This is a genomic window from Janthinobacterium sp. BJB304 (genome assembly GCF_002735765.1).
In the GTDB taxonomy this organism is placed as follows: Bacteria; Pseudomonadota; Gammaproteobacteria; order Burkholderiales; family Burkholderiaceae_D; genus Janthinobacterium.
Genome location: NZ_PDZN01000013.1, coordinates 1 through 57671 on the forward strand (window position 1 = coordinate 1; position 57671 = coordinate 57671).

Annotated in this window: 43 protein-coding genes and 2 tRNA genes (1 of these 45 running past the window's edge); 13 read left to right on the top strand and 32 right to left on the bottom strand. The window is 58.8% G+C overall.

Annotation, left to right across the window (positions count from 1 at the left end):
* Positions 1-583 precede the first annotated feature (583 nt).
* Together CSQ95_RS16220 and CSQ95_RS29175 are read right to left on the bottom strand one after the other, a co-directional pair.
* Positions 584-1531 (bottom strand): retron St85 family RNA-directed DNA polymerase, encoded by a 948-nt coding sequence (locus tag CSQ95_RS16220; RefSeq protein ID WP_099410252.1) that lies wholly within the window; start codon positions 1529-1531, stop codon positions 584-586.
* Positions 1528-2490 carry a retron St85 family effector protein gene (locus CSQ95_RS29175; RefSeq protein ID WP_143449988.1) on the bottom strand — a complete coding sequence of 321 codons (963 nt, stop codon included), beginning with the start codon at positions 2488-2490 and terminating at the stop codon, positions 1528-1530. The genes CSQ95_RS16220 and CSQ95_RS29175 overlap by 4 nt, the downstream gene beginning before the upstream one ends.
* A gap of 923 nt (positions 2491-3413) precedes the next feature.
* Here CSQ95_RS29175 and CSQ95_RS16225 point away from each other — a divergent pair.
* Positions 3414-3575, top strand: a complete 162-nt coding sequence (locus tag CSQ95_RS16225) for an AlpA family transcriptional regulator (RefSeq protein WP_099410253.1) — start codon at positions 3414-3416, stop codon at positions 3573-3575.
* A 252-nt stretch (positions 3576-3827) separates the two neighbouring features.
* Here CSQ95_RS16225 and CSQ95_RS16230 read toward each other — a convergent pair whose 3' ends face one another.
* The 9 genes from CSQ95_RS16230 to acs form a co-directional block, all read right to left on the bottom strand.
* Positions 3828-4343: a DUF4411 family protein gene (locus CSQ95_RS16230; protein WP_099410254.1), complete on the bottom strand. Its 516-nt coding sequence runs from the start codon at positions 4341-4343 to the stop codon at positions 3828-3830.
* 14 nt (positions 4344-4357) lie between these two features.
* Positions 4358-5485 (bottom strand): ImmA/IrrE family metallo-endopeptidase, encoded by a 1128-nt coding sequence (locus tag CSQ95_RS16235; RefSeq protein WP_257218075.1) that lies wholly within the window; start codon positions 5483-5485, stop codon positions 4358-4360.
* Positions 5486-5937: 452 nt separating this feature from the next.
* Complete coding sequence (locus CSQ95_RS16240) at positions 5938-6279, bottom strand: hypothetical protein (protein ID WP_143449989.1); 342 nt, start codon at positions 6277-6279, stop codon at positions 5938-5940.
* A gap of 271 nt (positions 6280-6550) precedes the next feature.
* The gene (locus tag CSQ95_RS16245; RefSeq protein WP_034760447.1) at positions 6551-6751 is read right to left on the bottom strand and encodes an AlpA family transcriptional regulator; all 201 of its coding nucleotides are present in this window, start codon (positions 6749-6751) and stop codon (positions 6551-6553) included.
* A gap of 129 nt (positions 6752-6880) precedes the next feature.
* Positions 6881-7747 carry a phage integrase N-terminal domain-containing protein gene (locus CSQ95_RS16250; RefSeq protein ID WP_099410257.1) on the bottom strand — a complete coding sequence of 289 codons (867 nt, stop codon included), beginning with the start codon at positions 7745-7747 and terminating at the stop codon, positions 6881-6883.
* A 999-nt stretch (positions 7748-8746) separates the two neighbouring features.
* On the bottom strand, positions 8747-9385 hold the full coding sequence (locus CSQ95_RS16255; RefSeq protein ID WP_160309316.1) for a DUF4102 domain-containing protein: 639 nt from the start codon (positions 9383-9385) through the stop codon (positions 8747-8749).
* Positions 9378-10688, bottom strand: a complete 1311-nt coding sequence (locus CSQ95_RS16260) for an integrase arm-type DNA-binding domain-containing protein (protein WP_099410258.1) — start codon at positions 10686-10688, stop codon at positions 9378-9380. Before CSQ95_RS16260 ends, CSQ95_RS16255 begins: the two co-directional genes overlap by 8 nt.
* Positions 10689-10919: 231 nt before the next feature.
* A tRNA-Ser gene (locus tag CSQ95_RS16265) sits at positions 10920-11010 on the bottom strand.
* 184 nt (positions 11011-11194) lie between these two features.
* Complete coding sequence (gene acs, locus CSQ95_RS16270; protein WP_099410259.1) at positions 11195-13201, bottom strand: acetate--CoA ligase; 2007 nt, start codon at positions 13199-13201, stop codon at positions 11195-11197.
* A gap of 294 nt (positions 13202-13495) precedes the next feature.
* Between acs and CSQ95_RS16275 the strand changes: the two genes are divergently transcribed.
* The 6 genes from CSQ95_RS16275 to CSQ95_RS16300 all read left to right on the top strand — a co-directional run bounded on the left by CSQ95_RS16275 (position 13496) and on the right by CSQ95_RS16300 (position 17643).
* Positions 13496-14110, top strand: a complete 615-nt coding sequence (locus tag CSQ95_RS16275) for a YqhA family protein (RefSeq protein WP_070218187.1) — start codon at positions 13496-13498, stop codon at positions 14108-14110.
* 71 nt (positions 14111-14181) lie between these two features.
* Positions 14182-15723: a fumarate hydratase gene (locus tag CSQ95_RS16280; RefSeq protein WP_070218188.1), complete on the top strand. Its 1542-nt coding sequence runs from the start codon at positions 14182-14184 to the stop codon at positions 15721-15723.
* Between the two features lie 66 nt (positions 15724-15789).
* On the top strand, positions 15790-16635 hold the full coding sequence (murI, locus tag CSQ95_RS16285; protein WP_099410260.1) for a glutamate racemase: 846 nt from the start codon (positions 15790-15792) through the stop codon (positions 16633-16635).
* Between the two features lie 133 nt (positions 16636-16768).
* Positions 16769-16844: transfer RNA gene (locus CSQ95_RS16290), tRNA-His, on the top strand.
* A gap of 203 nt (positions 16845-17047) precedes the next feature.
* Complete coding sequence (locus tag CSQ95_RS16295; protein ID WP_099410349.1) at positions 17048-17347, top strand: type II toxin-antitoxin system RelE/ParE family toxin; 300 nt, start codon at positions 17048-17050, stop codon at positions 17345-17347.
* Positions 17347-17643: an addiction module antidote protein gene (locus tag CSQ95_RS16300; RefSeq protein WP_099410261.1), complete on the top strand. Its 297-nt coding sequence runs from the start codon at positions 17347-17349 to the stop codon at positions 17641-17643. Before CSQ95_RS16295 ends, CSQ95_RS16300 begins: the two co-directional genes overlap by 1 nt.
* Before the next feature lie 28 nt (positions 17644-17671).
* On the opposite strand, the gene CSQ95_RS16305 is transcribed toward CSQ95_RS16300, so the two are convergent.
* Complete coding sequence (locus CSQ95_RS16305; protein WP_180279075.1) at positions 17672-18118, bottom strand: response regulator; 447 nt, start codon at positions 18116-18118, stop codon at positions 17672-17674.
* Between the two features lie 282 nt (positions 18119-18400).
* Between CSQ95_RS16305 and CSQ95_RS16310 the strand changes: the two genes are divergently transcribed.
* The 3 genes from CSQ95_RS16310 (at position 18401) to CSQ95_RS16320 (ending at position 22207) form a co-directional block, all read left to right on the top strand.
* Positions 18401-20509 (top strand): TonB-dependent siderophore receptor, encoded by a 2109-nt coding sequence (locus CSQ95_RS16310; protein WP_099410263.1) that lies wholly within the window; start codon positions 18401-18403, stop codon positions 20507-20509.
* A gap of 329 nt (positions 20510-20838) precedes the next feature.
* Positions 20839-21498, top strand: a complete 660-nt coding sequence (locus CSQ95_RS16315; protein WP_070218193.1) for an FxDxF family PEP-CTERM protein — start codon at positions 20839-20841, stop codon at positions 21496-21498.
* Between the two features lie 259 nt (positions 21499-21757).
* A complete protein-coding gene (locus CSQ95_RS16320; protein WP_070218194.1) occupies positions 21758-22207 on the top strand; it encodes a hypothetical protein in 450 nt (149 codons plus the stop codon).
* Between the two features lie 516 nt (positions 22208-22723).
* Here the strand turns inward: CSQ95_RS16320 and CSQ95_RS16325 are convergent.
* The 20 genes from CSQ95_RS16325 to CSQ95_RS16420 form a co-directional block, all read right to left on the bottom strand.
* The gene (locus CSQ95_RS16325) at positions 22724-23107 is read right to left on the bottom strand and encodes a hypothetical protein (protein ID WP_099410264.1); all 384 of its coding nucleotides are present in this window, start codon (positions 23105-23107) and stop codon (positions 22724-22726) included.
* Between the two features lie 150 nt (positions 23108-23257).
* Positions 23258-23830: a hypothetical protein gene (locus CSQ95_RS16330; protein WP_070291161.1), complete on the bottom strand. Its 573-nt coding sequence runs from the start codon at positions 23828-23830 to the stop codon at positions 23258-23260.
* A 168-nt stretch (positions 23831-23998) separates the two neighbouring features.
* Positions 23999-24346 (bottom strand): energy transducer TonB, encoded by a 348-nt coding sequence (locus tag CSQ95_RS16335; protein WP_070218202.1) that lies wholly within the window; start codon positions 24344-24346, stop codon positions 23999-24001.
* 60 nt (positions 24347-24406) lie between these two features.
* Complete coding sequence (locus CSQ95_RS16340; protein WP_099410265.1) at positions 24407-26161, bottom strand: methyl-accepting chemotaxis protein; 1755 nt, start codon at positions 26159-26161, stop codon at positions 24407-24409.
* Between the two features lie 536 nt (positions 26162-26697).
* Positions 26698-27162: a hypothetical protein gene (locus CSQ95_RS16345; protein ID WP_099410266.1), complete on the bottom strand. Its 465-nt coding sequence runs from the start codon at positions 27160-27162 to the stop codon at positions 26698-26700.
* Positions 27162-28157, bottom strand: coding sequence for a tRNA dihydrouridine(20/20a) synthase DusA (dusA, locus tag CSQ95_RS16350; RefSeq protein WP_099410267.1), 996 nt, complete (start codon positions 28155-28157; stop codon positions 27162-27164). The genes CSQ95_RS16345 and dusA overlap by 1 nt, the downstream gene beginning before the upstream one ends.
* A gap of 132 nt (positions 28158-28289) precedes the next feature.
* Positions 28290-30122: a translational GTPase TypA gene (typA, locus tag CSQ95_RS16355; protein ID WP_070223676.1), complete on the bottom strand. Its 1833-nt coding sequence runs from the start codon at positions 30120-30122 to the stop codon at positions 28290-28292.
* 342 nt (positions 30123-30464) lie between these two features.
* The gene (gene truB / locus CSQ95_RS16360; RefSeq protein ID WP_099410268.1) at positions 30465-31400 is read right to left on the bottom strand and encodes a tRNA pseudouridine(55) synthase TruB; all 936 of its coding nucleotides are present in this window, start codon (positions 31398-31400) and stop codon (positions 30465-30467) included.
* Positions 31401-31402: 2 nt separating this feature from the next.
* Positions 31403-31819, bottom strand: a complete 417-nt coding sequence (gene rbfA / locus CSQ95_RS16365; protein ID WP_035825200.1) for a 30S ribosome-binding factor RbfA — start codon at positions 31817-31819, stop codon at positions 31403-31405.
* 120 nt (positions 31820-31939) lie between these two features.
* A complete protein-coding gene (gene infB / locus CSQ95_RS16370; RefSeq protein ID WP_070291157.1) occupies positions 31940-34798 on the bottom strand; it encodes a translation initiation factor IF-2 in 2859 nt (952 codons plus the stop codon).
* A gap of 46 nt (positions 34799-34844) precedes the next feature.
* Positions 34845-36410, bottom strand: coding sequence for a transcription termination factor NusA (nusA, locus tag CSQ95_RS16375; protein ID WP_070222358.1), 1566 nt, complete (start codon positions 36408-36410; stop codon positions 34845-34847).
* The gene (rimP, locus tag CSQ95_RS16380) at positions 36407-36895 is read right to left on the bottom strand and encodes a ribosome maturation factor RimP (protein WP_035828693.1); all 489 of its coding nucleotides are present in this window, start codon (positions 36893-36895) and stop codon (positions 36407-36409) included. Before rimP ends, nusA begins: the two co-directional genes overlap by 4 nt.
* A gap of 345 nt (positions 36896-37240) precedes the next feature.
* Positions 37241-39313 (bottom strand): 23S rRNA pseudouridine(2605) synthase RluB, encoded by a 2073-nt coding sequence (gene rluB / locus CSQ95_RS16385; RefSeq protein ID WP_099410269.1) that lies wholly within the window; start codon positions 39311-39313, stop codon positions 37241-37243.
* On the bottom strand, positions 39306-40100 hold the full coding sequence (scpB, locus tag CSQ95_RS16390; protein WP_070219235.1) for an SMC-Scp complex subunit ScpB: 795 nt from the start codon (positions 40098-40100) through the stop codon (positions 39306-39308). The genes rluB and scpB overlap by 8 nt, the downstream gene beginning before the upstream one ends.
* 400 nt (positions 40101-40500) lie before the next feature.
* Positions 40501-41520 (bottom strand): glucokinase, encoded by a 1020-nt coding sequence (locus tag CSQ95_RS16395; RefSeq protein WP_070219236.1) that lies wholly within the window; start codon positions 41518-41520, stop codon positions 40501-40503.
* A 349-nt stretch (positions 41521-41869) separates the two neighbouring features.
* On the bottom strand, positions 41870-42832 hold the full coding sequence (locus CSQ95_RS16400) for a VTT domain-containing protein (RefSeq protein ID WP_099410270.1): 963 nt from the start codon (positions 42830-42832) through the stop codon (positions 41870-41872).
* 27 nt (positions 42833-42859) lie between these two features.
* Complete coding sequence (locus tag CSQ95_RS16405; RefSeq protein WP_070291154.1) at positions 42860-44551, bottom strand: ABC transporter ATP-binding protein; 1692 nt, start codon at positions 44549-44551, stop codon at positions 42860-42862.
* A gap of 9 nt (positions 44552-44560) precedes the next feature.
* Entirely contained in the window at positions 44561-45676 is a 1116-nt protein-coding gene (locus CSQ95_RS16410; protein ID WP_099410271.1) for an ABC transporter permease, read from the bottom strand.
* Between the two features lie 9 nt (positions 45677-45685).
* Positions 45686-46624, bottom strand: a complete 939-nt coding sequence (locus CSQ95_RS16415; protein WP_070219240.1) for an ABC transporter permease — start codon at positions 46622-46624, stop codon at positions 45686-45688.
* A 40-nt stretch (positions 46625-46664) separates the two neighbouring features.
* Positions 46665-48500 (bottom strand): ABC transporter substrate-binding protein, encoded by a 1836-nt coding sequence (locus tag CSQ95_RS16420; RefSeq protein WP_257218077.1) that lies wholly within the window; start codon positions 48498-48500, stop codon positions 46665-46667.
* Positions 48501-49124: 624 nt separating this feature from the next.
* Here CSQ95_RS16420 and CSQ95_RS16425 point away from each other — a divergent pair.
* The 3 genes from CSQ95_RS16425 to CSQ95_RS16435 all read left to right on the top strand — a co-directional run.
* Positions 49125-51905, top strand: a complete 2781-nt coding sequence (locus tag CSQ95_RS16425) for a TonB-dependent receptor (RefSeq protein WP_099410273.1) — start codon at positions 49125-49127, stop codon at positions 51903-51905.
* Positions 51906-52084: 179 nt separating this feature from the next.
* Positions 52085-54763, top strand: a complete 2679-nt coding sequence (locus CSQ95_RS16430; protein WP_099410274.1) for a TonB-dependent receptor — start codon at positions 52085-52087, stop codon at positions 54761-54763.
* 461 nt (positions 54764-55224) lie between these two features.
* Positions 55225-57671, top strand: partial view of a TonB-dependent receptor gene (locus tag CSQ95_RS16435; protein WP_180279076.1) — the 5' portion only. The gene runs 292 nt beyond the window's last position; 2447 of the gene's 2739 nt are visible here — the first part of the coding sequence; the start codon lies at positions 55225-55227; its stop codon lies beyond the right edge, outside the window.

The following is a 57671-nucleotide window of genomic DNA, read 5'->3' on the forward strand; positions in this document are numbered from 1 at the left end:
GTGCATCCTCACTCGTCGTTGAATTTGAAATCACCTCGCATGTACAGGAGGGAGCTGGCGCGCCGGGCTCAGGAAAGCGGCGCTAACTAAACGATTGGCTGTGTCTGGTTATACGGGGGCAAGATCACATTCTTGATAGCTGGCATCGTCAGCGTTGTCTCGGCAGTTGCGTCGCTCATGCTGCGAAGGACGCAGGGTCAGGTCTGCCATTTGGACACGAACTGATACGCTAGGCGCCGTAAAAGCATGCTCATTCACAAAATTGATTAGAACCACTAATGCGCTGGGCTTCAGCGCAGCGACAGCAGTTGGTCGATTCGAAGCGCACTGCCCTGCGCCTGAGGAACGAAGTGCTTCTCTCCGCGTATAGACGAAAAAAGAAAAAGCTACCCAAAGGTAGCTTTTTCTTTGAGAGGGGGATTCAAATCATGGCTGGCATCCAGCATGAATGGCTAATTTCGACGAATGGTAGATTGAAGAATATCCCGAACCATTCCCTTGCGAAGAATAACTTGCCAAAAATTTAATTTCATTCCTATAGGAATTTCTTGCATCCCAAGAAATTTCATTAATTAAAAATACTTTATGACTCCTTTGGCTTCCTCAAAGAATAAATAGAAGACAAAATTTCATTGCCATATTTTTTATTCATGCTTTCTACAAAAGAAGGTTCAGCATCACGAGCAAAACCAAGAAGCCCCTGCAAACGATAAGATTCACTCTCAGCCAAATCTTTACATCGAAACTTATGTATCATTGCTGAAATTTCTCTTTTTCGCCCTCGCCCCAAAGAAACCATTCCATCATTGTTTATAATTAATCCAGTCACTCGCCTCTGGAATCGCTTTGACGAATGAATAGTTTTCTTATCATTCAATCGAAGCACTGGACAATCAAAATCAATTAAAGAATCGACTAGAAATTTATGGATTTCAGAACAAGCCCCTTTTTCATTTGTCGAAAAAGTTAAATCATCAGCATATCGAGTATATGTAATAGAGCGTTCTTGACACCAATATTCTATGCGAGAATCAAATTCATACAAAATAGCATTCGATAACAAGGGCGAACTTGGCGCTCCAACACTCAGGCATAGACCAAAATCTGGCTCACGAACACAAGATACTCTCGCCATATTATCAATATCATCAGGGGAAAAACTATCCCCCAATAACAAACTCAAAAAATCATTCACATTATGATATTTTATTGAGTTGAAAAAATTACTAAAGTCAAATTTAGCCAGATATGAATTTTTCGAATGTGCTGCGGCGTTAATAGCTATACTTGTTCCAGCCTTATACGCCATTGCACAGCGATGAACAGGGAATTTCAAAAAAATATTATCTATTAGCCAATGTTGAATATATTTCGTTTCTTTTGCAGGCTGAGCGATCCAACGATCTCCTCCTGTGCGCTTTTTTATTGTGTAATGTTTATAGGTATCTGGAGCACGTCTAATTAGACGTTCAAACTGCGAAGGATGAAGTCCTATATTTTCTTGAAGCAACTGAGGTAATGAATACTTCATCGTTGTACTCCCTTGGATGCTTGGGAGATAGCGCGCTGACGATTTCTCTGTTTAGAATCAGTTTTATAGAATTGTAAGCACTCCATATTCACACGTGTGGAATCAATTCGAATAGCTGCATCTTTTGAAGCCAGCCTAAGTCTATGAAATTTGCTTCTACCTACCATGAAAAACGTAGAATCGCTATACACTTCTTTTTTCAATAGACCAAATCTTTCCAAAAGAAATAATTTACGACGCAAATCATCACGTGAAATTTTTATATCAAAAAAATCTAAATAGGCCGAAAATTCACTTTCTCGCACCGCCGCAAAAATTGTCGTTAACTCGCACAATAAAGCAGCAACATGAGTTGTAAGATTTGGATTGAAAATTGATGTTTTTGGGATTTCCGACAATATTTCAGAAATATCAAATAACACATCTTTTACTACTTCATCTTCTATAGCATGGGGAGCAGAAATGTTCCATGGGTAATTTCTAACAGATGAATTTTTATTTTCTCTTAAAAAGCGTAATATTCCTAAGTTTATAAAAGAAGCTAAATTAGCATCAGTCTCAAAATCTCGCGATTTAATTGCGACAATTTTTTCACTTAAGTCAGGAAGTTGTGAGAACGCACCTAGTTCGGCAATAGAACCAGCACTCTCAAGTGCAATAACAACCAAAGAGCAAATTCCAGCGAGCTCTTGCTCAAAGTTCATTAGATTTTTGAATAAACCATCCACGTGCCAGTCGGTTATATCTTCTGGGCGAAAAGTTTCAAATTCTGGGGGAGCATGGGTTATTGCGTGCCTTAAAGAAGATCGGATAGGTTCATCATCATCAGGGCGCTCTTTAAATCGAACCTTCCCTCCACAAAGTAAAACAATGTGGGATTCAGAAAACTCTACTCGTGCTTTCTCGAGATTTATTTTTTCTAACAAATTCTGTCGAGGATCTTCAATAATTTCTTGCATTTATGGGTTCTACACCTAGAAAAGCCGCAGCGGCATTTTGCGGATCGGAGTCGAGCGTGAGCGAGCGTAGGGCCGTAAAATGCCGCTGCGGCTCATGTCGCCACAATCATATAGAGTCTGGCTAACCGCCCGACTAAGTTACGGATACTTTCGTAACCACATTCGCGTGAAGAACAATTAATTATCAATGTTGTTACACTTGCTGTCAAGGAAAGGTTTGCAGTTTCTTTAATTTGACTTTCATACAGTAAAGTCTTATCCCTCTTCGTAAAAAACGCAGGGATCGGGGTCTAAGCTGAAACTGCTCCCTCGGTGACCAGCAAAAGCACGGTCGTGCATAACCACACACATGGGACACCATACCTAGCGTCACAAGCCAGGGGACCACTGAGCATCGCAGGTGCGAATAAGCAGGTGCGAAGTTAGCCAACCGAAGGTTAGCTAACTTCGCCTATCCTGCCCCGCTCTGTGCAGCGACTGAATCCTTAAATCGTCGGGTAACACTTCGAGCAAACCATTTTTATGCAGCTACGAGAGCAGATTTAGCAGGAATTTAGTAGGAATGTAGGTCGAAACTAGCACGGGAGATCAACGGTAATAGACAGCGTCAAAATGGGAACATTTGACATGCGTATGTACCGATCTTGGTCAATGTCAACAACAAATTTTCATAGTCTGCTGTACGAGTAATACACCGCAATAACGCGCTTCTTTTCAAATGGCTTCGCATTTCCAAGTGGCATGGCAGGCCGATTCTTGTTGCACCAATGATTCAAGCATTCGATACTGGATACGTGTTTTCGGAATAATGATTGCGAGAGCGTTTCCACGACGGGCGAATCGGAAGCAGAGCAAGGCCTGCGGCATATGCCATTCGCCTCGGTGTTGCCGCTGGCATTTTTTGGTTCACAAAAGGGGACGCCATGAAACCAGCGACAGACGAATACCTGAAAGAGCGCCGCGTTGAACCTCGCATGGGCGAAGTACTGGCAACATGCGGCAAGTCGCGCAGCAGCGTTTATGCGAAGATAAAGGAAGGCACCTTCCCTGCCCCTATCAAGTTGCAGGGACGTTCTTCTGCCTGACTCAGAAGCGAGGTGCTACGTTGGATGCAAGCGTGTATCGAGACCAGCAGACCTGTGGCCACTCCATCCTCAACAACCGACAATCCGACAAACATTAATCGCGCCAGCAAACAATGGACCTGAACAGCACGAAACTGAAAATATCCCTTATGTCACACCAAATGATCTGCAATTTCCCCGGAAACGGATATTGGTGATGATCCCAGCCTTTGCTGCAGCGGAGCGGCATTAATGCAATGATTCGAAAGAAACCTACGCTGCTTTGCGCCAGCCAGTTGTGAACCCAAGCCTGCGGAGCATGCTGAAAGTGTCACAACACTGTACTCCTACGTCATCGCAAGCGTTAGGTACCTTGCGGTTCGCGCGAGTTGACTTTGGTTTAGCTGTTTCATTTGACACAACGCATCTTCGGGGTCTGTCAGTGTAGGCGTAAGCGATTAGAAAGGGATCTTGGCCGATTTGCTCAACTTCGGTATCGTTGAGGTCTGGAGCATAGGCCTTAGCGAGAACAGACTGCACAATTGACGGGTCAGCCTCCTCATCTAATACAAGAGCGTTCTCTACATGTGCTTGGCTGATCCAAGCACTTAGAGCGTCTTTACGCCCTTTAGCTCCTTCAGCAACCTCATCAAATGTCTCTAAAGGCATTTTGACAGCACCCTTCATACTCATATGTATAAGCCAGTCCCAATATTCCGGCACCATGTCCGCAGCGTAATATTGATTCTGTGCGGTGATCAAAACGTTAGCATCTAGCAGATAGAGCATCGACTACCTCAAGATCAAGCATTAGCGAGCAAAGGCTCGACATTTATTGGTTTAACACCTAAAACTTTGCCGGCCTTCGTTGGCGTAAGCGTTCCTTCAGCAAGTGTTCGACGCACCATATCAACCAAGGCACCTCCTACACGATGGCGTTTTACGACGTAGTAGGACGGACCACTTTCTGACGCGCGAGCTTTGTCTTTCTGGATGGACTTTTCTTTTAGCCACATATCTTGGAACGTCTTACTGAGTAGCTGCCAAGTCGCTTCATCTATGCTGCCAGAAAGGTACATACGATAAGCAACTAAGCTACGGCTAATTTTTCTACTAGACGCAAAATTATTGATCTCCGCCACCAAGCTATTAGGTTCTCCGTAGACAGGACGCCAAGCATTTAACTCATCTCCAGGTAGTAGAACTTGGCTCGCAACGTCGTTACAAAATCGTTCAACCTTTTGCTCATATCCGCCTCCACTAATGCCAGTGAGCCCCAACAAAACATGGGCGAATTCGTGCAATAACGTGAAAGCCCATGCCGATGGGGCATCTTGGTCGTTGATAATTATGAACGGCGCGATCTCGTCGGAAAGTGCAAACCCCCGAAACACTTGAGCACTAAGATTGGAATGATGACTTCCAAGGTTACCGATCAACATTACGAAAATTCCTGTCTGTTCAACAAGGGCTCTCGCATAGTTAAAGGCTTCACTCACCGACCGTCTTTTTCGGAACTGTTGAAGATTAAATCCGGTAAGATCCCGCATGCGTTGCGCAACCGCGGGGACACCTTGCTCCATTCGAAGCGATCCTACGAACGGAAGCAGCTGGGCCTCCTCAGAGTCATCAAGCGCAGCGCGTACCAGTCTTTGACGTACATGCACATCGCGAATTAATGCATCGACTGAGGCGGCATCTTCAAGGCGGCGATCATCTGGCAGAGTTCTGAAGTCTTCACCACGCTCTGCCTTAACCGGCGGCTTCGGTAGATAGAATGTCAACAAAGGACGTTTGTAGGCCCTTGACATCTTTAATAGAACAGCACGGGTTGGCTCAATGCTGCCGTCCTCGTAGGAGGATAAGACTTCCACCCCACTCTTGCGCTTACCTCCAAGGTGTAGTGCGACCGCAGCCTTGTCTAGACTCATGCCCGCTGTCTCTCTGGCCCATCGCATAATTTCAGGGTTAAGCTGTAGCATGGGAAGTTGGTTGTGTCATTAGAGAGTAGCACCAGTATACACTGAACATTGACAAACTGAGACGACGGGAAAGCATGCAGTGTCTTCAATCAAGCCTTGAATTCTTCTTACTAACGGTCCAACTACGGCCCGTGCAGCTGTAATGTGTAGCGCCGAAATAATGTCCGTCAACAATAGCAAATTTCTCATCAAAAAAACTCACTAATTATCACGACCTGACACCCCTCGGATCCAGCCCCATTGCCGACTGCAGTTCAATCGTCGTAAGACACTGTCAATGTCAACGTTTCCCCTAACACAATATATCAAAAGGAATTTCAGCTAGAAGATAATCTACCAGCGAGGCAGATTACGGCAAAAAGCACTGGCATTTTTTAAGAAATATCACGGCAACGGCCCACTCATCTCCGTCGCTGCGCCACCCTGGCATCCCTCATGGCCTCGATCAAATCATCTTCATCCATACCCAACTCAAGGCAGGCGAAGATGATATCGGCGCAGTAGTCATACAGCACGTCAATCACCTCGGCGGCGCGCTCTTTCTGGACTTTCTCCAACATGGCCAGCATGTCGATTCGCACTCTTTCATCGGTGGGAACGCGGCTCAGCGCTGGGAAGGCCAGCGCCTGCATGCCGACATGGCTTGCGCAACGCTCCACTTTTCTAACATTCACGACTGGAGGGAGCGGGCGGCTTCGTCGAAGCGGCTTTGGCGGGCGCATGTGAGCTACATTGAATTCCATGCGCGGGTCCTGGCCCTCATCTAGCATCTTACGAGCAACTGAGCGGCGGCTCCGAAATCACCAGAACCGCCAGGGTCAGGTCTGCCATTTGGACACAGACTGATGCACTGGCCGCCGTAAAAGCATGCTCAGTCAATACCTAACTAGAACCACGGACGCGCGCAGCAGGCGCGCGGGGCTGCCGCGCAGCGGCAGCAGTTGGACAATTTGGAGAGGGCCGGTAGGCCCACCCCGTGACGCCTTACAGGGTGGGGCCACTATTAACTCCCACTCAAGCGACTCCACGCCTGGCGTCAATACAGCGCTGCTGCCATTGAGCGATCTCTTCCGCGTCCCACGCGATAGACTTGGGTCCGATAGGAATAGGCGCTGGCAACACACCTGCCTTCACCTTGCGCCAGATTGTGGCGCGGGACCAGCCGGTGGCCTCGATTACCGCAGGCAAGCGGAGGAATTTTTTAGTCGTGGTCATAAGATTCTCCTTCGATTGATGAACAGCAAACAATGGAGAGTCATGCCGACTCTCCGCGATAGTTCCGGCAGCACCAGGGCTGCCCCTTCTGCATCTCTTCTATTCCATGCGCCTGAGACAAGTGGCCACTCATCTACCCAGATAGATGGAAGTGACCTGTTCACGCCCATGCCCCATCTCCGTCGAAATCTTCAGCCGCGCAGCGTTATCCACCAATTTTTGCGACGCATCCAGCTGTCTGGACGTCGCACCGCCACAAGCTGGACAAGGTCGGCCAGTCAACTCGGCATAGCGCCGCTGCGCGTACTCATGGCGCAGCCCATGCACGCCATGGAGGCCCGCCTTGTCGCACTGCGCCCGAAAGCGGTTCAACTGGTCCCGATACCGCAACTGCGCCGGAATCAAGCTGCCTTTTCCCGCCAACGCCTTCGCCGCTTCCAGCACGGCGCGCTGCTGCATGGTGGCAATCGGCACCTCCCGGTATTTGCCGCCCTTGGTCCAGCTATCCTGCAGCCGCAGAATATTCCCGCCATCGGCCCATCCCGGCTTGATCTTGATGCTTTCCTCGCGCCGCAAACCAAACGCCGCCTGCAGCTGCAAGGACATGCGCGAATACGGGTCGCTCACGCGGGCAAGCGTATCGGCGTCCAGCACCTTCGCCTTCGAGACGTTGGTGACAAACACCCGCTCCGCGATGCCGTATTCGCCGTTGGTGCGCGCAATGATGTTTTCCTTGCCGATCTTCTCGGCCCACCAGCGCAGGGCGCTCATGCGATTCTTGATCGTTCCGGTACTGACGCCATCCTGCTTCCACTTGTCGAGCAGCGCCGCCACATGCTTTGGTTTCAGACTGTCCACGCTCATATGCTGGAAGCCCCGCTCCGCCAGGTCGTTGGCACACAGGTTTAATAAGCGCTCGCGGTCGGCCTGCGTCGCAAAACTGCCATCCCGGTTGCGGTGACACAGTTGCTTGAGCTGGTAGTTCAAGTCGCGCATGGCAAAGTCATCCCTTCGATCTTGGGTTTCTACATCGATGTTGCGTGGTGTAATCCTGCCTGGTAAGTGTTTCTGGCCACCTTCACTGCCTCAGCAGAAAAGGTTGAATCAAGGGCCTCGGGACACCACTCCCGTGTATGCGGTTGCTGTTACTGCCTGCCCGCGCCGCATGCGCGTGTGGCACCGCTGCGCGCTCCCGGAGGAAGCCGCCGCAGCGGGGACCAATCACCCAGGGTCCATGGAGTGCACATCGTGCACGGATCAACTTCAACTAATCAGCCCGTAGCGGGCGAAGGAAATCGCAAGGCTAGCCTGCGATAGAGAGGCATCTGGCCTCGTCACTGAGCACCGTCACGCGGACGCTCTGTACTGGCCGCCTGGGCCTATGCCGTCGGCGGCACGTCGTCACTGGCAGCACCCCGCCAGTAACGACGCGCGCACGCAGCCATGGCATGTGACGGCATATAAGCCAGCATTGCACTCGCGGTGACGATACTGGCGACTCTGAAGCACATGCGCTGGCGGCAGCCACAATGGCATCGCATCGCAGGCATTTCTGCTGACGGTGCGGCTTGCGGCAAAGCCATGCTGTGCTTCATACGGTGCGCTACCTCGTGGGGCATGCGAACCAATCAGGGCAGGAGTCTTGCTCCTGTTTGAGGAAGCGCCCACCGGGCGCAATCATCCAGGCAATCCGTCTTGCGGATTGTGGGATATGAAGACGCTGAAGGCAGCGCTTTATCGTGCCGAGATGTGCATGCTTCTGCATGGCCCGGCGATATATCTAGCAGAAACTGCTATGTATCATGGTGGCGGGTAACGACCGCAACGCCTATGCCGCTAAGCATAGGGACATGCTCGAAGCATGCCCTCGTGGGAGCGATTCCCACATAAGAGAGCTTCATTCTATGCCTGATATCGACGTTTGCAAGTGGTTCGTTTCGTCAAGTGCGCTTTTCGTAGTACGCAGAATTGGGACCCGGTCAAAGACTCCGATAGCTACTGCATGTTGTCGCCCTGGCGACGTACCCGCCTCCTTGACTCCTTCATCGCACTAACCAATTGGTCCATGCTCATACCGTTACGTAAATAACTGGCAGCGAGCGCCGTCGCGACACCCTCCAGCTGACGGGAGACGACCTGCAAACCAGCCTGTTCAATTTGCCGAATGGCTGCTTGCTGGATACTGTGCTGTGCTTCACTGATGGAAATGCGCTGCAATGCCGGAAATAAGGCGGTTTCGAGGTGACGGATAGCGAGCAGGGTCGCCCGCCGAATACTGGTCTGCACATGGCCCCACTCCGGCTCATCGAATATTTCGTCGATTGGAATAGGCTTTGGCAGTGGATGCAGTTTTTCTCGATTGAATTCTGTGTGCGGGTCCTGCTGCTGCTCCAGCAGCTGATGCGCTGCAAGCCTGTGTTCTCTCGCTTTGGCAATGGAAACTTCAGGGTACCGGCCAAAAGTCAGAACGCTTTCGCCACCGCTTTGCTGGAGATACTTCATGCGCCAGACCTTGCTGCCGCTGGGCTGCACTGCGATGTACAGACCAGCCCCATCGAATAGTTTGTATATTTTGTCCTTCGGAGCAGCTTGCTTGATAAGCTCATCCGTGAGGCGCAATACATACTTAGACATGGTGCCCTCCTGTTCCGCCATCCCGGCTGAATTCGCCACTGACCAGCGTTAATCTTGGCGTCTGCGACGGCGCTCCCTTGCCGCTGACGGCATCGATATAGTCGGCCCAATCCTGCATCATCCGGCGCCGCTCCGCCAGGAACTGGGCGCGGTCATAGGCGCTGGCCACCTTATCCTTCGGTGCATGTGCCAGCTGCCGGTCCACGACTTCATGCCGGTAGCCCAGGCGCTCCTTGATGGTGCTCATGGCCAGCGCCCGGAAGCCATGGCCGGTCATCTTGCCCTTGTATCCCATGCGTCCAAGCGCCACCAGTATCGTGTTATTGCTGATCGGCTTTTCGTGGTCGCGCTGATTCGGGAACAGGTACTTGCTGCGGCCCGTGATCGCGTGCAATTCGCGCAGCAGCTCAAGCGCCTGGCGCGACAGGCAGACGTGATGGTTGGTCATGTCAGGATTGACGGTCAGCTTGCCGCGCTTCATGCGCTGCCATGGAATGATCCACTCGCCGCGCTCCAGGTCGATTTCACTCCAGGGCGTCTCGATCAACTCGCTGGTGCGCACAAAGCACAGCAGCATCAGCCGTAGCGCAATTCGCGTCGGCGCGAACATGCGCGCTTCGTTGCGGTCCAGAATGGCCAGGAACTGCGGCAGTTCATCGGTTTCAATAGCGGCGAAGTGTCCGGCGCGGACGGTCTTCAACACATCCTTCATATCGGTGACCAGATTGCGCTCTGTGAATCCGCATTGAATTGCGTAGCTGAAAATTGTCGCGCATACCGCTTTCTGGCGATGTGCGATTTCGCTTGCGCCGCGCTCCTCGATCTTGCGCAGTGCGGCGATCACATCGAGGTGCTTGAGTTCATCGATGGGCTTGCGGCCAATGGCAGGGAAGATATCTGCCTCCAGCCGTTGCAGGACGTTCTTGGCGGTGCGCTCGCTCCAGGTCGGAACCCTGTTGGCATGCCACTCGCGGGCGATTTTTTCAAAAGTATTGGCGGCGCGCTCTTTCAACAGCCGTTTGGCGTCGTCGCGATGCTTGGCCGGGTCGATCCCTTGCAGCATCAGGCGCCGCGCTGCCAAGCGCTTTTCACGCGCATCCTGCAACGTAATTTCCGGATAAGGACCAAACGTCAGTGCGTTCTCCTTACCGTTGGCCTGGCGAAACTTCCAGCGCCAGATGCGAGACCCGCTCGGCATGACTTCCACGAACAGGCCGCCGCCGTCGGATAGCTTGTATGGTTTATCCTTTGGTTTGGCGTTTTTGACCTGGAGTTCGGACAGCGGTACGATGAGCTTTGCCATGGTGGCCTCCTTCGCAAATGCGTCTGAAACCACTATAGGACAGTTATGCGGGAATGGTAGTCAAGGATGGGGGAATCCGGTCCGGCGCTTTCCCTCAAAAAAGTTAGACGTACTGAAACGTCTTGGCACATTTCGAGACGCCGAAAAACGAAAAAACCGCTTAGAATCAATGATCTAAGCGGTTTTTGAAGGACTTCCTGAGACGTCCTGATCTTACTTAATTACTATCCGTGGCGGAGAGAGGGGGATTCGAACCCCCGATAGGCTATGAACCTATACACGCTTTCCAGGCGTGCGACTTCAACCACTCATCCACCTCTCCTGCAGGCAATGCGTCGACTTGCTCGCATTGCGTACTATTTCTCGCTTGTCGCGAAGCCGCAGATTATAGCAAAGATTCTACGGACTGCCAAAGTTATTTACCGTGGGGTAAAAGTTAAAGCTAGCAACGACAAGCAGCAGCCCAACAGAGGCCGTGGTCGGCCCCCGTAGGAACCTACCTTTCATTACGACGCTTCCTTCAACTGCTCCAGAATCGCCGGGTTTTCCAGGGTCGACACGTCTTGCGTGATCGTCTCGCCCTTGGCCAGCACGCGCAGCAGGCGGCGCATGATTTTGCCGGAGCGGGTTTTTGGCAGGTTGTCGCCGAAACGGATTTCCTTCGGTTTCGCGATCGGGCCGATTTCCTTGCCGACCCAGTTGCGCAGCTCCAGGGCCAGCTTCTTGGCTTCCTCGCCTGTCGGACGCGCCTGCTTCAGCACCACGAAGGCGCAGATCGATTCGCCTGTCGTGTCGTCCGGACGGCCCACCACGGCAGCCTCGGCCACCAGCGGGTTGGCCACCAGCGCCGATTCGATTTCCATCGTGCCCATGCGGTGGCCCGACACGTTCAGCACGTCATCGATGCGGCCCGTGATGGTGAAGTAGCCGGTGTCCTTGTTGCGGATGGCGCCGTCGCCTGCCAGGTACATCTTGCCGCCCAGTTCTTCCGGGAAATAGCTGGACTTGAAACGCTCGGGGTTGTTCCAGATCGTGCGGATCATCGATGGCCATGGGCGTTTTACGACCAGGATACCGCCCTGGCCGTTCGGCACGTCCTGGCCCGCTTCGTCGACGATGGCGGCCATGATGCCCGGCAATGGCAGGGTGCAGGAACCGGGGACCATCGGCGTGGCGCCCGGCAATGGCGTGATCATGTGGCCACCCGTTTCCGTTTGCCAGAAGGTATCGACGATCGGGCATTTCTCGCCGCCGATATTCTTGTAGTACCACATCCACGCTTCCGGATTGATCGGCTCGCCGACCGTGCCCAGCAGGCGTAAGCTCGTCAGGTCGTAGTTGCTTGGATGGACTTTCGGGTCCACGTCGGCCGCCTTGATCAGCGAACGGATGGCCGTTGGCGCCGTGTAGAAGATGCTGACGTTGTGCTTCTTGATGGTTTCCCAGAAACGGCCCGCGTTCGGGTAGGTCGGGATGCCTTCGAACACCACTTGCGTGGCGCCCACGGCCATCGGCCCGTACGCGATGTAGCTGTGGCCCGTCACCCAGCCGATGTCGGCCGTGCACCAGAACACGTCGTCGGGCTTGATGTCGAAACTCCATTTCATCGTCAGCGCGGCCCACAGCAGGTAGCCGCCGCTCGAATGCTGCACGCCCTTCGGCGTGCCCGTCGAACCGGAGGTGTACAAGATAAACAGTGGATGCTCGGCATCGACCCATTCCGGCTCACATTGTGCCGACTGGCCTTCGACCAAATCGTGCAGCCAGGTGTCGCGGCCGGCCACCATCGGCAGGTCGCTGCCCGTGCGTTGATACACGATGACGTTTTTCACGGAGTCGCAGCCGCCCAGCGCCAGCGCTTCGTCGACGATGGATTTCAGTGGCAGCTTTTTGCCGCCGCGCAATTGCTCGTCGCCCGTGATGACGGCCACGGCACCCGCGTCGATGATGCGTTCCTGCAAAGACTTGGCCGAGAAGCCGCCGAACACGACGGAATGGGTGGCGCCGATGCGCGCGCAGGCTTGCATGGCGGCCACGCCTTCGACGGACATGGACATATAGATGATGACGCGGTCGCCCTTGGCGATGCCTTTGGATTTCAGGCCGTTGGCGAACTTGCAGACTTTTTCGTGCAGTTCTTTATAGGTTGCCTTGGTAACGGTGCCGTCGTCCGCTTCGAAGATGATGGCTGTCTTGTCGCCCAGGCCATTTTCGATGTTGCGGTCCAGGCAGTTGTAGGACACGTTCAGCTGGCCGTCTTCGAACCATTTGTAGAACGGGGCGTTGTCTTCGTTCAGGGTGCGGGTGAACGGCTTTTTCCAGCTCAGGTTCTCGCGCGCCAGCTTGGCCCAGAAGCCTTCGTAGTCGCGTTCGGCATCGGCCACCATGGCGCGGTAGGCGTCCATGCCGGAAATCGTTGCCTGTGCGGCAAACGCTGCCGACGGTTCAAATACGCGCGACTCTTCCGGTCCCTGCTGCTCAGTGCCCTGCCCTTGGTTCTCTATAGCGGCCATGCTAGTCTCCAGTGTAGTAATTGTTTGCTAACACAATATTCCTGCTGTCTTACGGACGCCTTACAGCCGGCGTTTTCCCCGATCCATTCTAACCATAATCGCCACAGGCGACGGGCGTCAAGGGTGCGCCGCCCAGCATTCTGGATGGAAAAACTGATAACAAGTCAATTAGATGAGCTCGCTTTGCGTTTCATCAAGGCCAAGAATCCAAATCGAGGGCATGCGCAGTGATCAGCAGCAAGTGTAAAATGTCGGGCATACCAAAAATTGGTATTTACCCCCAGGAAACTCCAGATGATCGACCATTCACAAAAACCCAAACATAGCAAACTGCATCCCCTGTCCGCCTTCATCTTCATGTCGCGCTGGCTGCAGCTGCCGCTGTACCTGGGTTTGATACTTGCCCAATGCGTGTACGTATTTCATTTCTGGGTGGAACTGTCGGACCTGATCGGCGCCGTGTTCGGCAATGACGCGGCCCTGCAGCACGTCTTGACGGCCGTGGCCGTACCGGGCGGCGCCCTGCCGACCAAGCTCAATGAAGCGACCATCATGCTGGTGGTCTTGGGCCTGATCGACGTGGTCATGATCTCGAATCTGTTGATCATGGTCATCATCGGCGGCTACGAAACTTTCGTGTCGCGCATGCACCTCGACGACCATCCGGACCAGCCGGAATGGCTGTCGCATGTGAATGCATCCGTGCTGAAGACGAAGCTGGCGATGGCCATCATCGGCATCTCGTCCATCCACCTGCTGAAGACGTTTATCAACGCCAACTCGTACAAGATCGAAGTCATCATCGCGCAAACGGTGATCCACATGGTCTTCATCCTGTCGGCCATGGCGATTGCGTACACGGACCGCATCATGACCGTGACGCAGAACCAAGCCAGGGCGCCCCACTAAGTTCTGGCGCTCCCATACTGATTAGCAAACAGCATCAAAGTCTTACCCTTCTTATCCACCGCGAGAACACCATGACTGTCATAAAGCAAGAAGACCTGATCGAATCCGTCGCCGCAGCGTTGCAGTACATTAGCTACTACCACCCTGCTGATTACATCGAGCACCTGGCGCGCGCCTACGCGGCCGAGCAAAGCCCGGCGGCAAAGGATGCGATCGCGCAAATCCTGACCAACTCGCGCATGTGCGCGGAAGGCAAGCGTCCTATCTGCCAGGACACGGGTATCGTCAACGTCTTCCTGAAAATCGGCATGGGCGTGCGCTTCGAAGGTTTCAGCGGCACCGTCACCGACGCCGTCAACGAAGGCGTGCGCCGCGCGTACAACTTCGACGACAACAAGCTGCGCGCCTCCATCGTGGCCGACCCGCATTTCGACCGCAAGAACACCAAGGACAACACGCCAGCCGTGGTGCACATGGAACTGGTCGAAGGCAATACCGTCGACGTGAAAGTCGCTGCCAAGGGCGGCGGCTCGGAAAACAAATCGAAGATGATCATGATGAACCCGTCCGATTCGCTGGTGGACTGGGTCATGAAAACCGTGCCGACCATGGGCGCCGGCTGGTGCCCGCCCGGCATGCTGGGCATCGGCATCGGCGGCACGGCCGAGAAAGCCATGCTGATGGCAAAAGAGGTGTTGATGGAAGACATCGACATGTTCGAGCTGAAACAACGCGGCCCGCAGAACAAGCTGGAAGAACTGCGCATCGAGCTGTGCGACAAGATCAACTCGCTGGGCATCGGCGCGCAAGGCCTGGGCGGCCTGACGACCGTGCTCGACGTGAAAATCATGATGCACCCGACGCACGCCGCGTCGAAGCCGGTCGCCATGATCCCGAACTGCGCCGCCACGCGCCACGGCCACTTCGTGCTGGACGGCTCCGGCCCGGCCTACATGACGCCGCCATCGCTGTCGTCGTGGCCGGAAGTGCACTGGACGCCGGACACGGAAAAATCCAAGCGCGTCGACCTGAACACCCTGACGAAAGAAGAAGTCGCTTCGTGGACGCCGGGCCAGACCTTGCTGTTGAACGGCAAGATGCTGACGGGCCGCGACGCCGCCCACAAACGCATCCAGGACATGCTGGCCCGTGGCGAAGAATTGCCGGTCGATTTTAAAAACCGCGTGATCTACTACGTGGGTCCCGTCGATCCGGTGCGCGACGAAGCCGTCGGCCCGGCCGGTCCGACGACCGCCACGCGCATGGACAAGTTCACCGACATGATGCTGGAAAAGACGGGCCTGATCGCCATGATCGGCAAGGCCGAACGTGGCCCGGTCGCCATCGAATCGATCCAGAAGCACCAGTCGGCTTACCTGATGGCCGTGGGCGGCGCCGCCTACCTGGTGTCGAAAGCCATCAAGCACGCCAAGGTGCTGGGCTTTGCCGACATGGGCATGGAAGCGATCTACGAATTCGATGTGGTCGACATGCCGGTGACGGTGGCCGTCGATGCGAAGGGCACGTCGGTGCACAACACGGGCCCGAAAGAGTGGCAGGCGAAGATCGAGCAACTCAATAGCGTCAGCAAGATTCCCGTGACGGTCGCTTAAACAAGCTCTACCATAGACGCCGCGCGGCAACACAGCGCGGCGTTTTTTTATCTTCTTCGGCTTTATATGACTTCTATTGCAAGCACTGCCCGCCCAGACGCGCCCATCGGCATTTTTGACTCCGGCGTGGGCGGCCTGTCGGTGCTGCGCCATATCCGCGCGCAGCTGCCACAGGAAGATTTGATTTACTTTGCCGATTCCGCCTACGCGCCATATGGCGACAAGACGGAACAGCAAGTGATCGACCGTTCGCTGGCGATCACCGCCTTCTTGTTGCAACAAGGCGCCAAGGCACTGGTGGTGGCGTGCAACACGGCCACCATCGCCGCCATCAAGGCGCTGCGCGCGCGCTATCCCGACCTGCCCATCGTCGGCGTCGAGCCGGGCCTGAAGCCGGCGGCCAGCATCAGCCGCAACGGCAAGATCGCCGTGCTGGCAACGGAACGTGCCTTGCGCGGCGACAAGCTGCTGGCCCTGCGCGAGCAGGTGAGCGCAGCCACGGGCGCCACGTTCATCTTGCAGCCCTGCATCGGCCTGGCCGACCGCATCGAGCAGTGCGAACTGGGCCACGACCCGTTCGACGCCACCAGCGCCATGCTGGAGCGCTACATCGCCCCCATGCTGGAACAAGGCGTCGACACCCTGGTGCTCGGCTGCACGCACTACCCCTTCGTGCAGGACGCCATCGTACGCACGGTACGCGCGCATACGCAGGAAACGATCACGCTGGTGGACACGGGCGACGCCGTGGCGCGCCAGCTGGCCCGTTTGCTCGACGCGGCAAGCTTGCGCCGCATCAACAACGATGCGCCCCAGCTGCAAGGCTACACGACGGCCAAGGTCGAATCCCTGGCGCAAGCCTTCGCCGGCTTGCTGGACTTGCAGCCGCCCGTCGCGCACCTGTCCGTGTGAGCCAAAACAGGCGTTTTCATGCAATCTTTCGATTCTTGAAAAAAGACTGCATTTAGATTTGCCACTTTGCCGAGTTCTTTGTATAATTCGGCACCTGTTCAGCAAAACAGCTAAACAGGCAAGTAAGACAGTGGTGGCTGTAGCTCAGTTGGTAGAGTCCAGGATTGTGATTCCTGTTGTCGTGGGTTCGAGCCCCATCAGCCACCCCACAGAATTAGCGGTAAATAAAAGGGTTACATGCTTCGGCTTGTAACCCTTTTTTCATTTCCGCGCACATGCATGAGGCAGCTGCAGCCCTCGCCTGCGCAGCATGCCAGGCAAACGCATCAGCTAACAAAGCCAGCCTGCGCGCGGCAGTCAAACTTGATGCATACGCTTGATTTTCCGTATCCCAAAGAATACACTGGTATATGTGAAAAGCATCCATACCACCGCCACGTTCGATGACTGGTTCAGCAAGCTGAAGGATCGGAAAGCTTTTTTCCGCATTCAGGCTCGTATCGATCGTGCCGAAGATGGCAACTTCGGCGATTGCAAGCCTGTCGGTGGCGGTGTTTCGGAAATGCGAATTGATTGTGGCCCCGGTTACCGTGTTTATTTCATCCAGCGTGGCATGGAAATAATCATCCTTCTCGCTGGCGGCGACAAATCAACGCAAGCGAAAGATATCAAAACGGCGCAGCAGCTCGCGCAAACACTCCAGGAGGTCTGATGGCACAAAAGCTCAACAAGTGGGATAGCGCACAGCACCTCAAAACCGAAGAGGATATCGTCGCCTACTTTGAAGCTTGCCTGGAAGAAGCTGGCGACGACGCATCCTTCATCGTCAAAGCGCTTGGCAATATTGCCAAGGCGCGTGGCATGACGCAACTTGCCAAAGACACGGGATTGGGACGGGAAAGTTTGTACAAGGCGCTGTCCGGCGAAGGCAATCCGAGCTTCGACACCATTTTGAAGGTGACGCATGCACTCGGTTTGCAATTCCGCGCCGCAGCGCTGGACACTTGATCCCTCATCCACCAGGGCAAGGGAAAACCTATCCCGCCAGCACCGACTGCACCGTCGTCGCTAGGTCGTCCAGACGCACGGGCTTGACGAGGAAGTGGCGGAAGCCCACGGCCAGCGCGTCGTCCATGTACATGGGCAGGCTGTGGCCGGTGACGGCGATCAGCACGGCGTTGGCCGTTTCGGGATTGTGATGCAGGCGGCGGCCGATTTCGATGCCGCTGATGCCGGGCATTTCGATGTCGAGGTAGACGGCATCGGGCACGCACAGCTTGACTTGCTCGATGGCCATCTGCCAGTTGCGCACCACCACCGCATGGTGGCCCAGCGCTTCGAGCAGCATGGCCAGCGATTCGCCCACTTCCTGGTTGTCGTCGACCACCAGCAGATTCAATTTGCGCGCAGCACTTGCCGGTTGGTCGCCCTGGCGGCGTTCCACGGAGGAATCGCCTGGTGTCGTTTCAGTTGTCTGGCTCATTGTACGTTCACGTCTGACGGCTGCAAAAGCGGCAGTATACAAGAGCACGCAGAATGCCGCCGCACCCCAGCAATGGTGCCAAGCAGCAATCCAAACTCCTCCCTGTACCGCGCCAGCAACACTTCCCGCCTTTCTCCAGGCAAAGCTCATCCTACGCAGTTTGCGCAATTGACGGATAAAATGAGAATCATTATCATTCTTATCCCCTTGCGCCGGATGTCCACGCCACGATGTTGTCGCGCCGCCCGATTGCCCGCGCAAACATTGTCATTACGGAGATCCATGCATGGCTGCCACACCTGTCACACTGCCCTTTTCGCTTCGCCCGTGCGCGCTGGCCATCGCCCTCGCCTGCCTGGGCGCCCGCTTGCCGCGCAGGCGCAGGACGCCAATAGCGCCGACAATGCCGGTCCCATCCTGGAGTCGATTCAGGTCAGCAGCAACTTGCTGGGCACCAGCATGGCCGCCAGCACGAAGAATTTCGCGGGCGCCCGCACCGTGGTGCAGAAGGATGACATCGAAAACTCGGGCGCGACCAGCCTCAGCGACGTGATGCGCCGCATTCCCGGCGTGCAGATCAGCGACAATTCGGGCAGCGCCGGCAGCGCCATTTCGCTGAACATCGGCGTGCGCGGACTGGCCGGGCGCTATTCGCCGCGCAGCACGGTGTTACTTGACGGCATTCCGATGTCGGTGGCGCCGTATGGCCAGCCGCAACTGTCGTTCGCGCCCGTCAGCCTGGCCAATGTCGAGACGGTCGACGTGGTGCGCGGCGGCGGCGCCGTGCGCTTCGGCCCGCAAAACGTGGGCGGCATCATCAATTTCAAGACGCGCCGCGTGCCCACCACGCCAGGCATCACGGGCGACGCCACGGTGCGCTACAACACGTACAGCGAAGTGGGCCACAACACGCAGGCCAGCGTGTTTGCCGGCACCCAGCTCGACAGCGGCCTGGGCCTGGCCGTGCTGTATTCGGACATCCGCGGCAGCGACTGGCGCGTGGGCAGCGATGAAAAAGTCAACGACTTCGCCCTGAAGTTCCGCTACGACCTGAGCCCCACGGACGAGGTGTACGGCAAGCTGTCCTACTACGACGTGACGTCGCGCACGCCGGGCGGCCTGACCGCGGCGCAATACAAGCAGGACCCGTTCCAGAACACGCGCCCCACCGACTTCTGGAGCGGCGAGCGCAAGGCCTTCGACATCGGCTACCTGAATGCCATGTCGAACACGCAGGAATTCGAAGTGCGCGCCTACTACAACAAAAGCTCGCGCGAAAGCACCTTGATCAGCGGAAAAAACCTGGGCCACCAGCCGCGCAACTATGAAACGACAGCCATCGAGCCGCGCTACACGCAGCGTTTTATCACCGGCAAGGTCTCGCAGGACGTCACCGTCGGCTACCGCTACCTGGCCGAGCGCGCCGACGAGGCCATCTATAATGTGGTCATCGCCAGCGGCGTGCAACAAAAGCCGACGCGCTTCGCCGACAATGCCACCGATGCGCAGGCCGTGTATATCGATGACAAGATCGCCATCGACGCCTGGCGCATCACACCGGGCGTACGCTACGAACACATCAAGACGGAACGCTTCAACCATTTGCCGGTCGACCAGAAGATCGAACTGCTCAACAACAAGGCCCTGCCCTCGCTGAACGTCGCCTACTTGCTCAATAACAACGTGACCCTGTTCGGCAACTACAACAGCTCGTTTGGCGCCGTGCAAAATACGCAGCTCAATGCGCAGTCGAGCAAGAATCCGTTGCAGCCGGAACTGGCGAAAACAGCCGAGCTGGGCGCGCGCTGGAAGAGCAGCCAGCTGTCGGCCGAAGCGACCTTGTTCAACATCAAGTTCGACAACCAGATCCAGTCCGTGGGCAGCGGCGAGAACGTCGTCTTCTACAATGTGGGCGCCACGCACCACCGCGGCCTGGAAACGGCCGTCGACTACCGCTTCGACAAGTCCGGCCCGCTGGCCGGCTTGAACGCCTATGCCACCTACACCTATACCAAGGCGACCTTGCAGGATGGTGCGAACGCGGGCAACGACGTGCCCTTCTATTCGCGCACCACGGATACCGTCGGCGTCCACTATCAGCTGGGCGCCTGGGGTGTTGATTTGTCGAGCAGCCATCAGAGCCGCCAGTTCGCCGACGAGGCGAATACCGTGGCGGAAAACACGGCCGGCAGCCTGGGCGTGATTCCCGGCTTCCGTACCTGGAACACGCAAGTGAAATGGACAGTGCCGGGCCAGAAGGGCCTGGAACTGGTCGCCGGCGTCAACAACCTCGCCGACAAGCGCTACTTCACGCGCACCTCGGATGGCAACCTGGGCAAGCTGGTGGGCGCGCCGCGCATGGTCTACCTGCAGGGCCGCCTGGCGTTCTGATGCCTGCGCACGCAGGTGCCTATCGAATCGATATGCCGCTACGCACGGCAGTTACCTGAAAAAAACCTGCATCGTTGTTGTTACGATGCAGGTTTTTTTACGTCCCGATGTCACAAAAATACCGTGACGCAAGCAAGTTCAACGTCGCGTTCGCCCTGGACCGCTAGAGCAATTCATTCATCGAGGAAATTAATTTCCACATGGATACAAATGATTTCACAATTGCAAATAATTTTAGCGAGCACGTGTTCTTTTTGTGAGTTTTGGTGATATTCTTTAAATGTCATTTAAGAAATCAAATTATCCTTTAATCAATCAAACGAGAGCCCATGAAAACGCCAGCCACCCTCCTGAAGATCGCCGCACTGGCCACCCTGGTCACCGCTGGCGCCGCCAACGCCGCGACCGAACTGGTGGTCAATGGCAGTTTCGAAAACAATGTCATCGCCTCAGCCTGGGCCCCGCTCAGCAGCGTGACAGGCTGGACTTCATCGGCCAGCGGCAATTCGGCCTTTGAAATCCAGAAAGGCGCCACGCAAGGCGGCCAAGGCGGATTCAACCCCGTCGCCGCCAGCGGCACGCAATACCTGGAACTCAATACGGACCGCCTGACGTCGGTATCGCAAGCGATCGCCACCACGGCCGGCAGCACCTATGCGCTGTCGTTTGCCTACTCGGGTCGTCCCGATACGGCGGGCGGCGCGAACAGCCTGATGAATGTCTACTGGGGTTCGACCCTGCTGACGCCAACGGCATTGATCGGCAACACGAGCGGCGTGTGGCAAACCTACAGCCAGAACGTGACCGCACTCGGCTCGTCGAGCCTGCTGCGTTTCGAATCGATCGGCCCCGTCTCCGCACCGACCTATGGTTCCTACCTGGACAACGTCTCGGTGACGGCCGCCGTGCCGGAACCTGAGACCTACGCCATGATGCTGCTGGGCCTGGGCTTGCTGGGTTTCATGGCACGCCGCAAGACAGCCGCCTGAGTCCGGACAGGCGCCGCGCAACAGCCGTCCCGCCGTTTGGCCGGGCGGCTTTTTCACGTCCGAAGAAGCGTGCACTGCCGCATTAAATGTTGCCCAAAAGAATTAAATTGGCGCTACAATAGCGGGGTATCAAGCAATGCCAAGCATCGCTCCGCCAGGGCCCCTACCCCGCCCTGATCATCAGCACGCATTTTTTGAACAGGATGACTGGCGCTGCCGGACCCGATTGCGCTCCCGGCACGGCCACCACACACGCACCATGTCTGCAGAAAAAACCATTACCGAAACGAGCTCCTACGGCAAGGAAACACCCGTGGGACGTCCCGACATCGATGGCCGCGCCGGCATTTTCGTGCCCACGGCGGAATTCGACATCAACAACACCACCACCATCCGCAAAGGCGCGGGCATTGTCGGCTTCGGCAACCTCGACGGCACCCTGACCGTGTACTTCGAAGCGAACCGCTTCGACGAAAGCAATCTGCACAAATGGGAACACAAGGCGCGCAAGGCATATGACCGCATGGTCATGGGAGCCCCCACGGTGTCGAAGGCGAAGATCGACGCGCGCATGCTGGAACAGGTCGGCATCATCGATGGCATGGGCATCAATCTCAAGCATCCGGAACGCCTGACGCACTGGCTGGCGATTTCGAACGTGCCGGACACGGCGCCGGAAGAGCCGGTGCTGCGCTGGAAAAACCGCTAAGTAATCCTCAGGAAATTATTGTGAAGTTATGACGAATAGAACCGGATGCTATGCAAGGCGCCCGCTGCGACGCAGTGCGAGCACTGCTAGCAGTGGGCAACACCGCAGAGCGCCGGTTATAGAAGTCAGAAATCGCAATAATTTATTGGGGGTTACTTAGGCCGCCGGAGAGCGAGGCGGGGCCTCAGGGACGAGGTGTTGTCCTACATCGTGGCGGACATTCATCCGATGCCCGAGAGCATTTATTCGACCTATGATGAAAGCCTGACAACCCACCTCACACCATTCAGGAGTACGACATGTCCCGCCTCATCCCGATCAGCTTTGGCGCCTTGCAAATAGGTCTGGCAGCGGCGGCGATGTATATCCTGTGCTCGGCGGACGTGCTGCACCAGAGTTCGGTATATTTCCACTGATTCAGCTTCGCGGCGCTAGTCGTCATCGCCAATGAGAAAGCGCGCCGTGCTTTACGAAGCACGGCGCGCTTTCTCACGCCAGAAGGACTACGCCCCGCGTCTAGCGGCGGCCGCGGTAATGCCCGTGTCCACCCCAGCCGCCGCGGTGTCCGCCATAGCGCCCAAAGCCAAACATGAAGTCCAGCCCGATCGATACGGGCGGATTGTAATAATACGGTTGCGGCGCGTACACGGGCGCCGGCACATACACGGGCTGCTGCACGTAGACAGGCGACTGCTGCACGTAGACGGGCTCATTCGTGTATTCCACGCGCGGCGCGCTCATCACGCGGCCCGACTGCACCGGCTCGGACGAGACCGTATGCCATTCATAGGGATTGTAGGCCCCCTGTGGCGCGCGCGAACCGTAATACGCGGGCCCTGGCGGGGCCACGACGCAGCCACCCAATGCGGCCAGCGAAATTACTGCCAACAGGGTTTTCATCGCAATTCTCCTAATATGTACTACCTCAAGTAAGTACTATAAGAAATTACGCCGTGCTTTGCTGTGCTTTTACCGATTGTTACACCCCGACGCACGCCGCAACATGAAATGTGGCAATGGCGCCACAAGCGGCCCATGCGCCATGTTTCCTCAGATAAATGGAATGTCGCACGTGTCGATGGCCTTGCCTGCCGCATCGTAGCGCTGCACGCACACCTGGTAGCGCACGCCGTAATCGAGCTCGACCTGCTCGACCTTGCCATACTTCAATTTCCAGCTGGGCTGCACACGCTGCATGCCCGCCAGTGCCGGCACGTCCTGCGGTATCGCCATCGCCGTTTGCGTCTCACCCTGGCGCGCATCCTGGCGCCGCGCCACGTCGATCGCAACGTTCACGGCCAGGTCGACGCCGCCGTCCGCATAGGCCAGCTTCGGCGCGCTGCGCTGCGCCCGCATCACACCCCAGCTGCAAGCCTTGCCGCCGGCCTCGCATTGCTTCAATTGCGCCAGCGGAAAATATTCAGGGGCAATCTTGCCATCCTTGATGGGCCAGCTGGTGCGTACACCGTCGCGCTTGCCCGTCAGGGGATTGTCCCAGCTCAGGCTGTTGACAACGGCGACGGTCTGCCCCGCCTGCAAGCCCACGGGCGTGCCCAGGGAAGCGCAGGCGGAAAGCAGCAAGCCGGTGGCCGCCAGGGAAGAAAGTGTCAGGATGCGCTGCATGGTAGGCCTCTTGTGATGGGATATCCCGAAGGTATGTTTCGAGGGTAACAGAATCGGGGGCGGCAGCGCCGTTGGCTGCCGCACATAACAATACGGGCGGCACCCTCGCAGGCGCCGCCCGTAGCGGATACGGTCATGCCGGGAGACGCGCTCCCGGCAGTGCCTGGATCAGTCCAGCTTCCAGGCGTAGTCGACCTTGGTCCAGGTTTGCGCAGGGGAACCATCCTTGGTGCCCGGCTTGAACTTGCATGCGGACAGGGCCTTGATGGCGGCCTTGTCCAGGTTCTTGAAGCCGCTGCTCTTCTCGACTTTCGAATCAGCAACGCTGCCATCGGCATTGACCAGGAAGGACATCGACACGGTGCCTTGCTCTTCGTTCATCAACGAGGCTTTCGGATAGTCGGCCTTGCAGTTCTTGGCATCGAACGACGCCGGCACCTCGGCAGCGAAGGCTGCGGAAGAAACGGACACCAGCAAGGCTGCTGCAACACTCATCAAACGCTTATTCTCAAACATGTGCTTCCCCATGATTATCAGATACGGTAATTACAACTTCCTGTGCGCTGTTGACCGCGCTTAAAACTCTTCCCACTCGTCATTGCTGGTGCTGCCGGCCCCTGCCGCCTTGCGTGGCGCCGCGGCAACCACGGGAGCGGACGCTTCGGTCTTGCGGGTCAGCGATTTCACCGGACGCAATGCGGGCGCCGGCTTGCGCACGGCCGCTGGTGCGGCAGCCACGGGTGCCGGCGCCGGCACAGACGCCGCTGCCGGTTTCTCTTCGCCTTCGACCAGCTTGAAGATGCTGACCACGTGCGCCAGTTCGGCCGCCTGGTCCTGCAGGCTTTGCGCCGCGGCGGCTGCCTGTTCCACCAGGGCGGCATTTTGCTGCGTCATGCCGTCCATCTCGATGATCGACAGGTTGACCTGTTCGATGCCGGCGCTTTGTTCCTGGCTGGCACTGGCGATCTCGCTCATGATGTCCGTCACGCGGCGCACGCTGTCGACCACTTCGCCCATCGTCACACCAGCCTGGCCGACCAGACGCGTACCGCGTTCCGTCTTCTCGGCCGAATCGTCGATGAGGATCTTGATTTCCTTCGCGGCGCCAGCGGAGCGCTGGGCCAGGTTGCGCACTTCGGACGCCACCACGGCAAAGCCGCGGCCTTGCTCGCCGGCACGTGCCGCTTCCACGGCCGCGTTCAGCGCCAGAATATTCGTCTGGAAGGCGATGCCGTCGATCACGCCGATGATGTCGACAATCTTCTTCGCCGACTCGTTGATCGAGCTCATGGTGTCAACCACTTGCGACACGACGGAGCCGCCCTTCAGGGCCACGTCCGACGCGGTCGCGGCCAGCTTGTTCGCTTCCCGTGCATTGTCCGCATTCTGTTTCACGGTCGAGGTCAGCTCTTCCATCGCGGACGCCGTTTTTTCCAGCGCGCTGGCCTGCATTTCCGTGCGCGACGACAGGTCGATATTGCCGTCGGCAATTTCACGCGATGCCGTGCCGATGGTTTCCGTACCGACGCGCACCTGGCCGACGATGCCCACCAGGCTGTTGCGCATTTCCTTCATTTCCGCCAGCAGGCTGGAATTGTCCGATGGCTGGGTGTGGATGCCGATCGACAGGTCGCCATTGGCGATGCTGCCGGCAATCGATGCCGTGTAGTCAGGCTCGCCGCCCAGCTGTTTCAGCAGGCCGCGGGTAATCACCAGTGCCGCCGCCACGCCCATCGCCACGGCCAGTACGCCGAGGATGATCATGAACAGGCGCGCGCTGTCGAAGGCCTTGCGGGCATCCGACTGCATCTGTTCATTGAGCTTGTCTTCCAGGGTGGCCAGTTGCTCCAGCGCTTCCATCCATTTTTTCTGCACCGGGCGGATTTCCTTGATCATCACGCGCGTGGCGCCTTCCGCATCGTTGGCCATCCACAGTGCGGATGCCTTGGCGATGGCCGGCATGGCGGCCGCTTCGTATTCCTTGATCGACGCGAGCAGGGTTTTTTCTTCGGCAGTCGACTCGACGGCGAATTTCTCTTCAAGCTTCTTCTGCGTTTCCTGATAGGTGCTCGTCTGCGTCTTGATACGCGCCATTTCCGGCTCCATATCGCTCGCGTCGGTCATCAGGGTGAGGATGCGCAGCGAGGTGATGCGGTCGCTGACGTTGCCACGCATATCGATCACCAGGCGGGTGACGACATTGTTGACATTGATCACGTGATCGAGACGTTCCTGGATTTGCGCCATGCGCGCGATGCCGAGGACGGTCACGGCCACCAGCAGAACCAGTACCAGGGCGAAACCCAGGCCCAGGCGGGTACCAACCTTCATTTTTGCTAAATTCATTTCGGCTCTTCGTAAATGAAACTATTGATAAGGATTTTTTGCCCGGCACGACAAGACGAAGGCTGCGGTACACCGGTATCCGCCCTTACCCATTGGTATGCTGGCGGTATCCGGCTGCACGCAGCCTGGGGTACTTCCTGGTCCTTCGCCAGCCCTGAAACAGCCAGTGACTGCGAATGCAAACTTGCTCCACACGCTGAATTTTTGACACTGATGATATGAGATCAACATCAAACATTCATATGAGAAATATTTGTCTATAATCAATTATAGGTGTAAATTTTGCCTCAAAGCAAGCAATAAGTACCTGAATAAATGGCAGATTAACTTTCTTCGGGGAAATGGCAACAACGCCGATTCTTGCCTCTTAGAAATGCCCCATGGCAGTGCGGGCGTGCGCCGAAACAGCGCATTTACAACACATGGCGTAGCCATATTGCATCGTTTTGGAAGAGGTGCTCAGAGGAAGGGGGGGGACGGACAATACCACTGCGCAGAAGCAGCGGTATAGACAAGTTGGCTCAGCTGTCCCAGCTGCAATGCATCACATAGGCGTGGCACTCTGTGCCAAAGACAAAGACGCTCCAGATGGCGCCCAATTGCCCGGTCAGGCTGATCTGGCCAGATGATACCAATTGATACCAGCGGGGCTCGCCGCGCAGCAGTTCGGCCAGTTCTCGCTCGAAACCGTCATATAAACGCGCATCGAGCGGCTGGCGGTCCGCCTCGCTCATGGGACGAATACGCTCCAGCAACCACTGGCGCGGCGTGCAGGCGATGCCGCTGCACACTACGCTCTCGAGCGGCTGCAAGGACAAGCCCGCCGGCGCAATCCGCAGCGAGCGGCACAGCGCGTCGAGCGATGCCTGCGGCGCGACGGGTCCCAGATACTCGCAAAGAAACAAGCTGCCGTCATCCTTCAGGGCGCCGACGGCCAGCAAGTAGCCCTCGATCACGCGCGCAAGGCTGTGGCAGTCGCCGCTCATCAGGCAGGCAGCGACAAACGCGCCGCCGCTTCCAGCAGCAAACGGGGGTCGCCCGAGGCCAGCTTCTTCGAGTCCGACAGGGTCTGGCGGAAGCCGCGCGCGCCGGGCAGGTTTTGCATCAGGCCCAGCATGTGGCGCGTGACGCTGTTCAGTTTCAAGCGCCCCGCTTCTTTCTCCAGCTGCGCGCTAATGTACGGAATCATCGCCTCGAGCACCTGTTCGCGCGTTTTCACGGGCGTCTCGTCGCCGTAGTAGCGCTGGTCGAACTGCGCCATCACGTACGGGTTGTGGTACGCCTCGCGGCCCAGCATCACGCCATCAAGGTGCTGCAAATGCAGGTCGATCTCGTCCAGGGTCTTAATGCCGCCGTTGATGATGAACTCGAACTGGGGAAAATCGCGCTTCAGGCGGTAGGCGTAATCGTATTTCAGGGGCGGCACTTCGCGGTTTTCCTTCGGGCTCAGGCCTTTCAGGATGGCATTGCGCGCATGCACGATAAACGTCTTGCAGCCGGCATCGGCCACGGTACCGACGAAGTCGCGCACGAAGTCGTACGATTCGCTGTCGTCGATGCCGATGCGGTGCTTGACCGTGACGTCGATGTCGACCACGTCGCGCATGGCTTTCACGCAGTCGGCCACCAGTTGCGGTTCGGCCATCAGGCAGGCGCCAAACGCGCCTTTTTGCACGCGCTCGGACGGGCAGCCGCAGTTCAGGTTGACCTCGTCGTAGCCCCACTGCTGGCCCAATTTCGCGCTGGTGGCCAGGTCTGTCGGATCGCTGCCGCCCAGCTGCAGCGCCACCGGATGCTCTTCCTCGTTGAAGCGCAGGTGGCGCTCCACGTCGCCGTACACGAGCGCGCCCGTCGTCACCATCTCGGTGTAGAGCCAGGTGTGGCGCGTGATTTCGCGGTGGAACTTGCGGCAATGGCGGTCGGTCCAGTCCATCATGGGGGCGACGGACAGGCGGCGGGAAGGCAGGGAGGACGTAGTCATAGGATCAATAAAAACAGGTCAATACACAACAGCTTCTACAAACAACAAACCCGCTGCGCGCATCACCGGTTAAAGTCATGCGGCGCAGCGGGCCGAAAGCGGCATGGACGTCAATCCATGCTCACGCGGGTATTACGCGTCGCGCGACGCTTTTTTACGCTCGTGCTCTTTCAGGAAGCGCTTGCGCAGACGGATCGATTTTGGCGTGATTTCCACCAGTTCGTCGTCCTCGATGAATTCGACTGCGTATTCCAGCGACATCTGAATTGGCGGCACCAGGCGCACTGCTTCGTCGGTACCCGACGAACGCACGTTGGTCAGCTGCTTGCCCTTGATCGGGTTGACGACCAGGTCGTTGTCGCGCGAGTGGATACCGATGACCATGCCTTCGTAGACCGGGTCATTGTGCGACACGAACATGCGGCCGCGGTCTTGCAGTTTCCAGATAGCGTAGGCAACGGCGGCGCCGTCATCTTGCGAGATCAGCACGCCGTTACGACGGCCAGCCATTTCGCCACGGGTATTGTCGACTGGTGCGTATTCGTGGAATACGTGACTCATCAGGCCGGTGCCGCGGGTCAGGGTCATGAATTCGCCCTGGAAGCCGATCAGGCCACGCGCCGGGATCAGGTACTCGAGACGCACGCGGCCCTTGCCATCCGATTCCATGTTTTGCAGGTCGCCGCGACGACGGCCCAGTTCTTCCATGACGCCGCCCTGGTTGGCTTCTTCCACGTCGACCGACAGGTTTTCAAACGGCTCGTGGCGCACGCCATCGACCATCTTGAACACCACGCGTGGACGCGATACGGCCAGCTCGAAGCCTTCGCGACGCATGTTTTCGATCAGAATCGTCAGGTGCAGCTCGCCGCGGCCCGATACTTCGAAGATCGTGTCGTCGTCGGTCGGCGCTACGCGCAGAGCAACGTTGGCTTTCAATTCTTTTTCCAGACGGTCACGCAATTGACGCGAGGTAACGAACTTGCCTTCGCGGCCAGCCAGTGGCGAGTTGTTGACCATGAAGTTCATGGTCAGCGTTGGCTCGTCGACGGTCAGCATCGGCAGCGCTTCCGGGGTGTCCAGTGCGCACAGGGTCGAACCGATGCCGATTTCGTCGATACCGTTGATCAGGCAAATGTCGCCGGCGACGGCTTCGTCCACCAGCACGCGCTCCAGGCCCTTGAAGTTCAGCACCTGGTTGATGCGGCCCTTGATCGGGGTTGCGCCAGGGCCATTGATGACCAGCACGTCTTGACCAACTTTCACGGTACCGCGGTTGACGCGGCCAATGCCGATCTTGCCGACGTACGACGAGTAGTCCAGCGAGGTGATCTGCATTTGCAGCGGGCCTTCCGGATTGTCGTCACGTACTGGAACGTGTTCCAGGATGGCGTCGAACATCGGCTTCATGTCGCCGCCGCGCACGTCTTCGGTCAGGCCGGCATAGCCGTTCAGGCCGGAAGCGTAAACGATAGGGAAATCCAGTTGCTCGTCGGTTGCGCCCAGCTTGTCGAACAATTCGAACGTCTGGTTGATGGCCCAGTCCGGGCGCGCGCCTGGACGGTCGATCTTGTTGACGATCACGATAGGCTTCAGACCCAGTGCCAGCGCCTTGCGCGTGACAAAACGGGTTTGCGGCATCGGGCCTTCCTGTGCATCGATCAGCAGCAGAACCGAGTCCACCATCGACAGAACACGTTCCACTTCGCCGCCGAAGTCGGCGTGGCCTGGGGTGTCGACGATGTTGATGTGGGTGCCTTCGTACTCAACAGCGCAGTTCTTCGACAGAATCGTAATGCCGCGCTCCTTTTCCAGGTCGTTCGAGTCCATGACTCGGGTGTCGACCGCTTGGTTTTCACGGAAGGTGCCGGACTGGCGCAGCAGCTGATCCACCAGCGTGGTTTTGCCGTGGTCAACGTGGGCGATAATGGCGATATTACGAATTGCGCGTTTTGTATTTGACATGGTCGTAGTAGTTACTGAAAAACTGCGGAGTGCGTACAAGGTGTACGAGATACCCGAATGCTAATCTATTTCCGGAACCGCGTAGTATAGCATGTTGCGTTGCAACGCTATCTAAAAATGCTGGCGGCTCCCGCAGTCGGGGACGGATTGTTTAAAAATACGACACCGGGTTAGCAGTGTCGCTGATCAATATGACTTGACCATGACTTACCTATGACTTAACGACACCTGACAAAACCGTAGCGAGCGGAAGGGAGTTGTGGCTAAGAAGCGCAGCTGTGCGCATGCACAGTGAGCATCGCAGGCCGCAAATCACGACGCGCAGTAGGTTTGGTCAGGTGGTCACTGATGCGCCGTGGCGATCAGGCGCTCCGGGGCCAGGATGCTGTATTCCTGCAACTGGCCCGTGCCCAGCAGCTTGCTGTCGTGATACACGCGCACCCTGCCCGGCTCGTTTGGTACGGCAACGTCTTCCTTGCCCAGCGCGATGCGCTGGCCATGCAGGAAACGCTTGGCCAATTCTTCCGTCAGCTGGACGGCGGGAAAGCTCGACAATAATGCATCGACGGGCGCCAGCAGGCTCAGCGGCGCGGCATGCGCCGTCAACTCATCGAGGGTGACGACGCCGTCAAGCGTCAGGCTGCCCACCTGCGTGCGGCGCAAGGCGTTCAGATGGCCGCCGCAACCGAGGGCATGGCCGATGTCTTCGCCCAGCACGCGGATATACGTGCCCTTGCTGCACATCACGGACAATTTCAGGAACGGGGCTTCATAGCCGAGGAACTCGAGCTTGTGGATGGTCACCGGGCGCGCTTCGCGCTCCAGCGTGATGCCTGCCCTTGCATACTCATATAGGGGCTTGCCGTCCCTTTTCAAGGCCGAGTACATGGGCGGCGTCTGCAGGATAGGCCCGCGGAACCGCGCCAGCACGGCTTCGATCTGCTCTTGCGTGACGTTGACGTCGCGCGTTTCCAGCACTGCGCCTTCCGTGTCGCCCGTATCCGTCGTCTGCCCCAGGTGCACCAGGGTTTCATAGGTTTTATCGGCTTCCAGCAAGTCCTGCGAGAACTTGGTCGCCTCGCCAAAGCACAGCGGCAGCAAGCCCGTGGCGAACGGATCCAGGGTGCCCGTATGGCCCGCTTTTTTCGCGTTCAAGACGCGCTTGGCCTTGATCAGGGCATCGTTGCTGGACCAGCCCACAGGCTTATCGAGCAGCAAGACGCCATCGACCAGGTCGCGCACCCGCTTGATGCCCGCTGGTTTCTTCGGACCCGCCACTGTTATTGCTCGTCCGCTTCTGGTTTGACATCCGGCTCGGCATCGGCCGCGCGCGTGGCGTTGGCCTTGTCGATCAGGAGCGACATTTCCATGCCGCGCGAGGTCGAGCTGTCGTGCACGAAATGCAGCATCGGCAGGGTGTGGATGTGCAGGCGCTTGCCCAGCAAGCCACGGATGAAGCCCGACGCTGCCATCAGGCCTTCGGTGGTGTTCTTGATGGCTTCCTTGCTGTCTTTCAACATCGTGAAAAACACCTTGGCGTGCGCGTAATCGGGCGTGATCTGCACTTCGGTGATGGTGATCATCGTGCCCACGCGCGGGTCTTTCAATTCGTAGGCGACGATTTCAGCCAGATCGCGCTGGATCTGGTCGGCCACGCGCAAGCCGCGCGCTGGCATGGTTTTGCTATGTTTAGCCATGATTTTATGCTGTCCTAAGTGCCGCAGGGCGCATGAGTCAAACGGTTGCCCGTTGACCAATGCGCCCCACGTGTTTGCGCGGACAACGGTATGTCCGCGCGGTTTTCATTGCTGCTGCGATTACAGGGTACGAGCGATTTCCTGGACTTCGAACACTTCCAGCGTGTCGCCAACCTGAATGTCGTTGTAGTTCTTCAGCGACAGGCCGCACTCCAGACCGGCGCGAACTTCTTTCGCATCGTCCTTGAAGCGTTTCAGGGAGTCGATCTCGCCGCTCCACACCACGATGTTGTTGCGCAACAGGCGGACGGAAGAAGCACGCTTGACCACGCCATCGGTGACCAGGCAACCGGCAATCGCGCCGACCTTCGAGACCAGGATAACCTGGCGGATCTCGACTTGGCCGATGACGGTTTCGCGTTTCTCTGGTGCCAACATGCCCGACAACGCCGATTTGATCTCGTCGATCGCATCGTAAATGATGTTGTAGTAGCGAATGTCCACGCCATTCGACTCGGCCAGCTTGCGTGCCTGGGCATCAGCACGGGCGTTAAAGCCGATGATGACCGCTTTCGAGGCGACTGCCAGGTTGACGTCCGATTCCGTGATGCCGCCGACGGCCGCGTGAACCACTTGTACGCGCACTTCGGAGGTCGACAGTTTCTGCAGCGAACCGACCAGCGCTTCTTGCGAACCTTGCACGTCGGTTTTGATGATCAACGGCAAGTTTTTCACTTCGCCTTCGGCCATCTGGTCGAACATGTTTTCCAGTTTCGCAGCTTGCTGCTTGGCCAGTTTCACGTCGCGGAACTTACCTTGACGGAACAGACCGATTTCGCGCGCCTTGCGCTCGTCAGCCATGACGACGACTTCTTCACCGGCAACCGGCACTTCCGTCAGACCCTGGATTTCGACCGGAATCGAAGGACCCGCTTCAGCGATCGACTTGCCGTTCTCGTCCAGCATGGCGCGAACACGGCCATACGAAGAGCCCGCCAGAATCACGTCGCCGCGCTTCAGGGTACCGGACTGCACCAGGATCGTCGCGACAGGACCACGGCCCTTGTCCAGACGCGCCTCGACTACCAGGCCGCGCGCTGGCGCATCGACCGGTGCCGTCAGTTCCAGCACTTCGGCTTGCAACAGCACTTGTTCCAGCAGATCGTCGATACCCTGGCCCGTTTTGGCCGACACCGGCACGAATGGCGATTCGCCACCGTATTCTTCCGGCACGACTTGTTCGGCGACCAGTTCCTGCGTCACGCGGTCCACGTTGCCGCCTGGTTTGTCGACCTTGTTGATCGCCACCACCAGCGGTACGCCGGCTGCTTTCGCATGGGCAATCGCTTCTTTCGTTTGCGGCATCACGCCATCGTCGGCGGCAACCACCAGAATGACGATGTCGGTTGCCTTGGCGCCACGGGCACGCATGGCGGTAAACGCTTCGTGGCCCGGGGTGTCGAGGAAGGTGATCATGCCGCGTGGCGTATCGACGTGGTAAGCGCCGATATGCTGCGTAATGCCGCCCGCTTCGCCGGATGCTACCTTGGCGCGACGGATGTAATCGAGCAGCGAGGTCTTGCCGTGGTCGACGTGACCCATGACGGTGACCACCGGTGCGCGTGGCTTGGTTTCGAAGTGTGCGTGTTCGCCCACATCGGCCAGCAGCGCTTCTGGATCGTCCAGTTCGGCGGCGAACGCCTTGTGGCCCATTTCTTCCACCAGAATCATGGCGGTTTCCTGGTCCAGCACCTGGTTGATCGTGCACATCTGGCCCAATTTCATCAAATGCTTGATGACTTCGGATGCCTTGACGGACATTTTGTGCGCCAGTTCGGCCACGGTGATCGTTTCCGGTACGTGCACGTCCTTGACGACGGCTTCCGTCGGCGCCTGGAAGTTCGATTCACGGTCGTCATGGTGCGTCGGGCGACGGCCCTTCGCGCCACCGCGCCAGCTGTCACGGCCGCCTGGGCCGCTATTGCCGCGTGGCTTAGGACCACCGGTGGTGCCGCGTTTTTTCGCGTCATCGGACCAGGTGGACGACACATTGGCCGACTTGATGGATTTCTTGTCTGCAACAGCAGGCTTCTTGTCGCCCGGCTTGTCGCCAGGTTTCTTGTCAGCAGGCTTGTGCAGCGTGCCTTCCGGCGCCTTCGGCTTGACGGGAACCGGTACGGGTTCCGGTGCCTTGATGGCGCGGCGTGGCGCGTTCATCATGGCCTTGATCTGGGCGACTTCGTCGGCAACGGCCTTGCGTGCACGCTCGGTGGCTTCCGCTTTGTCAGCGGCTTCCTTGGCGGCAACAGCAGCGGCGGCGGCTTTCTTTTTCGCTTCTTCAGCGGCAGCAGCTTTTTTCGCTTCGGCGGCGGCGTCGTCAACGACAGGCGCAGCAGCGCTGGCGGCAGGCGCGGCGGCAGCTTTGGCTGCCGCTTTCTTCGCTTCCGCTTCCGCTTCTTTCTTCGCAGCCAATTCAGCCTGTTGCGTGGCTTTCGCCTGGGCTTCTTTTTCCGCATCGAGCTTGGCCAGACGTTCTTGCTTTTCGCGCAGATCGGCTTCCTGGCGGGCGATCAGTTCAGCCTGTTTACGGGCTTCTTCTTCACGGCGCGCCACGTCGGCGGGATCGATCACCGGTGCGGCAGGCGCGGCCGGTTCTGCCGCGACCGGCGCAGCTTCGTCACGCTGGACGAAAGTGCGTTTCTTGCGCACTTCCACCTGGATCGTGCGCGATTTGCCGGTGGCGTCTGCCTGCTTGATCTCAGTCGTTTCCTTGCGGGTCACGGTGATTTTTTTCTTTTCTGTGTCAGCCGCTGCGCCGTGTGTGCGGCGCAGATGATCCAAAAGCTTGTCCTTATCATCTTTCGACAATGGATCTGACGTCGAACTTTTCTCGACGCCGGCAGAACGCAGCTGCGTCAGCAGCAAATCTGCAGGCATCTTCAGTTCGGTGGCAAATTGGGCTACGTTGTTACTCGCCATTCAGTCCTCTTTTCTATGTGTCGCGGAGATGATAAAGATACTCAAATTAAGCCTTTGCGGATTCGGCCAGACTCCATGCCTTGGCTTGCAACGCCTTGGCACGATCGTCGTATTTCGAGTCAACCAACTTCATCTCATCGTCGGTCACATCTTTAAATTCACTTGTAATCAGTTCACGCGCACGGTCCGCAGACAAGGCCAGGATTGCGCCAAATTCGTCGTATGCCAGTGCTGCAAATGCTTCTACGGTCTTGATACCAGCCAGACCCAGCTTGCCGGCGGTGATGCGATCCATGCCTTCCAGATTCACCAACGCCTCGTCCATGCCTTCCAGACCCTCTTCCGAAGCGATCGCTTCGGTCACGAGCGCATCACGCGCACGGGTACGGAGTTCATTGACGGTATCTTCGTCAAACGATTCGATTTCCAGCATTTCGGAAATTGGCACGTAAGCGATTTCTTCCAGACTGGCGAAACCTTCTTCCACCAGAATATCGGCCACTTCCTGGTCGACATCGAGCTTTTCCATGAACAGGATGCGCACGGCAGCCGTTTCCTGGGCAGCTTTGTCGGCCGATTCTTCGGCCGTCATGATGTTGATCTTCCAGCCGGTCAGGTCCGAGGCCAGGCGCACGTTCTGGCCGGAACGGCCGATCGCGATTGCCAGGTTTTCTTCATCCACGACGACATCCATCGCGTGTTTTTCTTCATCGACCATGATCGACGACACGTTCGCCGGTGCCAGGGCGCCGATGACGAACTGCGCCGGATCTTCCGACCACAGCACGATGTCGACGCGTTCGCCGCCCAACTCGCCGGTGACAGCCTGCACGCGCGAACCGCGCATGCCGACGCAAGTACCGATCGGGTCGATGCGTTTGTCGGCCGTGTAGACGGCGATCTTGGCGCGCACGCCGGCATCGCGGGCTGCGGATTTGATTTCCAGCATGCCTTGCTCAATTTCCGGCACTTCCAGCTCGAACAGCTTCATAATGAATTCCGGCGCGGTGCGCGACAGGATCACTTGCGGGCCGCGCATATTGCGGTCGATGCGCAAGATATATGCACGCACACGGTCGCCGATACGCAGATTCTCTTTCGGGATCATCTGGTCGCGCGGCAAACGTGCTTCGATCTTGCCCGATTCGACGATGGCGTCGCCGCGTTCCATGCGCTTGATGGTGCCGGTGACGAGCGAATCGCCGCGTTCCAGGAAGTCGACCAGGATCTGTTCACGTTCGGCATCACGCACGCGCTGCAGGACGACCTGTTTGGTATCCTGGGCGAAACGGCGGCCGAATTCAACGGATTCGATCGGTTCTTCGATATGGTCATCGACTTCGATATCGGGAATCTGTTCTTTTGCCTCGAAATGCAGGATCTCCTGATCCGGCAATTGCAGGCCCGCTTCATCGGGCACGACGTGCCAGCGGCGGAACGATTCGAATTCGCCCGTTTCGCGGTCGATCGAAACGCGGATGTCTACTTCACCCTCATACCGTTTCTTCGTGGCTTGCGCCAACGCGAATTCGAGGGCGCCGAAGACGACATCTTTATCGACGTTTTTTTCGCGCGCCAGCGCGTCAACCAATAATAAAACTTCGCGGCTCATGCTTTGCGTCCCTTAAAAACCACCTGCGGCACCAAGCGTGCCTTATCCACATCGGCGAGCGTAAACTCCAACATCGCCGGACCATCCTTACCTTCAAATTCCAACGACAATTTATCGCCCACGGGTTCTTGCAAGATCCCCTGGAACGATTTCCGGTTGTTCGTACCCGGCATCGCCACCATCAGCTTGACGATGATTTCCTGGCCTGCGAAACGGACGAAGTCTTCCAGCTTGCGCACCGGACGATCGAGACCCGGGGAAGAAATCTCGAGACGCTCGTAAGGAACGTTCTCTACCGTCAACACATGCGATAACTGGTGACTGACCGTGGCACAGTCTTCGACCGTGATCGGACCTTTTTCAGCGGCATCGGCGGCGCTGAAATCAATAAAGACGCGCAGCAGCCCGCGCTCGGCACGTTCGACATCAACGAGCTCATAGCCCAGACCTGTAACTGTCTTTTCAATTAATCCCAACTGCTGCAAGAAATTCTCCAGAAATAAGGCCCGTTTTCGGCATGACAGCGCCGCAATAAGCGCCGACAACATGCAAAAAACACGCATTCAAGTCATATATGGCCCCTTGCGGAGCCATTACAAACGGTTCAACAAAAAAAAAATGGGCATCTGCCCATCTTCTTGTATTTTCCCAACCAGATGAAAGCACTCCCCACCAAACAACCCTGCGGAGAACTTTTATTAGGCTGCAGATTATAACCTCTTATTAACTTCGCCGCAATGCCGCACACGAGGAGCGGCCCGGCTTACAACAGTTACAAGAGCGCGCACCCGCAGCAGATCGGCGGGCGCGCAAGAAGAAACTCTTCCCGATTAACCTTTGCTGCGGCGGCGCGGCATGCCATCCATGCCGCCGCGATCCATGCCGCCACGCGGCTGGCCGCCGGAACGTGCTTGCCCACCGGCACCACCGCCGGCATTGCGGCGCGGACCCGTGTTGGCGAAGCCGAATGCCGTTTGCAGCGGATCGGGCTGGCGCGGACCGCGCTGCGGCGCGCGGCCTTCGCCACCCGGACGGCCCTGGCCTGCCGCACGCGGCGGACGGCCCTGGCCTTGGCCTTGTGCGCCTTCGAACGATGCGGACGAACGGGGCTGACCGCCCTGGAACGGACCTTGCGGCTGGCCGCGGCCCGGACCACGCGCTTCGCCTGGACGGCCGGCGCCGCCCGGGCGGCCCTGGCCTTGCGGACGGGCAAACTGGCCTTGCGGCTGGCCACGGCGCGGCGCGACAGGGAAAGGATCGGCATTGCGGTTGCTCACATCGATGCGGTTGCCATTCGGCTCGTCATCGCGGCTGGCCTTGCGCGCTTCGCGGCCCTTGGCGGCGCCAGCGGCACGGGGGTCGCCCGATGCCGGCATTTTCTTTTCGATGCCGTAGGCGGTGAGCAGGTCGCGCACGGTGTTTTCATCCATCTCTTCCCAGCGGCCGCGTTTCAGGCCGCTCGGCAGGGTCATGGCGCCGTAGCGGGTACGGATCAGGCGCGAAACGGTCAGGCCGATGGCTTCGAACATGCGGCGCACTTCGCGGTTACGGCCTTCGCCGATCACCACGCGGTACCACTTGTTGATGCCTTCGCCGCCGCCATCGGCGATCTTCGAGAACTGCGCCAGGCCGTCTTCCAGCTCGACGCCGGCCAGCAGCTTCTGGCGCATGCCCTCTTCCAGCTCGCCCAGGGTACGCACGGCGTATTCGCGGTCGATGCCGTAGCGCGGGTGCATCAGGCGGTTGGCCAGGTCACCGGACGTGGTAAACAACAGCAAGCCTTCCGTGTTGAAGTCGAGGCGGCCAACGGCCAGCCACTTGCCCGCCTTCATGGTCGGCAGGCGGTCGAATACGGATGGACGACCGTCCGGGTCATTATGGCTGACGATTTCACCGGCCGGCTTGTGATACACCAACACGCGTGGCGGTTTCTTGCTGACGCGGCGCTGGATCAACTTGCCGTTGATGCGCACGTGGTCGCTCGGCAGGATGCGCTGGCCGATGTGGGCCGGCTCGCCATTCACGGACACGCGGCCCGAAATAATCAGGTCTTCCATGTCGCGGCGCGAACCGAGACCGGCTTCGGCCAGCACCTTGTGCAGCTTCGGCGCGTCGTCGTCGGACGTCAGGTCGCGGCGCACGGCCGCTTTCTGCACGCGGCCCGTGCCGCCTTCTTCGCTGTCGAACGCGTCGGACGTAACGAACGAGAAGACGGCATCAGCGTCGCTGAGCTTGCCTGGCGCAGCCTGGCGGCCCTTGCCCTTTTTACGGCTCTTGCCGGCATTCTTGCCGGCGCCCGGCACGTCGTTGCGGGGACCGCGCGGCAGGCGCGGGCCGGACACGAGGTTGCCTTCGGCATCGAACACGTCGGCGACAGGCGCGGCAGCTTGCTCTGCGGCAGGCGCTGCGGCAACGGCATCGGCTGCCTGCGGCGCTTCGGCGCGCGGCGGCTGGCGCAACGCGCGCTCCGCCTGCACACCGCGCATCTGGCGCGGACCGCGGGTCGGGCGTGCTTCGGCCGGCTTGTCAGCAACGGCTTCCGGCGCCGTTTCAGCGACGGCGGCAGCGGCCTTGGCGGCAGCGCGGGCGCGCGGCGGACGCGGCGCCGGGGCGGCAACCGCCTCGGCTGCGGCTTCCGCGGCGTCGGCCACGGCCTTCAGGGCCGGCTTGGCGCGGGTTTTCTTGGCGGCGGGCGCAGCGTCGGCGGCGACAGCTTCAGCGACGGGCGCATCGGCGGCCACGTCGGCTTTCGTGCGGCGTTTCGGCTTGGCGGCGACAGCGTCGCCAGCCGTGCCGGCAGCAGCCGCGTCAGCTTCGATCTGGGCCTTGGTGCGGCGCTTGGGCTTGGCAACGATGGCTTCGTCGCTGGCGGTTACTGTCTCGGGTGTGTTCGGATTATTCATTCTTCGTTTCTTGGCTGTGCTGACCTGGCGCAGCGTCAACCGTTAGTTCTGGCGCAGGGTCGTGAGTGTAGGCTTCGTCCATGGGCGAAGCATCGGGGCCGGCATCAAGGCTTGCTGTCACATCTACATCTGTCACAGCCGTATTGCTACCTGCACCAAGCTGGGGGACAAGCTCATTGCTTGCCTTGTCAAAATTTTCCTGCAGGGCCGCTTCCAGGGCTTCAAGCCCGTTGCCCTGCATCTCGCTGATTTGCTGCAAAGGCGGCAGCTGGGACAGCGATTGCAAACCCAGATCATCCAAAAACTGCTTGGTGGTGGCCAGCAAGGCCGGCCGTCCCACCACGTCGCGGTAGCCGATGGCGTCGACCCAGCCACGGTCTTCCAGCATCTTGATCGTCTGCGAATTGACGGCAACGCCGCGAATTTCCTCGATATCGCCGCGCGTCACCGGCTGGCGGTAGGCGATGATGGCCAGGGTTTCCAGGGTCGCCCGCGAATACTTGGGCGGCCGCTCGGGCGTCAACCGGTCGAGATACATCTTCATTTCCGGGCGGCTTTGAAAGCGCCAGCCCGAAGCCAGGCTGACGATCTCGATGCCGCGCCCTTCCCACTCGTCGCGCAACTCTTCCAGCAATTGCTTGATCGTGTCGGCACCAACGCCGACACCGCGCACACGACCATTCTCGTCCGCATCGACGAACAGCTTTTTCAGGCTGTGGATCGTCAGCGATTCACGAGCGCACAGCAACGCGGTTTCGAGGACTTTTTTAGCCTCAATTGTATTCATAGCAATTCTGTGCGGATGTGTGTTGCAATTCGTATGCAGAGAAAGAAATCAAAAACGTTCATTTCAACGTAACAGATGGCAGACATCGATAATGACGCCGTGCTGGGTTACTAGTTGAGGCTGTTTTTCCGACGCCTTGGCCGATGCGCGCAAAGCGGGATTAAAGCGGATGCAGTGAAAGTCCTGCCATCCATGGTGCTGGCCTTAAATAACCAGCAATGAAACGAACTCCGGAGCAGCTGCTTTTCCCGTGGCGGCGAACCAGCCAGACAGGAGAGCGACAGTCGTCGTTTCATCCAACGATGCCAATTGTACCTGATAAAAAGCGGAAAAGCGCAAAACCGGGCAAAACACGCGTTTTACCCGGCCCTGGCGCGACACATCGCCCGTACCTCGCGCATCACAGGGAGGCGAGTTTCTCCGAAAGAATGGCCGATGCACCCAGGAAAGCTGGATACTGCGCCGTGATGACGAAGGTCGGCACTTGTGACACATAATTGGCGAAGCGGCCCTTGCGCTCGAAGCGGGCGCGGAAACCTGAACGGTCGAAACGCGCTCCCAGGCGTGGCACGATGCCGCCGCCGATATAAATGCCGCCGAGCGCGCCCAGGGTGACGGCGACGTTGCCCGCCACCGTGCCGAGCATGCAGCAGAACGCTTCGATGACGTCGTCGCACAGCTGGGATTCGCCGGCCAGCGCGCGGCGCGTGATTTCCGCCGCCGGCAAGGCTTCGGCCGGCACGCCCGCGCGGTCGGCCAGGGCGCGGTAGATCAGTTCCAGGCCATCGCCGGAAATCAGGCGCTCGGCCGAGACGTGCTCGTATTCGCGCCAGGCAAATTGCAGGATGCTCACTTCCGTCTCATTGAACGGCGCAAAGCTGACGTGGCCGCCTTCGCTTTGCAGGGCGATCCAGCCGCCGTGCGAAGGAATCAGGCCCGACACGCCCAGGCCCGTGCCGGCGCCGATCAGGCCGATGGCCGTGTTCGGACGGGCCGTGCCCGCGCCCACCTGGTGCTTCTGTTCGCTCGACAGCTGCGGCAAGGAACGCGCCAGGGCCGTGAAATCGTTGACCACGTCCAGGGTCGTGAAGCCGCACTCTTCGCGCATGGCGCGGATCGAGAACGACCAGTGGTGGTTCGTCATGCTGAGGAAGTCGCCGTCGACGGGGTTGGCAATGGCGATCACGGCATGGCGCACGGCTTGCCCGCCTGCGGCAGCGATGTGCGGCAGGGCCAGGTAGGCTTGCAGGGCGGCGGACAGGCTCGGGTAATCGGCACAGGGCAGCACTTCGACCAGGGTGATGTGGCCGGCGGCCACTTCCAGGGCGAAACGGGCATTGGTGCCGCCCACGTCGGCCAGCAGGCGCGGTCCATCGGCAAAGGCGGAAGTCGGCAGTACGGGAGAAGACGAAGCGCTCATGATTTTAAATGATGAAGTGGGACGCATGGGACGCCAAGCTTAAAGGATGAATGCGCCCGGAGGCAAGCAAAGTTTGTAGTTTAAGTACATCAAAACAAGCCTTTATTGGTAGTTCCACTCCAAATGCAACAGGCAAGGCCAAAGTTGCTCGAAAACAATGATTTATAGTAAGTACCTACACTCGTCAGACGCACCAAAATCATGCTGCATAGCAGCAGGAATCGCCTGAAAACAAGAGTATGCCGCAGTTTGCGCAAAGCCGCTTTGTAGGGGGCGGCGCAGGCGTGGCGGCGCCGCCCCGGTGGCCCGGCGACAGTATTTTCGTATTATTACTACCGGTTTTTACTGCTCAGGAGGGCAAGCCTTCGCCCAGCAGGCTGGCGGGTGCCGGCTGGTCCGAGCGGTAGGCCGCATTCCACGCGTCGAGGCCGCCATGCAGGGGCTTGGCCCGGTGAAAGCCGTGCTGGTGCAGCAGCTTGGCCACTTGCGCGGCCGTCACGTCGTTGGGACAGCTGCAATACACGATGATGTGGCGGTCCTTGTCCATCGCGATCATGGTGGGCACGGGTTCCTTGCCATTGAAGAACAAGGCGCCCGGCACGGCCGGTTCCAGCGCTTGCGCCGTGGCGCTGCGCGCGTCGACCATCAGCGGCTCTTCGCCCTGCTCTATGAGTTCGAGCAATTCGTCGATGCCGATGCGCTCGATCTGCAAGGCCTGGCGGAAACGCCGGCGTTCGAGGAATTTGTACAGCAGGAACAAGCCCAGCAAGGCGGCCAGCATCAGCAAGGCCGTACTGCCCATGGTGCTGAGCAAGTCCAGCACCTGCTGCACGCTGGCGTGAAAGATCACGCCGACGGCGATGCCGGTGCCGCTCCACAGCAAGGCGCCCAGGCCCGCATACAGGAAGAACAGGCGCGGCGGCGTGCCGAGCGCACCCGACATCGGCGCGGCCACGGTATTGAATCCCGGCACGAACTTGGAGACGATCAGGGCTTTCGGGCCCCAACGCTTGAATTTGTCTTCCGTCTGGCTGACGCAGTAATCGGGCGACAGCGAGATGCGGCACAGCAGCCGCAGGATGCGCTTGCCGAAATGGCGGCCCGCGCGGAACCACGTGAAGTCGCTGATCAGGCAGGCGCCCAGCGCGGCGGCCAGCACCAGCCCCCCATTCATGTCGCCATCGACGGCCAGCGCCCCCGCCACCACGAGAATGGGAAAGGCGGGAATCGGCAAGCCGAGCTGCTCCACCAGCACGATGCCAAAGACAATCAGGACACCGTAATGTTCGAGCAGATAAATGAGGTTGGGCATGGCCGCTATCTTACCGTAAAAAGCCCCCTACAACTGCACGCCCTTCGGTATGGCGCTCAATAGGGTGCGCGTGTACGGATGCACGGGATTGCGGTACAGCTCGTCCGAATCGGCCAGTTCCACCACTTGCCCCTTGTGCATCACCATCACCTGGTCGGCGATGTATTTCACCACTGATAAGTCGTGCGAAATGAAGATGTAGGACAGGCCGAATTCATCCTGCAAATCCTGCAGCAGGTTGAGCACCTGCGCCTGCACCGACACGTCCAGCGCCGACACGGATTCGTCGCACACCAGAATCTCCGGCTGCATGGTCAGGCAGCGGGCAATCGCGATGCGCTGGCGTTGGCCGCCCGAGAACTCGTGCGGATAGCGGTGGAAAGCCTGTTCCGGCAAGCCGACTTTGTCGAGCAGCCAGTAGGCCTTGGCGATGCGTTCCTTGTCATCGGCGCCGATCTTGTGGATGCGCATAGGTTCGAGCAAAATCTGCCCCACCGTAAAGCGGGGATTCAAGGACGCATACGGATTCTGGAAGATGATCTGGATGCGGCGTTTATAGGGCAAATACTCTTTGTTCGGCATGGCAATCAGGTCCTTGCCGTGGAACATGGCCGTGCCGCCCGTGGCCTGGTGCAGGCGCAGCAGGGTCAGGCCCACCGTCGTCTTGCCGGAGCCGGATTCGCCCACCACGCCCAGGGTTTTTCCGCGCGGCAAAGTGAACGACACGTCCTTGACGGCCTGGAATTCGCGCTTGCCGAACAGGCCCTCGCGCGTATAAAAGCTTTTACTGAGGTTATTCACCACCAGCACCGGTTCGTCCCCCGGCGTATAGCCGCGCGTGCGCTGTTTCACCTCCACGCCGGGTCCCGCCTTGCCCTCCATATAATCGGCGATGACGGGCAAGCGCCATGGGCGCTCGTCCAGCGAGGGGCGGCAATGCAACAGCGCTTTCGTGTAACTGTCTTGCGGCGCTTCGAATACCTGGCGCACTTCCCCCGTCTCGCGCACTTCGCCGTGGCGCATGACGATCACCTGGTCGGCGATCTCCCCCACCAGGCCCAGGTCGTGGGTAATGAAGAGCACGGACATCTGGTGCTTCTTTTGCAGCGCCGCGATCAGGTCCATGATCTGCTTCTGGATCGTCACGTCCAGCGCCGTCGTCGGTTCGTCCGCGATCAGCAGTTTCGGCTCGCAGGCGATCGCCATGGCGATCATCACGCGTTGCTGCTGGCCGCCCGACATCTGGCTCGGGTAGGCGTCGATCTTCGTGGCGGGGTCGGGTATGCCCACTTCCTCCAGCAATGCCAGGGTACGCGCGCGCGCCTGCTTGCGGTTCATGCCCATGTGCTGGCGCAATACCTCGGCGATCTGGAAGCCAACGGTGAAGACGGGGTTCAGCGACGACATCGGCTCCTGGAAGATCATCGAGATATCCTTGCCGCACATGGTGCGCCGCTCGGCGATCGACAGTTGCAGCAGGTCGCGCCCGCCGAAGTGGATGCGCGATTGCGGATCGATGATGGTGCTGTCAGGCGGCAGCAGGCCCATCACGGCCAGGGAGCTGACGGACTTGCCGCTGCCCGACTCGCCCACCAGGGCCACGGTGCTGTTGCGCGGCACGTTGAACGAGATGCCCTTGACGGCTTCGAACGTGGTCTTCTTGTCCAGGCGGAAGGTGACGCGCAGGTCGCGCACTTCCAACAGGTTATTCTGGTCCATGAGCAACTCCTATTTCACTTTGGGGTCGAGCGCATCGCGCAAGGCATCGGTAAACAGCGAGAACGCCGTCACCAGCACGGCCATCGCCGTGGCGGCAGCTGTCAGCTGCCACCATTTGCCCAGGATCAGTTCATTTTGTGCCTCATTGAGCATGCTGCCCCACGAGACGGTGCCTACCGGCACGCCAAAGCCGAGGAAACTCAAGATCACTTCCGCCTTGATGAAGCCCACCACGAGAATCGACATTTGCACCAAAGCAACGTGACTCACGTTCGGGAAAATGTGCGAAAACATCTTGCGCCAGTGCGAGGCGCCGATGGCGTCGGCCGCCATCACGTATTCGCGCGCCTTGTGCTTGATGTATTCGGCGCGGATCAGGCGGTATGGCCCCGTCCAGCCCGTCAAACCGAGGATCAGCACGATGGTCAGCACGCCCTTCTGCTGCAGCACGGCCGCCACCGTCAAGATCATCAAAATCGACGGGATCGACGTGAAGATGCTGTAGAACCAGTTGAAGAAATCATCAACGATGCCGCCGAAGTAGCCGGACACGGCGCCAAACAAGGTGCCCAGCACCACGGCCAGCAAGGCCGCCACCAGGCCCACGACGATCGACGTCTCGCCGCCCTTGATGGTTTTCTGCACGATATCGTGGCCCCACTTGTCGGCGCCGAACGGCAAAGTTGCCGCCTTGTGCGCGATCAATTTTTTCGTCTTGCCCATGCCGGCGCGCAAGGCCGTCAAGTCGTCGGCCAGCGGATCGGTGACGCCGTACATCTCGACGCCGGCAGATGGATTGCTGCCCATCTGGGCGCGCAGTTCGGCGATATCGTCGGCCAGCGGGTCGAGCACGTTGACGGGTGTCGGCGCGCTGCGCTCGTCGGACTGGGGAATGGCGCCGTCGGCGGCGCCGGCCGCATCCTTGTCGGCACCGACAAACGTGGGCGGCGCATAGCTGACGGCCACTTCGTCTTCCCAGTTCGCCGCCACCAGGCCGCTGGCAGACGCCAGCACCAGCAGGAAAAATGCGCCGACCACGGCCAGCGATACCATTGCAATCTTGTCGCCGCGCAAACGGCGCCACGCCAGGGCCCACAGGCCGGGCGATGTATGAGGTTTCGACATCGTCTCTTTCTACTTCAGTTGTACGCGAGGATCGACCGCCTGGTACAGCAGGTCGGTGAGCAGGTTGAAGAGCATGGTGGCGGCGGCAACATACACGGTGATCGCCTTGATCACCGGAAAATCGCTGCGCTCGACGGCCAAAATCACTTCACGCCCGATGCCGGGGATGCCGAAGAAACGTTCCAGCAGGAAAGCGCCGATCAGCAGGGCCGGCAAGTTCGACATCACATAGGTAATGATGGGAATGCCGGCATTGCGCAGCACGTGGACCCACATGATGCGGCCTTCCTTCAAGCCCTTGGCGCGCGCCGTGCGCACATAATCCTGATTCGCCTCGTCCAGCACGAAGGTGCGGAACAAGCGCAGGGTCGGTGCGATGGACACGGCCAGACCGATCAGGATGGGCAGGGTCGAATAGCGCAGCAGGTTTTCCCAGAAGCTGTCGCCCCAGCCCTGCACGGGGAACAGGCCCAGTTTATAGGCGAAGCCGTACTGGAAGACGATGATGTAGACGAGGATGGAAATCGACATGCCCACCGTGCAGGCGATCATCACCATGCGGTCCGTCAGCGAACCGCGCACGAACGCGATGGCCAGCGCCAGCGCCACGCCGAAGAACGTTTCCAGCACGGTCAGCGGGATCAGCACCATCATCGACGGGCCCAGGCGCGAGGTGATGATGTGCGACACGGACTCGCCAGTCGCCCAGCTCTGGCCGAAATCAAAGGTGACGATCTGCTTGATGAAGATCCACAGCTGTACATAGTACGGCTGGTCGACGCCGAGCTGGCGGCGGATGTTGGCGATGCTTTCAGCACTAGACATCTTGCCGGCCAGGATGTAGGCGGGGTCGCCGCCCACCCAGTTAAACAGGATAAACACCAGCAGGACCACGCCCAGCATGGTGGGCAGCATCTGCCACAAGCGGCGCAGGATATAAGCAAACATAATGATTCCTTGTCGTATATGGTGTTAAAAGCGGCCGCGCTTATTTTTTAGCCGAGTCAGCCGCAGGCGCCACCGGCGCGCCCGTGCTGTCGATATCCATATACGCCCATTCCTGGAACAGGATAGGGTGCTTCTTGTAGCCGAGCACCGACTTTTGCGCCAGCATGTTGCGGTAGCGCGCATAGCCGATCAGGGCGCCCGCATTGACTTCAAGGCGGCGCGCCATCTTGTGGAACAGCTCATCGCGCTCGGGGCTGGCCGGCATGGCCTGGCTGGCCGCGTACCATTTATCGTACTCGGGATCCTGGTAGCAGCCATTGTTGTTCTGGTGCGTGTTGGGGCCGTAGAACAGCTGCATGAAGTTGTCGCCGTCCGGATAGTCGGCCAGCCACGGCGCCGTGCGCGTCTGCATCTTGCACTGCTTTTCCGTCTTCAAGATATCGGAAAAGATCATGCGGTCGTTTTCCATGCGGATGCCCAGCGAGTTGTACGTCTTGCGCCACATTTCCGCCTGCAGCACGCCATTGGCTTCGTTGCGCGAGGCGTAGCGGATCAAGAGCGGCTTGCCGTCCGGCAAGGTGCGCCAGCCGTCGGCGCCCTTCTTGTAGCCGAATTTATCGAGCAGCTTGTTGGCCAGCACGGGATCGTATTGCAGCAGGGATTTATAGTGCGGGTCGTAGCCGACGACACCCGGAGGGATCGGATAGTCGAGGCGTTTGGCCTGGCCATTCCAGATGATGCGGATTTCTTCATCGATATTGTGCGCCATGGCAATGGCGCGGCGCAGGGCGATCTTTTCCTTGCTGAAGCCACCCAGGGTGGGGTCTTCCATATTCCAGTAGTAATAGCTGATTTCCGGGTCCAGCAGACGCGACAGTTGCACGCCCTTCTCCGCCAGCTCGGGACGCAACTTGCCATTCAGCAACGCCTTCGGCGCCAGCGGGCCGTCGAGCCAGAACACGTCCGTGCCGCCGCTCTGGAACGACAGCCAGCGCGACTGGTCTTCGATCATCACGGAAATTTCGATGCGGTCGATGGCGGGAATGCGCTTGCCCTGCATCTGGCGCACGATGCGCTGGTCGTCCGGGTCGTCGCCGGCCATGAAATTCCATGTCTCGGGCAAATGCTGGGGGTTACGGTTGAGGACGATGCGGTTGCCGCGCGTCCATTCGCCCAGGGTGTAGTAGCCGGTGCCGACGGGATTCGAGCCCACTTCGCCCTTCACGTCGCCGTATTTGTCCACCACTTCGCGCGCCACGGCGGCCGTCGGCACGTAGGCGAGGATCATGGGGAAATTGAAATCGGTCTTGGTCAGCGAGATGCGCAGGGTGTACGGGTCGAGGATTTCCAGCCCCGCCACCTTCTTGCTGTAATCGAGCTTGTTCGACTTGGCCGCATCCTTGGCCAGGTCGTCCAGGCCCACCACCTTGCCTTCGAACAGCCAGCTGTGCGGCGACGCCAGGCGCGGGTCGAACAGGCGCTTCCACGAATACACGTAGTCGGCCATCGTCAGTTCGCGGCGCTTGCCGCCGAACGCGACGTCAGGCGTGTACAGGATGTCTTTTTTCAGGCGAATGGTATAGGTCTTGCCGTCGGCCGACACTTCCGGCATGGCAGCCGCCGCGCCGGGCACCACCTTGACGGGGCGCGCCAGGTAGTCATAGGTGTACAGGGTGTCAAAGACGGCCTGCGTGATGTGGTTCGAATACAGGTCGCGCGCGGTGGCCGGATCGAAGCCCGTCTCGGCGGCCGGCAGGATATAGCGCAAGGTTTTGACCGGCGCGGCCGCGGGGGCGGCGTCAACGGCCACGGCCGCCAGCGGCAGGGTGGCCAGGCAGGCGAGCAGCGCCACGCGCCGCATCCATGGTGACTTCATGTAATACCCTTCATCTCGATTATCTGTCGCACCGTATTGGTGCGCTTGTACTGGCTTCCCCCTGGGATACAGGATTCCACCGCCAAAACCAGTCCATCCTCGCAAGATCTATGCCTTGTTCATCGCCAGCCGGACCTGCAAGCAGGCGAGCCGGAAAAAGGCGTAACGATAACGCATATTCCGTTCGCCGGGCGAAAAGCCGCAGCACTGGCGTGGCGTGGCGCCACGCTCACCTGCCTCGCCGGGAGAATCTTCCGCAGCGCAACAAAGACAGGTCGCCGCCATGAAAAACCGTCCTGGCAGTAACCCTTACGGCTTCGAATGACAGCCGTTTTTATCGCAGTACGGAAAATGCGCATCGCAGTGCAACATTGAAATAATTGCAAATATTGAAACATGCCAACATTATAAAAAACACTGTTGTTTCCATGCTGAAAGCGGGTGTGTGCGCGTTGACAAGGTTTCTCGACAAATGGTCTTATCGATCACGACGGCTCACACGATATGCCGTTTGATCCATAGCGATTGCCGACGCAGCAATCTTTATCACCCTGGCAAAGCTGTGCCGCACAAGGGCCGGCCGAGCATACTTTCGGAGTTCTGAGAATGATGATGGAAACAGTGATGTCCCGCTCCGTACGCCTGATTTTTTCGGGTAGCGTAGCAGCGCTCAGCCTGGGCATGACGGCTGCGCCGGCAATGGCGCAAGACGCCAATGTACAACGTGTGGAAATTACAGGATCGAGCATCAAACGGGCCACGGCCGAGACCGCATCGCCGGTGCAGGTCATCACCCGCGACGACTTGATGAAATCGGGCAAGGCCACCGTCGCCGAATACCTGCAAACCCTGACCGCCGATGGCGCCGGCTCCCTGCCGACGGGCTTCGGCAACGGCTTTGCCGCCGGCTCCACGGCCATCTCGCTGCGCGGCCTGGGCGCCACCTCGACCCTGGTCTTGCTCAATGGCCGCCGCATGGCGCCGTTCGCGCGCGCCGATGACGGCCAGAAAAGCTTTACCGACCTGTCCACCGTGCCGATGCAGATCGTCGAGCGCATCGAGATCCTCAAGGACGGCGCATCGTCGACCTACGGCGCGGACGCCATCGCCGGCGTCGTCAACATCATCCTGCGCAAGGACTTCGAAGGCCTGACCCTGAAAGGCGACACGGGCATCTCCGGCGACAGCGACGCCAAGCAGCACCGCGCCTCGCTGACCTTCGGCAAGGGCAACCTGGATACGGATAAATTCAACTTCGTCCTCAATGCCGAATACAGCAAGTCGGACATGCTGATGAACAACGACCGCGCCGGCCGCAAATGGATAGGCAAGGCCGACCTGCGCCCGTATGGCTATGCGATCAACACCCAGTTCGCCGGCGGCTACATCAACGGCAACAACGATGCGAATGCCGCGCCGACGGGCCTGATCCGCGACCCCGTCACCAACAACTATGTGTCGCTGCCCGGCTGCTCCAGCTTGTCCGTGTCTTCGCCGCAAGATCCGAAGGGCGGCTGCCTGTGGCACCACGACCAGTTCCGCTCGATGCAGCCGAAGATCGAATCGATCAACCTGTACACGCGCGGCACCTGGCAAGTCAATGCCGATACCCAGGTGTATGCGGAAGCGGGCTACTCGAAGCGCGATACGGCCTTCACCCTGATCCCGCCCTCGATCACGCCGACCATCGCCTTCCCGCCGAATGCCACCAGCCCGACTGGCGTCGTCAACTACGGTTCCGGCGCGGGCACCACCATCGTGCTGGCCGCCAACCACCCGCAAAATCCATACGGCGTGCCGGTGCGCGTGCGCTACCAGGCCTTCGACGTGGGCGCCAGCACGCGCCAGGCCAACAACGAATTCAACCGCATCGTGCTCGGCGTCAAGGGTAACGCCATGGGCTGGGACTACGATGCCGGCTATACGCACTCGGAATCGAAGCTGCACCTCGATTACAGCAATATGCTGAACATGGCTGTCGTCAAGGATGCGCTGGGCAATCCGAACAGCCAATATTTCCCGTACTACATCGGTGCGCAGGCGGGCAAGAATCCCGCCTCGCTGTACGCGGCCATGGTGACGAACGCCACCTCCGATTCCACTACCAAGCTCGACATCATCGACTTCAAGGCCTCGCGCGAGCTGATGCAGTTGCCGGGCGGCGCCCTGGGCCTGGCCGTGGGCGCGGAACACCGCCGCGACAAGCTCGACAATCCATCGCTGTCGGGCACGCAGTACGGTTCCATCAACTCCAGCTATGTGGCGGCCAAGGGCGACAGCAAGGTCTCGGCCGTGTTCTTCGAAGTGCTGGCACCCGTCATCAAGACGGTGGAATTGTCGGGCGCCTTGCGTTACGACAAATATGACCGGTTCTCGTCGACCACGCCGAAACTGGGCGCCAAGTGGACGCCGCTGAAGACCTTCGCCGTGCGCGGCACGTATTCGGAAGGCTTCCGCGCGCCAGGACCGGCGGAAAGCAATGCCAACTCGCAATCGACGGGTACCTCGACCGTGAGCGATCCCGTGCGCTGCCCGGGCGGCACCCGTTTGCCGGGCGCCAATGCCAGCGATTGCGAACTGCAGGTGGCGGCCGTCAAGATCGGCGACCCGAGCCTGAAGCCGGAAAAGTCCAAGGGCTACACCCTGGGCCTGGTGTGGGATCCGTTCAACGATACCAGCCTGTCGCTCGATGCCTGGAAGATCAAGCGCGAAAACGAGATCAACCCGCTGCCGTACAACGAAGCGGCCGCCCTGCCGACGGCCGTCCGCGCCGACAACAACCTGACCATCAATGGCGTGGTGGTGCCGAACACGGGCACCTTGCTGATTACCAAGGCACCGTACCGCAACTCCAGCTACACGGAGATCAAGGGTATCGACCTGGACGTCAAGCAGCGCGTGCGCCTGGGCGACTACGGCCGCGCCACGTTCGGCCTGACCTGGACCCACATCGCCTCGTGGGTGCGGGCCGAGTCGGCCACCGTGCGCTACCAGTTCGCCGGCACGCATGGCAATTGCGATACCTCCAACTGCGCCGGCACGCCGAAGGACAAGATCAATCTGACCGGCTCGTGGGACCTGGGCAACTGGAACGTCAGCGGCGTGCTGAACTACCGTTCGGATATGAAAAATATCAAGTTTGAAGGCGATCCTTGCGCCTCCAAACTGGCGAACGGTACGCCGGCGCCGAACGGTTGCAAGCTCGCCTCGTTCACCACGCTCGACCTGTCGAGCCGCTGGAACGTCAACAAACAGTTGCAACTGTTTGCCTCGATCAACAACGTGACCGACAAGATCGCCCCGCTCGACCCGCTGACCTACGGCGGCATGAGCTATAACCCGATGGATGCCAGCGGCGCCATCGGCCGCTACTTCAAACTGGGCGCCAGCTACAAGTTTTTCTAAGCATACACCCGTATCCTGGCGCAAGGCGGTGAGCAATCACCGCCTTTTTTTTCATCCGCGACTGTGGCGCAAGGCACTCATCCACACGCCTATTGCGCCAGCGCAAACCTGACCTGCTGTGCGCCTGTAAAACTCCCTTGCAGGCCACTTGGCCCATGACCAAGCCACAGGAGTGTCAGATGACGCAAACCCGCAGTCCCTCCCCTACCTTGCGCCTGTTGTGCGCAGCCCTGCTCGGCGCGTATGGCCATGCGGCCATGGCGCAGGACACCGGCGCCGCCGGCGAGCCTGCCGCCATGCAGCGCGTCGAAGTCACCGGTTCCTCGATCAAGCGCCTCGTGTCGGAAACGGCGACGCCCCTGTCCATCTTCAAGGCCGAGGATTTCGCCAAACAGGGCCTGACGACAGCCCAGGAAGTGCTCAGCAAGATACCCTCGAATGCGTCCAGCATGGGCAGCGGCAATGCCGTCGGCGGCAATACCAGCGGCTTGCCCACGGGCGGTCAGGCCAGCGCCGACTTGCGCGGCCTGGGCGGCGACAAGACCCTCGTGCTGCTCAACGGCCGGCGCATCGCCAACCATCCGTATGACGGCGCCAGCGTCGACCTGAACATCATTCCGATTGCCGCCCTCGAGCGCGTCGAAGTGCTGCGCGACGGCGCCTCGGCCATCTACGGCACGGACGCCATCGGCGGCGTCATCAACTTCATCACCAAGCGCTCCGTCAACGTCACGAACATCACGGCCGAAGTGGTCGTCCCCGAACACAAGGGCGGCGGCGAGCACCGCATCAACCTGTCGACGGGTTTCGGCAAGCTCGACACCGACGGCTACAATATCTTCGGCGTGCTCGACTACCACAAGCAAAACGTGCTCACGTCGCAGGACCGTGCCTTTTCAGCCACCGGCATCGTCCCCTCGCGCGGCCTGTCCATTACCAGCGGCACGACATTTCCTGGCAACTACTTCGACGCGGCGGCCAACGGCGGCAATGGCCTGGCCGGCAACCCCTACGCGGCCAGCGGCTGCCTGCCGCCGCTGTCGGTGCCGGCCCTGCCGGCGAACGGCACCTGCCGCCAGGATTACACGCGCCAGATCGACAACTTGCCCGCACAGCAACAGCTGGCCTTCTTCGGCAAGGGCGCTTTCAAGCTGGGCGGCGGCCACCTGGCCACCGTGGAATATCTGCATTCGGAAAACAAGGTGAAGGCACGCACGGCGCCGCCGCCGCAAACGGGCCTGATTCTGCCCATCAGCAGCAAATATTATCCGGGCAATGCGGGCGGCGTACCGGCCCAGCCGGGCTTGTCGGGCCAGCCGCTGAGCGTCAACTGGCGCCCCGTCGAGGCGGGCCAGCGGCAGATCGACTCGGACGGCAAGGCCGACCGCCTGGTGCTGGCGCTGGAGGGCGAACTGGCCGGCTGGGACTACAAGACGGGCCTGAGCCATGCGATCAGCAAATCGTCGGAAAAATTCACGAACGGCTATGTGCAGGATGCGGGTTTTGCCGCTGGCGTGCTGAACGGCATTCTGAACCCGTTTGGCGAGCAGGATGCGGCCGGTAAGGCCTACCTGGCCAGCACGGCACTGCGCGGCGAAGTGCAAAGCGCCAAGGTCACCACCACGGGCTTCGACGTCAAGGGCAGCCGCGAGCTGACGCAGCTGGCAGGCGGTCCGCTGGCCATCGCCTTGGGCGGCGAAGTGCGGCGCGAAAAGGCCGACTTCAACGTCAACCGCGACATCGCCGGCCAGGCCGCCAGTTCCGGTCTGTCTGGTTCGCTGTCGAAGAGCGGTTCGCGGACCATCGAAGCTGTCTTCGGCGAAGTCAACTTGCCGCTGATCAAGGACCTGGAAGTACAGCTGGCCGCCCGCTTCGACCATTACAGCGACGTGGGCAGCACCACCAATCCGAAGCTGGCCCTGCGCTACCAGGCCAGCAGCGCGCTGGTGCTGCGCGGCTCGGCCAGCACGGGTTTCCGCGCGCCCACCCTGTTTGAAAAGAATGCGCCGCCGTCGAAGAACGATACCAACGACACCTATGACGACCCGATTTTGTGCCCCGGCGGCGTGCCGCAGCCCGGTGCCAACCCCTTGCGCGATTGCGACTTGCAGCAGTTCAAGCTACAGGGCGGCAATGAAAAGCTGAAACCGGAAAAATCCACCACCTTTGCCGTCGGCCTCGTGCTCGAACCCGTCAAGGAAGTCACGCTCGCCATCGATTACTGGAACATCCATCTGAAGGACAAGATTTCGTCCTTGCCCGAGCAATCGATCTTCGGCAACTACGAGAAATACAAGGCATTGTTCCTGCGCAATCCCGATGGTTCGCCCTACGCGATCCTGGACTTGAACGACAATCTCGGCGAAGTGAAAACGGACGGCATCGACATAAGCCTCAATGCGCTCCTGGCCCGTGGCGCGTATGGCGATGTCAGCGTGTCGGTCGATGGCACGTGGACCCACAAGTATGACTACCAGAACGAACGGGGCGGCGCCTTCATTGCCAACGTGGGCCGCTACGCGGACAACAATCCCGTGTTCCGCTGGAAACATACGGCCGCGCTGAACTGGCGCATGGGCAACTGGGGCGCCACCGTGTCGCAATCGTTCAAGTCCGGCTACACGGATCAGAATCTGGTGGATCCGCAGTTCCGCCACGATGTGCCGTCGTACAGCCTGCTGAACGTGTCGGGCAGCTACGCGTGGAAAGGCTTGCTGCTGACGGCCGGCGTAAAAAACCTGTTCGACAAGGAACCGCCGTTCTCGAACCAGGGCACCTTGTTCCAGAAAGGTTACGACCCGCGTTACACGGACCCGATCGGGCGCGCCTGGTACTTGCGCGGCAGCTATACGTTTTAAGGGGAATTTTCAGGTCAATAGATAAAACAGGCAGCGCCGGCAACAGCGTGCCTGCAACAGAAAAGCGGCGCCATCAGCGATGATGTGCGCCGTTTTATTTTACTCATCTGAGCAAGGCTGACAAGGGTTCACGATACTTTATTGCTGAAGGATTACAAAAAAAACAGGGAAATGTTGCATTTCGTCCAAAAAGTCCGCGTGAAATTGACAATCTGAATCGTGAATGTTTTGATGAGGGCCCAGAAAATTTACAGAATTTTCATTGGTGGATTTTCAAAAAGGCAAATAAATTGTTGGCAAGCAACAAGTTATTTCAAAATAATTGCCGCCTTTATCACAATAACAAGGAATTTCAGATGATGATAGAAAATGTAATATCGCGGTCGCTGCGCCTGATGTTTGCAGGCGGCATGGCCCTGAGTATGCACGCCGCGTACGCACAAGAAACAACAGATGGCACCATGCAACGCGTGGAAGTCACGGGTTCGAGCATCAAGCGCATCGCTTCCGAAGCGTCGCTGCCGGTGCAGTCGTTCAACCAGAAAGACATCAAGAAAACCGGCGTCACCACGGTGACCGATTTCATCCAGCAAATTCCTGCGATGCAGGGCTTCTCCGTGGCCGCCGATTCGGTGGGCGGCGGCGGCGGCGGCGTCACAACGGCCTCGATCCACGATATCGGCGCGGCCTACACGCTGGTGCTGCTGAACGGCCGCCGTATCGCGCCATCCAATTCCGGCACCACCATCGACCTCAATTCGATCCCCCTGTCGGCCATCGAGCGCGTGGAAGTGCTGACGGACGGCGCCTCGGCCCTGTACGGCGCCGACGCCATCGCCGGCGTGGTCAACTTCATCCTGAAAAAAGGCGCATCGCCGCTGGAAATCAATGCCAAGTATTCGCGTCCTGAAGAAAAAGGCGGCGCCAGCAACTCGATCTCGATCAGCAAGGGCTTCGGCGATATCGACGAAGACGGCTACAGCATCTTCGTGTCGGCCAGCCATGACGAACAAAAATCGCTGAAGGCATCGCAGCGCAGCTTCGCGAAAAGCGGCATCATCAATTTCAACGATCCGAAGACCGGCAAGGCACTGCAATTCATCAACGGTTCCTCGCGCTCGGCCCCTGGCAATGCCACGGTCGATTACAAACGCACCGATGCGAACGGTAATGTGGTCATCAATCCAGAGACCAACAAGCCCTTCATCGACAACGTCAATCTGAACCCGTACGCCCTGGCCCATGGCGGCAAATGCGCCGCCAGCAACATGGATTTCTATGGCGACGGCAACTGCTATTTCGATTCGCCATCGACCATCGAAATCAATCCCGAATCGAAGCGCGACGCCATCTTCAGCTCGGGTACCGTCAAACTGGGCAAAACCGGCTTCCAGGGTTTCTATGACCTCGCCTACACGGAAGCGCGCGTCGTCGCCAGCATTGCGCCGTACCCGGCCGATTTCTCCGTCGACGTCGGCTCGCCGCTGTTCAATAAATATCTGGCGCCGAACCTGACGCCGGCGCAGTTGGCCAACGCCACGGGCGCCGTCGCCAAATACCGCCTGTCGGAAATGGGCAACCGTGTCTACGACTACGGCACCAAGGCCACCCACATCGTCGCCGGCATCGATGGCAATGCATTCGGCTGGGACATCAACTCGGCCGTGACGTACTCGAAAAACAAGCAGACGCAGAAATACGTCAGCGGCTTCCCGCTGGCCGACAAATTCGACGCGCAAGTAGCCGCCGGCAATATCGACCCGTTCGCCTACCCTGTCGGTTCCATGCCGGACGCCATGCGCCAGGCCCTGCTGGGCACGGGCTTCAGCGGCACCTACAACACGCAAACCGTGGAAATGAAAGGCATCGACGGCCGCGCTTCGCGCCCTGTGTTCTCGCTGCCAGGCGGCACGGCCATGCTGGGTGTGGGCGCCGACTACCGCAACACCTCGTACAAGGTGAAGCAGGCCGACGTCGCCAGGCAGGCGCAGATCCTGTTTGACAATGTACAAGTCGACAGCGAATACGCGCGCGACAATGCCGGCGCCTACGCCGAGCTGATGATGCCGATCTCGAAAAAACTGGAAATGACCGGCTCGCTGCGTTATGACCAGATCGGATCCATCGACGACAAGCTGACGGGCAAGACGGTAGGCAAGAAAGAAAACGCCACCACCTGGAAAGTCAGCGGCAAGTATTCCGCCACCAAGAGCCTGATGTTCCGCGCCGCTGCCGGTACCGGCTTCCGCGCCGCCAGCATGCAGGAAATCGCTGGCCCACTGGAAGACTGGGGCGTCACGGGCGGTAACTACCAATGCCCATTGACGGCAGCGAACGGCATGGGCGGCCACCCGCTGGCCGGCTACTGCAGCGGCGTGGGACGCCAGCAGTTCGAAGCCTTCCAGGGCGGCAACCCGGACCTGAAGCCGGAAACGTCGAAGCAATGGAGCATCGGTACCGTATTCGAGCCGATCGACAGCCTGTCGATGTCGTTCGACCTGTGGAACGTGGAAATCCGCGACCAGGTCACGGCGGTTTCGGAAGGCCTGATCTTCAACGATCCTGCCAAGTACGCCAACCTGTTCACCACCAAGCACATCAGCTCGACGGGCAAGGACGTGCTGGCCATCAAGCTGCTGCCGATTAACATCGGCAAGGTGGAAAACCGCGGTATCGACTACGACTTCACCCACAAGATGAAGCTGCTGGACGGCCGCCTGACGAGCCGCCTGATGGGTACCTATCTGCTGCGTTCGCGCTACACGACGCCGGGCACCGATGATCAATGGGAAACCAGCCTGAATCGCTACGGTTCGAACGACAAGGTCAGCTTCCGCAACATCATCCGCGCCACCACCTCGTATGAGACGGCCAAGTTCACGCATACGCTGAGCGCCAGCTACCGCAA

Bases quoted from the DNA above. Each gene is read 5' to 3' on its own strand.
- CSQ95_RS16220 (WP_099410252.1), bottom strand. From the start codon at position 1,531: ATGAAGTATTCATTACCTCAGTTGCTTCAAGAAAATATAGGACTTCAT.
- CSQ95_RS29175 (WP_143449988.1), bottom strand. From the start codon at position 2,490: ATGCAAGAAATTATTGAAGATCCTCGACAGAATTTGTTAGAAAAAATA.
- CSQ95_RS16225 (WP_099410253.1), top strand. From the start codon at position 3,414: ATGAAACCAGCGACAGACGAATACCTGAAAGAGCGCCGCGTTGAACCT.
- CSQ95_RS16230 (WP_099410254.1), bottom strand. From the start codon at position 4,343: ATGCTCTATCTGCTAGATGCTAACGTTTTGATCACCGCACAGAATCAA.
- CSQ95_RS16235 (WP_257218075.1), bottom strand. From the start codon at position 5,485: ATGAGTCTAGACAAGGCTGCGGTCGCACTACACCTTGGAGGTAAGCGC.
- CSQ95_RS16240 (WP_143449989.1), bottom strand. From the start codon at position 6,279: ATGGAATTCAATGTAGCTCACATGCGCCCGCCAAAGCCGCTTCGACGA.
- CSQ95_RS16245 (WP_034760447.1), bottom strand. From the start codon at position 6,751: ATGACCACGACTAAAAAATTCCTCCGCTTGCCTGCGGTAATCGAGGCC.
- CSQ95_RS16250 (WP_099410257.1), bottom strand. From the start codon at position 7,747: ATGCGCGACTTGAACTACCAGCTCAAGCAACTGTGTCACCGCAACCGG.
- CSQ95_RS16255 (WP_160309316.1), bottom strand. From the start codon at position 9,385: ATGTCTAAGTATGTATTGCGCCTCACGGATGAGCTTATCAAGCAAGCT.
- CSQ95_RS16260 (WP_099410258.1), bottom strand. From the start codon at position 10,688: ATGGCAAAGCTCATCGTACCGCTGTCCGAACTCCAGGTCAAAAACGCC.
- acs (WP_099410259.1), bottom strand. From the start codon at position 13,201: ATGGCCGCTATAGAGAACCAAGGGCAGGGCACTGAGCAGCAGGGACCG.
- CSQ95_RS16275 (WP_070218187.1), top strand. From the start codon at position 13,496: ATGATCGACCATTCACAAAAACCCAAACATAGCAAACTGCATCCCCTG.
- CSQ95_RS16280 (WP_070218188.1), top strand. From the start codon at position 14,182: ATGACTGTCATAAAGCAAGAAGACCTGATCGAATCCGTCGCCGCAGCG.
- murI (WP_099410260.1), top strand. From the start codon at position 15,790: ATGACTTCTATTGCAAGCACTGCCCGCCCAGACGCGCCCATCGGCATT.
- CSQ95_RS16300 (WP_099410261.1), top strand. From the start codon at position 17,347: ATGGCACAAAAGCTCAACAAGTGGGATAGCGCACAGCACCTCAAAACC.
- CSQ95_RS16305 (WP_180279075.1), bottom strand. From the start codon at position 18,118: ATGAGCCAGACAACTGAAACGACACCAGGCGATTCCTCCGTGGAACGC.
- CSQ95_RS16310 (WP_099410263.1), top strand. From the start codon at position 18,401: ATGCATGGCTGCCACACCTGTCACACTGCCCTTTTCGCTTCGCCCGTG.
- CSQ95_RS16315 (WP_070218193.1), top strand. From the start codon at position 20,839: ATGAAAACGCCAGCCACCCTCCTGAAGATCGCCGCACTGGCCACCCTG.
- CSQ95_RS16320 (WP_070218194.1), top strand. From the start codon at position 21,758: ATGTCTGCAGAAAAAACCATTACCGAAACGAGCTCCTACGGCAAGGAA.
- CSQ95_RS16325 (WP_099410264.1), bottom strand. From the start codon at position 23,107: ATGAAAACCCTGTTGGCAGTAATTTCGCTGGCCGCATTGGGTGGCTGC.
- CSQ95_RS16330 (WP_070291161.1), bottom strand. From the start codon at position 23,830: ATGCAGCGCATCCTGACACTTTCTTCCCTGGCGGCCACCGGCTTGCTG.
- CSQ95_RS16335 (WP_070218202.1), bottom strand. From the start codon at position 24,346: ATGTTTGAGAATAAGCGTTTGATGAGTGTTGCAGCAGCCTTGCTGGTG.
- CSQ95_RS16340 (WP_099410265.1), bottom strand. From the start codon at position 26,161: ATGAAGGTTGGTACCCGCCTGGGCCTGGGTTTCGCCCTGGTACTGGTT.
- CSQ95_RS16345 (WP_099410266.1), bottom strand. From the start codon at position 27,162: ATGAGCGGCGACTGCCACAGCCTTGCGCGCGTGATCGAGGGCTACTTG.
- dusA (WP_099410267.1), bottom strand. From the start codon at position 28,157: ATGACTACGTCCTCCCTGCCTTCCCGCCGCCTGTCCGTCGCCCCCATG.
- typA (WP_070223676.1), bottom strand. From the start codon at position 30,122: ATGTCAAATACAAAACGCGCAATTCGTAATATCGCCATTATCGCCCAC.
- rbfA (WP_035825200.1), bottom strand. From the start codon at position 31,819: ATGGCTAAACATAGCAAAACCATGCCAGCGCGCGGCTTGCGCGTGGCC.
- infB (WP_070291157.1), bottom strand. From the start codon at position 34,798: ATGGCGAGTAACAACGTAGCCCAATTTGCCACCGAACTGAAGATGCCT.
- nusA (WP_070222358.1), bottom strand. From the start codon at position 36,410: ATGAGCCGCGAAGTTTTATTATTGGTTGACGCGCTGGCGCGCGAAAAA.
- rluB (WP_099410269.1), bottom strand. From the start codon at position 39,313: ATGAATAATCCGAACACACCCGAGACAGTAACCGCCAGCGACGAAGCC.
- scpB (WP_070219235.1), bottom strand. From the start codon at position 40,100: ATGAATACAATTGAGGCTAAAAAAGTCCTCGAAACCGCGTTGCTGTGC.
- CSQ95_RS16395 (WP_070219236.1), bottom strand. From the start codon at position 41,520: ATGAGCGCTTCGTCTTCTCCCGTACTGCCGACTTCCGCCTTTGCCGAT.
- CSQ95_RS16400 (WP_099410270.1), bottom strand. From the start codon at position 42,832: ATGCCCAACCTCATTTATCTGCTCGAACATTACGGTGTCCTGATTGTC.
- CSQ95_RS16405 (WP_070291154.1), bottom strand. From the start codon at position 44,551: ATGGACCAGAATAACCTGTTGGAAGTGCGCGACCTGCGCGTCACCTTC.
- CSQ95_RS16410 (WP_099410271.1), bottom strand. From the start codon at position 45,676: ATGTCGAAACCTCATACATCGCCCGGCCTGTGGGCCCTGGCGTGGCGC.
- CSQ95_RS16415 (WP_070219240.1), bottom strand. From the start codon at position 46,624: ATGTTTGCTTATATCCTGCGCCGCTTGTGGCAGATGCTGCCCACCATG.
- CSQ95_RS16420 (WP_257218077.1), bottom strand. From the start codon at position 48,500: ATGAAGTCACCATGGATGCGGCGCGTGGCGCTGCTCGCCTGCCTGGCC.
- CSQ95_RS16425 (WP_099410273.1), top strand. From the start codon at position 49,125: ATGTCCCGCTCCGTACGCCTGATTTTTTCGGGTAGCGTAGCAGCGCTC.
- CSQ95_RS16430 (WP_099410274.1), top strand. From the start codon at position 52,085: ATGACGCAAACCCGCAGTCCCTCCCCTACCTTGCGCCTGTTGTGCGCA.